This is a genomic window from Kineococcus rugosus (genome assembly GCF_050871975.1).
GTDB lineage: Bacteria > Actinomycetota > Actinomycetes > Actinomycetales > Kineococcaceae > Kineococcus.
The window spans coordinates 57,672-114,570 of record NZ_JBJLSJ010000005.1 but is presented as its reverse complement, the minus strand read 5'-3'; the positions used below and the strand labels follow the sequence as shown (position 1 = coordinate 114,570).

Annotated in this window: 51 protein-coding genes, 2 tRNA genes and 1 riboswitch (2 of these 54 only partly in view); of the genes, 31 read left to right on the top strand and 22 right to left on the bottom strand. The window is 74.6% G+C overall.

Going from position 1 to position 56,899, the window contains the following annotated elements:
• The 3 genes in view from nirB to ACRYM6_RS04145 are tightly spaced (at most 31 nt apart) and all read right to left on the bottom strand, a layout consistent with a single transcriptional unit that may run on beyond the window.
• On the bottom strand, positions 1-2,033 hold the 5' portion of the coding sequence (gene nirB / locus ACRYM6_RS04155) for a nitrite reductase large subunit NirB (RefSeq protein WP_432541434.1). 445 nt of this gene lie to the left of the window's left edge; 2,033 of the gene's 2,478 nt are visible here — the first part of the coding sequence; the start codon lies at positions 2,031-2,033; its stop codon lies beyond the left edge, outside the window.
• 31 nt (positions 2,034-2,064) lie between these two features.
• Positions 2,065-2,412 carry a molybdopterin oxidoreductase gene (locus ACRYM6_RS04150; RefSeq protein WP_432541373.1) on the bottom strand — a complete coding sequence of 116 codons (348 nt, stop codon included), beginning with the start codon at positions 2,410-2,412 and terminating at the stop codon, positions 2,065-2,067.
• Positions 2,413-2,425: 13 nt separating this feature from the next.
• Positions 2,426-3,802, bottom strand: a complete 1,377-nt coding sequence (locus ACRYM6_RS04145; protein ID WP_432541372.1) for an MFS transporter — start codon at positions 3,800-3,802, stop codon at positions 2,426-2,428.
• A gap of 160 nt (positions 3,803-3,962) precedes the next feature.
• Between ACRYM6_RS04145 and ACRYM6_RS04140 the strand changes: the two genes are divergently transcribed.
• A complete protein-coding gene (locus ACRYM6_RS04140; RefSeq protein ID WP_432541370.1) occupies positions 3,963-7,889 on the top strand; it encodes a molybdopterin-dependent oxidoreductase in 3,927 nt (1,308 codons plus the stop codon).
• 136 nt (positions 7,890-8,025) lie between these two features.
• The gene (locus tag ACRYM6_RS04135; RefSeq protein ID WP_432541369.1) at positions 8,026-8,202 is read left to right on the top strand and encodes a hypothetical protein; all 177 of its coding nucleotides are present in this window, start codon (positions 8,026-8,028) and stop codon (positions 8,200-8,202) included.
• 104 nt (positions 8,203-8,306) lie between these two features.
• Here ACRYM6_RS04135 and ACRYM6_RS04130 read toward each other — a convergent pair whose 3' ends face one another.
• Both ACRYM6_RS04130 and ACRYM6_RS04125 read right to left on the bottom strand, forming a co-directional pair.
• Positions 8,307-9,236: a LacI family DNA-binding transcriptional regulator gene (locus tag ACRYM6_RS04130; RefSeq protein ID WP_432541368.1), complete on the bottom strand. Its 930-nt coding sequence runs from the start codon at positions 9,234-9,236 to the stop codon at positions 8,307-8,309.
• Entirely contained in the window at positions 9,233-11,218 is a 1,986-nt protein-coding gene (locus ACRYM6_RS04125; RefSeq protein ID WP_432541367.1) for an aldo/keto reductase, read from the bottom strand. The genes ACRYM6_RS04130 and ACRYM6_RS04125 overlap by 4 nt, the downstream gene beginning before the upstream one ends.
• Before the next feature lie 107 nt (positions 11,219-11,325).
• Between ACRYM6_RS04125 and ilvD the strand changes: the two genes are divergently transcribed.
• From ilvD to ilvC, 4 genes are all read left to right on the top strand, one after another.
• The gene (gene ilvD / locus ACRYM6_RS04120; RefSeq protein ID WP_432541365.1) at positions 11,326-13,029 is read left to right on the top strand and encodes a dihydroxy-acid dehydratase; all 1,704 of its coding nucleotides are present in this window, start codon (positions 11,326-11,328) and stop codon (positions 13,027-13,029) included.
• Positions 13,030-13,292: 263 nt separating this feature from the next.
• The gene (locus tag ACRYM6_RS04115; protein ID WP_432541364.1) at positions 13,293-15,137 is read left to right on the top strand and encodes an acetolactate synthase large subunit; all 1,845 of its coding nucleotides are present in this window, start codon (positions 13,293-13,295) and stop codon (positions 15,135-15,137) included.
• Complete coding sequence (ilvN, locus tag ACRYM6_RS04110; RefSeq protein WP_432541362.1) at positions 15,137-15,649, top strand: acetolactate synthase small subunit; 513 nt, start codon at positions 15,137-15,139, stop codon at positions 15,647-15,649. Before ACRYM6_RS04115 ends, ilvN begins: the two co-directional genes overlap by 1 nt.
• 42 nt (positions 15,650-15,691) lie before the next feature.
• The gene (gene ilvC / locus ACRYM6_RS04105; RefSeq protein WP_432541360.1) at positions 15,692-16,720 is read left to right on the top strand and encodes a ketol-acid reductoisomerase; all 1,029 of its coding nucleotides are present in this window, start codon (positions 15,692-15,694) and stop codon (positions 16,718-16,720) included.
• A 64-nt stretch (positions 16,721-16,784) separates the two neighbouring features.
• On the opposite strand, the gene ACRYM6_RS04100 is transcribed toward ilvC, so the two are convergent.
• On the bottom strand, positions 16,785-17,390 hold the full coding sequence (locus ACRYM6_RS04100; RefSeq protein WP_432541359.1) for a flavodoxin family protein: 606 nt from the start codon (positions 17,388-17,390) through the stop codon (positions 16,785-16,787).
• 107 nt (positions 17,391-17,497) lie between these two features.
• On the opposite strand from ACRYM6_RS04100, the gene ACRYM6_RS04095 reads away from it, so the two are divergent.
• The 3 genes from ACRYM6_RS04095 (at position 17,498) to ACRYM6_RS04085 (ending at position 20,893) form a co-directional block, all read left to right on the top strand.
• The gene (locus tag ACRYM6_RS04095; RefSeq protein ID WP_432541358.1) at positions 17,498-17,899 is read left to right on the top strand and encodes a DUF3253 domain-containing protein; all 402 of its coding nucleotides are present in this window, start codon (positions 17,498-17,500) and stop codon (positions 17,897-17,899) included.
• 158 nt (positions 17,900-18,057) lie between these two features.
• Positions 18,058-18,163, top strand: a riboswitch (SAM riboswitch).
• Positions 18,164-18,272: 109 nt separating this feature from the next.
• Positions 18,273-19,583 carry an O-acetylhomoserine aminocarboxypropyltransferase/cysteine synthase family protein gene (locus ACRYM6_RS04090; protein ID WP_432541357.1) on the top strand — a complete coding sequence of 437 codons (1,311 nt, stop codon included), beginning with the start codon at positions 18,273-18,275 and terminating at the stop codon, positions 19,581-19,583.
• Positions 19,583-20,893, top strand: coding sequence for an LLM class flavin-dependent oxidoreductase (locus ACRYM6_RS04085; RefSeq protein WP_432541356.1), 1,311 nt, complete (start codon positions 19,583-19,585; stop codon positions 20,891-20,893). Before ACRYM6_RS04090 ends, ACRYM6_RS04085 begins: the two co-directional genes overlap by 1 nt.
• A gap of 5 nt (positions 20,894-20,898) precedes the next feature.
• Here the strand turns inward: ACRYM6_RS04085 and ACRYM6_RS04080 are convergent, their stop codons facing one another.
• The 7 genes from ACRYM6_RS04080 to ACRYM6_RS04050 form a co-directional block, all read right to left on the bottom strand.
• A complete protein-coding gene (locus ACRYM6_RS04080; RefSeq protein WP_432541355.1) occupies positions 20,899-21,429 on the bottom strand; it encodes an alpha/beta hydrolase in 531 nt (176 codons plus the stop codon).
• 10 nt (positions 21,430-21,439) lie between these two features.
• Positions 21,440-21,745, bottom strand: a complete 306-nt coding sequence (locus ACRYM6_RS04075; RefSeq protein WP_432541354.1) for an antibiotic biosynthesis monooxygenase family protein — start codon at positions 21,743-21,745, stop codon at positions 21,440-21,442.
• 18 nt (positions 21,746-21,763) lie between these two features.
• Positions 21,764-24,283, bottom strand: a complete 2,520-nt coding sequence (locus ACRYM6_RS04070; protein ID WP_432541353.1) for an ABC transporter permease — start codon at positions 24,281-24,283, stop codon at positions 21,764-21,766.
• 3 nt (positions 24,284-24,286) lie between these two features.
• Positions 24,287-25,060: an ABC transporter ATP-binding protein gene (locus tag ACRYM6_RS04065; RefSeq protein ID WP_432541352.1), complete on the bottom strand. Its 774-nt coding sequence runs from the start codon at positions 25,058-25,060 to the stop codon at positions 24,287-24,289.
• Between the two features lie 165 nt (positions 25,061-25,225).
• Positions 25,226-25,927: a hypothetical protein gene (locus ACRYM6_RS04060; RefSeq protein WP_432541351.1), complete on the bottom strand. Its 702-nt coding sequence runs from the start codon at positions 25,925-25,927 to the stop codon at positions 25,226-25,228.
• 128 nt (positions 25,928-26,055) lie between these two features.
• The gene (locus ACRYM6_RS04055) at positions 26,056-26,754 is read right to left on the bottom strand and encodes a response regulator transcription factor (protein ID WP_432541433.1); all 699 of its coding nucleotides are present in this window, start codon (positions 26,752-26,754) and stop codon (positions 26,056-26,058) included.
• Positions 26,755-26,821: 67 nt separating this feature from the next.
• Positions 26,822-28,006: a sensor histidine kinase gene (locus tag ACRYM6_RS04050; protein ID WP_432541350.1), complete on the bottom strand. Its 1,185-nt coding sequence runs from the start codon at positions 28,004-28,006 to the stop codon at positions 26,822-26,824.
• A 148-nt stretch (positions 28,007-28,154) separates the two neighbouring features.
• On the opposite strand from ACRYM6_RS04050, the gene ACRYM6_RS04045 reads away from it, so the two are divergent.
• From ACRYM6_RS04045 to ACRYM6_RS04035, 3 genes are all read left to right on the top strand, one after another.
• Entirely contained in the window at positions 28,155-29,204 is a 1,050-nt protein-coding gene (locus tag ACRYM6_RS04045) for a 3-isopropylmalate dehydrogenase (protein ID WP_432541349.1), read from the top strand.
• Between the two features lie 105 nt (positions 29,205-29,309).
• Complete coding sequence (locus ACRYM6_RS04040) at positions 29,310-30,413, top strand: branched-chain amino acid aminotransferase (protein WP_432541348.1); 1,104 nt, start codon at positions 29,310-29,312, stop codon at positions 30,411-30,413.
• Between the two features lie 43 nt (positions 30,414-30,456).
• Entirely contained in the window at positions 30,457-31,254 is a 798-nt protein-coding gene (locus ACRYM6_RS04035; RefSeq protein ID WP_432541346.1) for a fumarylacetoacetate hydrolase family protein, read from the top strand.
• Positions 31,255-31,266: 12 nt separating this feature from the next.
• Here the strand turns inward: ACRYM6_RS04035 and ACRYM6_RS04030 are convergent, their stop codons facing one another.
• On the bottom strand, positions 31,267-31,917 hold the full coding sequence (locus ACRYM6_RS04030) for a hypothetical protein (RefSeq protein WP_432541345.1): 651 nt from the start codon (positions 31,915-31,917) through the stop codon (positions 31,267-31,269).
• 169 nt (positions 31,918-32,086) lie between these two features.
• On the opposite strand from ACRYM6_RS04030, the gene gltX reads away from it, so the two are divergent.
• From gltX to ACRYM6_RS04015, 3 genes are all read left to right on the top strand, one after another.
• Positions 32,087-33,571 (top strand): glutamate--tRNA ligase, encoded by a 1,485-nt coding sequence (gltX, locus tag ACRYM6_RS04025; protein ID WP_432541344.1) that lies wholly within the window; start codon positions 32,087-32,089, stop codon positions 33,569-33,571.
• Positions 33,572-33,702: 131 nt separating this feature from the next.
• Positions 33,703-33,774, top strand: a tRNA-Gln gene (locus ACRYM6_RS04020).
• Between the two features lie 19 nt (positions 33,775-33,793).
• Positions 33,794-33,866, top strand: a tRNA-Glu gene (locus ACRYM6_RS04015).
• Positions 33,867-33,925: 59 nt separating this feature from the next.
• On the opposite strand, the gene ACRYM6_RS04010 is transcribed toward ACRYM6_RS04015, so the two are convergent.
• Complete coding sequence (locus tag ACRYM6_RS04010; RefSeq protein WP_432511756.1) at positions 33,926-34,642, bottom strand: IclR family transcriptional regulator; 717 nt, start codon at positions 34,640-34,642, stop codon at positions 33,926-33,928.
• A gap of 49 nt (positions 34,643-34,691) precedes the next feature.
• Between ACRYM6_RS04010 and leuC the strand changes: the two genes are divergently transcribed.
• From leuC to ACRYM6_RS03995, 3 genes are all read left to right on the top strand, one after another.
• On the top strand, positions 34,692-36,116 hold the full coding sequence (gene leuC, locus ACRYM6_RS04005) for a 3-isopropylmalate dehydratase large subunit (protein ID WP_432541342.1): 1,425 nt from the start codon (positions 34,692-34,694) through the stop codon (positions 36,114-36,116).
• Between the two features lie 25 nt (positions 36,117-36,141).
• On the top strand, positions 36,142-36,747 hold the full coding sequence (gene leuD / locus ACRYM6_RS04000) for a 3-isopropylmalate dehydratase small subunit (RefSeq protein ID WP_432541341.1): 606 nt from the start codon (positions 36,142-36,144) through the stop codon (positions 36,745-36,747).
• A gap of 337 nt (positions 36,748-37,084) precedes the next feature.
• Positions 37,085-37,630, top strand: coding sequence for an HU family DNA-binding protein (locus tag ACRYM6_RS03995; protein WP_432541339.1), 546 nt, complete (start codon positions 37,085-37,087; stop codon positions 37,628-37,630).
• Positions 37,631-37,697: 67 nt separating this feature from the next.
• Here the strand turns inward: ACRYM6_RS03995 and ACRYM6_RS03990 are convergent, their stop codons facing one another.
• Positions 37,698-39,248: a helix-turn-helix domain-containing protein gene (locus tag ACRYM6_RS03990; RefSeq protein ID WP_432541337.1), complete on the bottom strand. Its 1,551-nt coding sequence runs from the start codon at positions 39,246-39,248 to the stop codon at positions 37,698-37,700.
• A 96-nt stretch (positions 39,249-39,344) separates the two neighbouring features.
• Positions 39,345-40,508: a trans-sulfuration enzyme family protein gene (locus ACRYM6_RS03985; protein WP_432541336.1), complete on the bottom strand. Its 1,164-nt coding sequence runs from the start codon at positions 40,506-40,508 to the stop codon at positions 39,345-39,347.
• A 39-nt stretch (positions 40,509-40,547) separates the two neighbouring features.
• Here ACRYM6_RS03985 and ACRYM6_RS03980 point away from each other — a divergent pair, with 39 nt between their 5' ends.
• The gene (locus tag ACRYM6_RS03980; RefSeq protein WP_432541334.1) at positions 40,548-41,663 is read left to right on the top strand and encodes a D-alanine--D-alanine ligase family protein; all 1,116 of its coding nucleotides are present in this window, start codon (positions 40,548-40,550) and stop codon (positions 41,661-41,663) included.
• Between the two features lie 7 nt (positions 41,664-41,670).
• Here the strand turns inward: ACRYM6_RS03980 and ACRYM6_RS03975 are convergent, their stop codons facing one another.
• Entirely contained in the window at positions 41,671-42,207 is a 537-nt protein-coding gene (locus tag ACRYM6_RS03975; RefSeq protein WP_432541333.1) for a DUF3515 family protein, read from the bottom strand.
• A 45-nt stretch (positions 42,208-42,252) separates the two neighbouring features.
• Here ACRYM6_RS03975 and ACRYM6_RS03970 point away from each other — a divergent pair, with 45 nt between their 5' ends.
• On the top strand, positions 42,253-43,203 hold the full coding sequence (locus ACRYM6_RS03970; RefSeq protein WP_432541331.1) for a thiamine-phosphate kinase: 951 nt from the start codon (positions 42,253-42,255) through the stop codon (positions 43,201-43,203).
• 66 nt (positions 43,204-43,269) lie between these two features.
• On the opposite strand, the gene rpmB is transcribed toward ACRYM6_RS03970, so the two are convergent.
• Complete coding sequence (rpmB, locus tag ACRYM6_RS03965; RefSeq protein WP_432541330.1) at positions 43,270-43,455, bottom strand: 50S ribosomal protein L28; 186 nt, start codon at positions 43,453-43,455, stop codon at positions 43,270-43,272.
• A gap of 199 nt (positions 43,456-43,654) precedes the next feature.
• Between rpmB and ACRYM6_RS03960 the strand changes: the two genes are divergently transcribed.
• From ACRYM6_RS03960 to ACRYM6_RS03950, 3 genes are read left to right on the top strand one after another with little or no spacing between them, the layout of a single operon-like run.
• A complete protein-coding gene (locus ACRYM6_RS03960) occupies positions 43,655-45,979 on the top strand; it encodes an ATP-dependent DNA helicase RecG (RefSeq protein WP_432541329.1) in 2,325 nt (774 codons plus the stop codon).
• Positions 45,976-46,698 (top strand): ABC transporter ATP-binding protein, encoded by a 723-nt coding sequence (locus ACRYM6_RS03955; protein WP_432541327.1) that lies wholly within the window; start codon positions 45,976-45,978, stop codon positions 46,696-46,698. The genes ACRYM6_RS03960 and ACRYM6_RS03955 overlap by 4 nt, the downstream gene beginning before the upstream one ends.
• Positions 46,695-48,320: a DUF6297 family protein gene (locus ACRYM6_RS03950; protein ID WP_432541325.1), complete on the top strand. Its 1,626-nt coding sequence runs from the start codon at positions 46,695-46,697 to the stop codon at positions 48,318-48,320. The genes ACRYM6_RS03955 and ACRYM6_RS03950 overlap by 4 nt, the downstream gene beginning before the upstream one ends.
• Positions 48,321-48,353: 33 nt before the next feature.
• On the opposite strand, the gene ACRYM6_RS03945 is transcribed toward ACRYM6_RS03950, so the two are convergent.
• A complete protein-coding gene (locus tag ACRYM6_RS03945) occupies positions 48,354-48,980 on the bottom strand; it encodes a TetR/AcrR family transcriptional regulator (protein ID WP_432541324.1) in 627 nt (208 codons plus the stop codon).
• A 106-nt stretch (positions 48,981-49,086) separates the two neighbouring features.
• On the opposite strand from ACRYM6_RS03945, the gene ACRYM6_RS03940 reads away from it, so the two are divergent.
• The 8 genes from ACRYM6_RS03940 to mutM all read left to right on the top strand — a co-directional run bounded on the left by ACRYM6_RS03940 (position 49,087) and on the right by mutM (position 55,477).
• Positions 49,087-51,081, top strand: a complete 1,995-nt coding sequence (locus tag ACRYM6_RS03940) for a glycoside hydrolase family 3 protein (protein ID WP_432541322.1) — start codon at positions 49,087-49,089, stop codon at positions 51,079-51,081.
• Between the two features lie 86 nt (positions 51,082-51,167).
• Complete coding sequence (gene rsmD / locus ACRYM6_RS03935; protein WP_432541321.1) at positions 51,168-51,755, top strand: 16S rRNA (guanine(966)-N(2))-methyltransferase RsmD; 588 nt, start codon at positions 51,168-51,170, stop codon at positions 51,753-51,755.
• A gap of 10 nt (positions 51,756-51,765) precedes the next feature.
• A complete protein-coding gene (gene coaD, locus ACRYM6_RS03930) occupies positions 51,766-52,284 on the top strand; it encodes a pantetheine-phosphate adenylyltransferase (RefSeq protein WP_432541320.1) in 519 nt (172 codons plus the stop codon).
• A 23-nt stretch (positions 52,285-52,307) separates the two neighbouring features.
• On the top strand, positions 52,308-52,862 hold the full coding sequence (locus tag ACRYM6_RS03925; protein ID WP_432541318.1) for a hypothetical protein: 555 nt from the start codon (positions 52,308-52,310) through the stop codon (positions 52,860-52,862).
• 136 nt (positions 52,863-52,998) lie between these two features.
• Positions 52,999-53,592, top strand: coding sequence for a YceD family protein (locus ACRYM6_RS03920; RefSeq protein WP_432541317.1), 594 nt, complete (start codon positions 52,999-53,001; stop codon positions 53,590-53,592).
• A gap of 2 nt (positions 53,593-53,594) precedes the next feature.
• Positions 53,595-53,798, top strand: a complete 204-nt coding sequence (gene rpmF, locus ACRYM6_RS03915; protein ID WP_432511737.1) for a 50S ribosomal protein L32 — start codon at positions 53,595-53,597, stop codon at positions 53,796-53,798.
• Position 53,799: 1 nt separating this feature from the next.
• Positions 53,800-54,549 carry a ribonuclease III gene (rnc, locus tag ACRYM6_RS03910; RefSeq protein ID WP_432541431.1) on the top strand — a complete coding sequence of 250 codons (750 nt, stop codon included), beginning with the start codon at positions 53,800-53,802 and terminating at the stop codon, positions 54,547-54,549.
• A 1-nt stretch (position 54,550) separates the two neighbouring features.
• Entirely contained in the window at positions 54,551-55,477 is a 927-nt protein-coding gene (mutM, locus tag ACRYM6_RS03905; protein WP_432541316.1) for a bifunctional DNA-formamidopyrimidine glycosylase/DNA-(apurinic or apyrimidinic site) lyase, read from the top strand.
• Positions 55,478-55,510: 33 nt separating this feature from the next.
• On the opposite strand, the gene ACRYM6_RS03900 is transcribed toward mutM, so the two are convergent.
• Both ACRYM6_RS03900 and ACRYM6_RS03895 read right to left on the bottom strand, forming a co-directional pair.
• Entirely contained in the window at positions 55,511-56,407 is an 897-nt protein-coding gene (locus ACRYM6_RS03900; RefSeq protein WP_432541315.1) for a carbohydrate ABC transporter permease, read from the bottom strand.
• Between the two features lie 3 nt (positions 56,408-56,410).
• Positions 56,411-56,899: the 3' portion of a carbohydrate ABC transporter permease gene (locus ACRYM6_RS03895; protein ID WP_432541313.1), read on the bottom strand. Its footprint extends 432 nt past the window's final position; only the last 489 of its 921 coding nucleotides appear in the window; its start codon lies off the right edge, out of view; it ends in the stop codon at positions 56,411-56,413.

Genomic DNA, 56,899 nt, shown 5'->3' with positions numbered 1-56,899 from the left:
GGGGTCTCGATGCCCTGGTACCGGGTCTCCAGGTCGATGCCCAGCTGCGTGGAGTCGTCCAGGCCGAACCGGCAGAAGTCGGAGCCGACGCACGTCTTCACGGTGCGGAAGCTCTTGCCGTAGGCGTACCCGGACGGCATCCCGAGGTCCGCCCACACCTTCGGCAGGTCCTCCTTGGCCACCCCCAGCAGGTCGATGCGCTGCCCGCCGGTGACCTTCACCATGCCGACGTCGTACTTGTCGGCGACGTCGGCGATCTTGCGCAGCTGGTCGGGGGTCGTCACCCCGCCCTTCATCTGCGGGACGATGGAGAACGTCCCGTCGCGCTGGATGTTCGCGTGGACGCGGTCGTTGATGTACCGGCCGTCGCGCTCCTCCTCGATCCCCTCGGGCCACATCATCCGCAGCAGCGACGTCAGGCCCATCTTCGACTTGGCGTCCTCGACCCCGCCGGGGGCCAGTTCGCGGAACACCGCCGAGACGGACTTCAGCCCGCGCTCGCGGATCGCGGCCATCAGCTCGGGCTTGGCCAGCGGGACCCCGGGCACGTACCAGTTCACGCTCTCGTCGACCGTGAGGGAACCACCGGCGGCCCACTCGGTGATCTGCTCCACGAGGGTCTTGCAGGAGCCGCAGCCCTTGGCGGCCTTGGTCTTGCCCATGACCGAGGTGAGGGACGTGCAGCCGCCGGCGACCGCGTCGACGATCTTCCCCTTGGTGACGCCGTTGCAGTTGCAGACCTGGACGTCGTCGGACAGCTCGGCCACCGAGGTCGCCTCGTCGGGGGACCCGAGGTCGAACAGCAGGCTCATGCGTTCCTCGGGCAGCGGCAGGGCCTGGTCGAACGCCTGGGTGAGGAACGCCGTCTTGCGGACGTCGCCCAGCAGGGTCGCCCCGACCAGGCGCCCGTCGCGGATCACCACGTTGAGGTACACGCCGCGGTGGGGTTCGGAGAACACGACGAACTCGTCGTCGTCGCGCTCGGGGCCGGGCAGGCCCATGGCGACGACGTCGACCCCGGCGACCTTCAACTTCGTGGAGGTGCGGGTGCCGTGGTACTCCGCGTCGGGCCGCGCGCCGGTGAGGTGGTCGGCCAGGACGCCGGCCTGGTCCCACAGCGGGGCGACGAGGCCGTAGGTCTGGCCGCGGTGCTGCACGCACTCGCCGACGGCGTACACGTCGGGGTGGCTGGTGCGCATGCGGTCGTCGACGACGACACCGCGCTCGACCTCCAGGCCGGAGCGGACGGCGACGTCGACGTTGGGACGGATGCCCGCGGCGATGACGACGAAGTCGGCCTCCAGCACCGAGCCGTCGGGCAGTTCGACCCCGGTGACCCGGTCGGTGCCGAGCAGCCCCCTGGTGCGGACCCCGGTGTGGACGCGGATGCCGAGGTCCTCGATCGTGCGGCGCAGCACCCGGCCGGCCTCGGGGCCGAGCTGCTGGTTCATGAGGTGCTGCGGGGAGTGGACGAGGTCGACCTGCAGGCCGTGGGTGGCCAGGCCGTGCGCGGCCTCCAGGCCCAGCAGGCCGCCGCCGATGACGACGGCGCGGCGGTGGGTCTTCGCCGAGGCCAGCAGGGAGCGGGCGTCGTCGAGGGTGCGGAACGTGAACACGCCGTCGAGGTGCAGCCCGTCCATCGTCGGGAAGAACGGGGTGGAGCCGGTGGCCAGCAGCAGCGTGTCGTAGGGGGTCTGACCCCCGTCGGCGTCGTGGACGACCTTGGCGAACCGGTCGATCCGGTCGACCCGGACCCCGGCGCGCAGGTCGATGGAGTTCTCCGCGTACCAGGGCAGCGCGTTGAGGAAGATGCCCTCCTCGGTCTCCTCCCCGGACAGGACGTGCGACAGCATGATCCGGTTGTAGTTGCCGTAGGGCTCGTCCCCGAAGACGGTGATGTCGAACTGCTCGGCCCCGCCGCGCTCGAGGAGCTCCTCGACGGCGCGGATGCCGGCCATGCCGTTGCCGACGACCACGAGGCGGCGGCGGTGGGCGCGCTGCGCGGGGACCGCAGCGCGTCCCCGGGTCTCCAGGGTCTCCAGGGGTTCCAGGATCTCGGTCACCTCAGACCTCCACGATGCCGAGGTCGACGACGACGGAACCGGTCAGGCCCTCGGGGGCCATGACCTGCAGCTCGAGCGTCGAGGGCGCCTCGACGTCCTCGACGATGCTCAGCGGGACGTGCACGGCGTCCTTCGCGCCCACCGGGAACAGCCGCGTCACCACCCCGTCGCGCAGCAGCGCCACGACCAGCAGCTCCTCGGTGGGGTTGCCGCCCCGGAAGTAGACCGGCTGCGCGCGGTGGCCGTCCGGGACCCGGAAACCGCTCAGGCCCTCGAGGGGGACGGGCTTCTCCAGGCCGGCGCCGGTGAAGGTGCAGGTGCCCTGCAGGAAACGGGGGGTCGAGCTCACGGTGGGGTTCCTCTCAGATCTCGGCGCCGGCGAAGCGCTGGGCGCGACCGACCTTGTAGACGGCGAAGGTCACGACGGCGCACACCGCGTAGAAGGCGATGAACCCGACGAGGGCGGGCTGCAGCGAGCCGGTGTCCTTGATCGAGGCGGCGAACACGCGGGGGATGATGAACCCGCCGTACGCCCCGATCCCCGAGGCGATCCCGATGCAGGCCGCGGCCTTGCGCTTGGCCAGGACGAGGTCCTGCGGAGCCGTGGCCGGGTCGATGCCGGCGCGGAAGATGGCCGGGATCATCCGGTACACCGCCCCGTTGCCGACCCCGCTGGCGACGAACAGGACGAGGAAGCTCACGAAGAACCCCGCGAAGCTGCCCGTGCCCAGGCTCGCGATGGCGCCCAGCGCGCCCAGGGCCATGACGCCGTAGGCGGCCATGCTCATGTTCGCCCCGGAGAACCGGTCGGCCAGCTTCCCGCCGGTGGGGCGGGCCATCGACCCGACGAGCGCGCCGAGGAAGGCCAGGGTGAGCGGGACCTGCGGCAGGCCGAGGAACCCCCAGTCGAAGGTGACCTGCGGGAACTCCTGCTTGATGAGCGTGGGGAAGACACCCGCGTACCCGATGAACGACCCGAACGTCCCGATGTACAGGAACGAGATGATCCAGGTGTGCTTGTTCCGCACCGCGGCCGCGTACCCGGCGAAGTCGGCCTTGGCCGTCGACAGGTTGTCCATGTAGCGCCAGGCCAGCACCGCCGCGAGCACCGCCAGCGGGATGACGACCAGCCCGGCGCGCTCCAGGGCGAGCCCCCCGCCGATGACGACGACGATCGGGACGACGAGCTGCACGACGGCGACCCCGAGGTTCCCGCCGGCGGCGTTCAGCCCCAGCGCCGCCCCCTTCTCCCGCTCGGGGTAGAAGAACGAGATGTTCGCCATGCTGGAGGCGAAGTTCCCGCCCCCGACCCCGGCCGTCGCGGCCACCAGGACCATGACCCAGAACGGGGTGTCCGGGTTCTGCACCACGACCGCGAGCCCGACGCAGGGGACGACCAGCAGCAGCGCCGAGACGATCGTCCAGTTGCGGCCGCCGAACCGCGGCACCGCGAACGTGTACGGGAAGCGCAGCGTGGCCCCGACGAGGTTCGGCACCGCGATGAGCCAGAACATCTGGTCCGCGGTCAGCGAGAAGCCCGCACCGTTCAGGGACGGGGTGACGATCGTCCACAGCTGCCAGACCGAGAAGCCGAGGAACTCGGCGAAGATGGACAGCCAGAGGTTGCGCTGCGCGACCCGGCGGCCGGTGGCCTGCCACTGGGTGACGTCCTCGGGGTCGTGGTCGTCGACCCAGCGGCCGGACCGGGGGGCCGGGATGGTGCGGGTGTCGAGGGTCATGCCCCGACCGTAGGGACGGCGCGTTACGGCTGGTCACCCTCGCCGTTGCGGCGGCGTCACGTTGTCCTCACGGCCGTGGCGGGGGCCTGTGAGGAGAGCGCACCACGGGCGCAACACGAGGGAAACGGGGCGGCAACGGCGCCGGGGTTGACTGCGGCGCGTGCCGCCGCCCCAGACCACCTCCGTCCGCAGCGCCTGCTCCTACTGCGGGGTGGGGTGCGGCGTGGTCCTGGACGTGGCGACGGACCCGCTGACGGGCCGGCGGACCGTCGCGAAGGTCTCCGGCGACAAGGAGCACCCCACCAACCGGGGCCGGCTGTGCACCAAGGGTGCCACCAGCGCGGCCTTCATGACCGCACCCGGACGGCTGGAGACGGCGCAGGTGCGCGACGAGCGCGGCGGGCCGGTGCGGGCGGTGCCCCTCGACGACGCGGTCCGCCGGGTGGCCGACCGGTTCGCGGCGACCATCGCCGAGCACGGGCCGGACTCGGTGGCGGTCTACGTGTCCGGGCAGATGTCCATCGAGGCGCAGTACCTGTCCAACAAGCTCGCCAAGGGCTTCTGGCGCACCAGCCGGATCGAGTCCAACTCCCGGCTGTGCATGGCCAGCGCCGGGACCGGCTACAAGCAGTCCCTGGGGGCCGACGGCCCTCCCGGGTCCTACGACGACTTCGACCACGCCGACGCGTTCCTGGTCGTCGGCTCCAACACGGCCGACTGCCACCCCATCCTGTTCCTGCGGATGATGGACCGGGTCCGCGCGGCCGGGGCGAAGCTGATCGTCGTGGACCCCCGGCGCACCGCGACGGCCGAGGCCGCCGACCTCCACCTGCCCGTGCGGCCCGGGACGGACCTGGCGCTGCTCAACGGCCTGCTGCACCTGCTCGTGGAGGCCGGCGCGGTGGACGAGGCGTTCGTCGCCGCGAACACCGTGGGCTGGGAGGGCATGGCCGGAGTCGTCGCCGACCACCCGCCCGCCCGGGTCGCCGAGATCACCGGGGTGCCCGAGGCCGACCTGCGCCGGGCCGCGGAGATCCTCGCCGGGACCCGGGACTGGATGAGCTGCTGGACGATGGGCCTGAACCAGAGCGTCCACGGCACCTGGAACACCAACGCCCTGGTGAACCTGCACCTGGCCACGGGCGCCATCGGCCGCCCGGGCAGCGGGCCCTTCTCCCTCACGGGGCAGCCGAACGCGATGGGCGGCCGGGAGATGGGCTACATGGGGCCGGGGCTGCCGGGGCAGCGCTCGGTGCTCGTCGAGGCCGACCGCGCCTTCACCGAGGACGTGTGGGGCCTGGCACCGGGGACGCTGCGCGCCGAGGCCGGGACCGGGACGATCGACCTGTTCCAGCGCATGGCCGCCGGCGAGGTCAAGGCCTGCTGGATCATCTGCACCAACCCGGTCGCCTCGGTCGCCAACCGCGCGACCGTCGTGGAGGCGTTGCGGCGCTGCGACTTCGTCGTCGTCCAGGACGCGTTCGCCCTCAACGAGACGACCCCGTACGCCGACGTGCTGCTGCCGGCGACGCTGTGGGCGGAGTCCGACCAGGTCGCGGTGAACTCCGAGCGCACGATGACGCTGCTGCCGCAGGCGGCCGACCCCGTCGGCGACGCCACCCCGGACTGGGAGCTCATCGCCCGCGTCGCCCGGGCCGCGGGGTTCACCGAGCAGTTCGCCCACCGCAGCGCCGCCGAGGTCTTCGAGGAGATCCGCCGGTTCTCCAACCCGCACACCGGGTACGACCTGCGCGGGGTGGACCACGAGCGGCTGCGGGAGGGGCCCGTGCAGTGGCCCGCGGCGCCCGGCGGGCCCGCCCGCAACCCCCAGCGGTACGTCACCGGCGAGGGGACCATGACGTTCCCCACCCCGAGCGGGAAGGCCGTGTTCTGGCCGCGGCCCTTCGTCCCGGCCGCCGAGCTGCCCGACGACGAGCACCCCTTCGTGCTGAACACCGGCCGCGTGCAGCACCAGTGGCACACCCTCACCAAGACGGGGAAGGTCGACAAGCTCAACCGGCTGGACCCGGGCCCGTTCGTGGAGGTGAACCCGCAGGACGCGGCCCGCCTGGGCATCGCCGAGGGCGACCGGGTGGAGGTCGCGTCCCGGCGCGGGCGCGCGGTGCTGCCCGCCGTCGTCACCGACCGGGTGCTGCCCGGGTGCTGCTTCGCCCCCTTCCACTGGAACGACACCGTCGGGGAGGACCTCGCCGTGAACGCCGTGACGAACGACGCCGTCGACCCCGACAGCTTCCAGCCGGAGTTCAAGGTGTGCGCGGTGTCGCTGACCCGGGTGGCCGCCGCCGTCCCCGACGCACCGGCCGCCCCGGCCGTCCCGGGGGAGCGCGCGGCCCCGCCGGAGCTCGACGACCGGCAGCGGCGCTACCTCGACGGGTTCCTGCACGCCCTGGGCCCCGCCCCGGGGTTCACCCCGGTGCTGCCGCCGTCGGCGCCGTTCCCCGCGCCCGAGCGCGCCTGGGTCGACGGCTTCCTCGCCGGCACCTTCGCCGGGGCCACCGCCGACACCGCCGCCGCCGAGCCCGCCGGCGCGCAGGAGCCCGAGGTGCTCGTGCTGTACGCCTCCCAGACCGGGTCGGCGCAGGAGCACGCCCGCGGTGCCGCTCAGGTCCTGGAGTCGGCCGGGGTCCGCGTCGCGCTGCGCGGGATGGACGAGGCGGACCCGGCCCGGCTGGCCCCGACGACGCTGCTGGTCTCCAGCACCTTCGGCGACGGCGGCCCCCCGGACAACGGGGAGGCGTTCTGGGAACGGCTGGCCGCCCCCGACGCGCCGCGGCTGGAGGGGCGGTTCGCCGTCCTGGCCCTGGGCGACTCCAGCTACAGCGACTTCTGCGGCCACGGCCGCCGCCTCGACGAGCGGTTCGCCGAGCTCGGCGCGACCCGCCTGCTGGAGCGGGTGGACTGCGAGCCCGGCGAGGACGAGCTCGCCGCGCGGTGGAGCGAGCGCGTCGCGTCGCTGCTGGGGGACCGGCCCGCGCCCCCCGCCCCGTCCCTCTCCCCGTCCCTCGCCCCGGCCGCGATCCCCGCACAGCGCACGGCCCGCCCGACCCGCAAGGACCCGTGCACCTCCCGGCTGGTCCGCAACGTCCGGCTCACCGGCGACGGGTCGTCCAAGGAGGTGCGGCTGGTCGGCCTGTCCCGCGACGAGCGCCTGGACTACCAGGCCGGGGACTCCCTGGGCGTGTGGCCCGTGCACGACCCGCGCCTGGTGCAGGAGGTCGCGTCCCTGACCGGTCTGGAACCGGAGGAGCTCGCCGGGCTCGACCTGACCCGGCCCACCGCGGACCTGCTGGGCTTCGTCGGCCGGCACTCCCGCGCCGGGGCCCCGACCCCGCAGTGGTGCCGGGGGCGGCAGACCGTCGACGTCCTGCGGCACTTCCCGGTCGCCGCCGGGCCCGCGGAGTGGCGGAACCTGCTCAAACCGCTGCAGCCGCGGCAGTACTCGATCTCCTCGGCCCCGCAGGCCCACCCCGACGAGGTGCAGCTGACGGTCTCCGCCGTCCGGTTCGGCGACCCCGTGCGGCACGGGGTCTGCTCCACGTTCCTCGCCGACCGGGCCGAGGGCGTCGACCTGCGCGTCTTCGTGCAGCCCTCGCCCGCGTTCCGGCCCCCGGCCGACCCCGACGCGCCGATGGTGATGATCGGGCCCGGCACCGGGGTCGCCCCGTTCCGCGGGTTCCTCCAGCACCGCCGCGCCACCGGCGCCGCCGGCCGGAACTGGCTGTTCTTCGGCGAGCGCAGCTCGCGCACCGACTGGTACTACCGCGAGGAGTTCGAGGCCTGGCGCGAGGACGGCCTGCTCACCCGCCTCAGCCTGGCGTTCTCCCGCGACCAGCCGGAGAAGGTGTACGTCCAGGACCGGGTGCGCCGCCACGGCGAGGAGCTGTGGCGCTGGATCGAGGACGGCGCCCACGTGTACGTCTGCGGGGACGCCGCCCGGATGGCCAAGGACGTCGACGCGGCCCTGCGCGACGTCGTGGCCGAGCACGGCGGGATGGACCCCGACGCCGCGGCCGCGTACGTGCGGGAGCTGGCGGCGGGCAAGCGGTACGTGCGCGACGTCTACTGACCGGCGGTCCCCCGGCGCGGGGCGGACGGGGACGGCCCTTCCCAGGGCGCGGCGGCAGCGGGTATCATCGGGTCGTTTGGCCTGATCGCCCCGGCCCACCTCGTCGCCCTCGCGTCGCCCTCGAGAATCGGATCCGATGGACAAGCTCACCCTGCTCCAGGTCAGCCACCGCTACGACGTCGACGTCGCGACGCTGCACTCCCTCGTCGGCCGCGGGGCGCTGCCGGCGCCGACCTGGTCCGAGGGCCGGCTGGGCTGGGAGGCCGCCGACGTCCGGGCCTCGCTGCGGAAGCTGGGTCTGCCGCGGTCCTGACCCCGGCCGGGCCGACCGGCCCGTGACCGGCCCCTCCGGCTCGCGCCCACCGCGACCACGTCCGGGGGGCCGCGCCCGTCGGCGCCGTCCGCGCCGTCAGCGTCTCAGGTGGACTCCCGGGCCAGGAAGCGGTGGGCCACCACCCGCACCGGGTCCTCCACCCGCCGCTCGCTGAGCTCGGCGACGAGGTCGAGCGCGCTGCGGGCGACCTCGGCCAGGTCGATCGCGAGCGTCGACAGCCGCGGGGTGACGTACTCCCCGACGCCGAGGCCGTCGACGCCGACGACCCTGACCTCGCCGGGCACCGCGACCCCCGCCCGGGCGAGGTCGCGCAGCAACCGGAACCCGTCGAGGTCGTTGAAGGCCACGACGGCGTCCGGGGCGTGCCGCCGCAGGTCCTCCCAGCCGGACTCGCGGCCGGCGACGACGGGTTCGACGCCCTGCGCGCGGAACGCGGCGACGAACGCCCGCCCCCGCGAGGTCGAACCCTCCCGGTCCAGCACGACGGGCCGGCGCGCGCCCCGCTCCAGCAGGTGCCGCACGGCCTCGCCCGTGGCGCGGTCGCGCTCGAACTCCACGCGCCCGTGCCCGGGCCGGGTGCGGGGCGGGTCGATCTCGACCACCGGCAGGTTGGGGGCCGCCGGGCTGGGCGGGTCGAGCGGGAGGCCGGTGAAGGCGACGACCGCGTCCGCCCCGCCGGCCAGGCCGTCCGCGGAGCCGGGTTCGGCCATGACGACGTTCCAGCCGCGGTCGGCGGCCAGCCGCAGGACCGTCGAGGCGAGCTCGGCGTAGTAGGGGTTCGTGAGGTCGCCCACCAGCAGGCCCAGGGTGCGGGCCGCGGGTTTGACCAGCCCGCGCCCGAAGCGCGACGGGTGGTAGTTCAGGTCCCGCGCCGCGGCCAGGACGCGGGCGCGGGTCGCGGGGCTGATCCCGGCCATGTCGTGCACGGCGCGCGTCACGGTCTGCCGCGAGACCCCCGCGGCCCGGGCGACGTCGACGATCGTCGCCGCCCGGGCCGGAGTCGTCCCGCTCACCCCTCGCGCAGGTCCAGCCAGGCGACCTGCTCGGGGGTGAGTTCCACGCCCAGGCCCGTCATCGACGAGCGCGCCTCGGCGATCGTGCGGGGGCCGAACAGCGCGAACACCTGGAACGGCTGGGCGAGCACGAACGCCAGCGCGATCGCCGTGGCCGGGACCCCGAGCTCGCGGCCGAGCTTCTCGGCGCGCGCCTTGCGCTCGAAGTTGGCGTCGGAGTAGTAGCAGCGCACCAGTTCGGCGTCGCTGGTGTCGTCCGGGTTCGCGCGGGCGAAGAACCCGCGGGCCTGCGAGCTCCACGGCAGCAGGGCGATGTCCCGCTCGCTCAGCCACCGCTTCGACTCGGGATCGGTGACGTGGCGGCACCCGGCCCACGGCACGTCGTAGGCCTCGGCGAGACCGAAGTGGTTGGACAGCACCGTGAACGGGCGCTTGCCGTTCTTCGCCGCGTACTCGTTGGCCTCGTCGACGCGGGCGGTGGACCAGTTCGAGCCGCCGTAGACGGTGATGCGCCCGGCCGAGGCGTGCTCGTCGAGGACGTCGACGAACTCCCCGACGGGGATCTCCTCGTTGTCGCGGTGCATCATGTAGATGTCGGCGTGGTCGTGGCCCTGCCGCTCGAAGGACTCGAACAGCTGCCGGGTCAGCGACTCGGGGTCGTTGTGCGGCGTGTGGCAGCCCTTGACGATGACGTTGAGGTCCGCGCGGTTCCCGCGGTTGGCCATCCAGCGGCCGAGCAGTTCCTCGTACTTGCCCATGCCGTACAGCCACGCGGTGTCGAACGTGTTCCCGCCGGCCTCGACGAACGCGTCGAAGATCGCCGAGGCGTGCGCGAGGTCGGGCTGGTTGTCGCAGCCCATGACCAGGCGGGAGACCTCGCGGTCCAGGCCGGGGATGCGGCCGTACTTCATGGCCGTGGGTTCGGCGCGCCGCAGCGGCAGCCCCGAGACGGTGGGGATGTCGGCGGTGTCGGTCTCGAACGGGTAGCGCAGCCCGATCGCGTCGCGCCAGCGGTTCAGCAGGGCGTTGACGGCCAGGGTGTCGTCGAGGCCGAACGCGGGCTCGGCGTCCGACACCAGGGCCCGGGCCTCCAGGGCGTACGCCTTGTTCTCCGGCAGTTCCGGGTCGAAGGCGAACGTCTCGGGGTCGGCGCCGGGCCGGGTGAGCACGACGCGGGTGTCGCCGAGGATCGTCCACGGGTCGGGCAGGTGGATCGTCCCGGCGGAGCCGTACACCGTCACGGACTGCGGTTCGGACAGCGCGACCCCGGTGCGGGCCGAGGCCGTGACCCCGCCGGCGAAGGTGATCGAGGCGACGGCCCACTCGTCGACGCCGGTCTCGCCGACGGTGCCCCGCGCGGAGAAGGACTCGACCGCGGCCGGGTGGCCGAGGGCGGCGCCGGCGACGAGGTGCGCGGCCGAGACGGGGTAGCCGCCGACGTCGAGGATGCCGCCGCCGGCGAGGGCGGCGTCGTAGAGCCGTCCCTCCTTCTTCCCGGTGGCGAAGGAGAAGCTCGCGTCGACGTGCTGGACGGTGCCGACCGCGCCCTCGCGCACGAGCTGCAGGACCTTCTGGAACTGCGGGTGGTGGGCGTACATGTACGCCTCGAGGACGTGGACGCCGGAGCGGCGGGCCGCGTCCACCATCGCCATGACGGTGCCGTGGTTGGGGGCGAAGGGCTTCTCGACGAGCACGTGCTTGCCGGCGCGGACCGCGGCGAGGGCGAGCCGGGCGTGGGTGACGTGGACGGTGCTGACGTAGACCGCCTCGACGTCCTCGCGGGCCAGGACCGCGTCGTAGTCGCCGACGAAGGCGTCGGGGGCGAACTCGGCCGCGAAGGCCCGGGCGCGCTCGGCCCCCGCGGGGGTGGGGGAGGAGCCGACGGCGACGAGCTCGGCGTCGGCGAAGGGCAGCTGGGAGGCGAACCGGTGGGCGATGCCACCGGGGCCGAGCACGGCCCAGCGGGTGGGGGAGGTGGGCACGGGGGGCGCTCCTTCGGGCCGGGGTGGGGCCGTGAACGTTCACGGCGAGCGTCACGCTAGCCCGCGCGCCCCCGGCGGTCAACGGAGGGGGGACCTAGACTCCGGGTGTGAGCCCTGCTGATGGAATCGACGTCAAACCGCGCAGCCGCCAGGTCACCGACGGTCTGGAGGCCACCGCGTCGCGCGGGATGCTGCGGGCGGTCGGCATGGGCGACGACGACTGGGAGAAGCCCCAGATCGGCGTCGCGTCGAGCTGGAACGAGATCACCCCGTGCAACCTGTCCCTGGACCGCCTCGCCAAGGCCGTCAAGGACGGCGTGCACGCCGCCCGCGGGTACCCGCTGGAGTTCGGCACCATCTCGGTCTCGGACGGCATCTCCATGGGGCACCAGGGGATGCACTTCTCGCTGGTCTCCCGCGAGGTCATCGCCGACTCCGTCGAGACCGTCATGAGCGCCGAGCGCCTCGACGGCTCGGTGCTGCTCGCCGGCTGCGACAAGTCCCTGCCGGGCATGCTGATGGCCGCCGCGCGCCTGGACCTGGCCAGCGTGTTCCTGTACGCCGGCACGATCCTGCCCGGCCGGGCCAAGCTGTCCGACGGCAGCGAGCACGAGGTGACGCTCATCGACGCCTTCGAGGCCGTCGGGGCGTGCGCGCGCGGGCTGATGTCGCGCGAGGACGTCGACGTCATCGAGCGCGCCATCTGCCCCGGCGAGGGGGCCTGCGGCGGCATGTACACCGCGAACACCATGGCCGCCGCCGCCGAGGCGCTGGGGATGTCGCTGCCCGGCAGCGCCGCCCCGCCGGCCACCGACCGCCGCCGCGACGGGTTCGCCCGCAAGTCCGGCGAGGCCGTCGTGGGGCTGCTGCGGCGCGGGATCACCGCCCGGCAGATCCTCACCAAGGAGGCGTTCGAGAACGCCATCGCCGTCGTCATGGCCCTGGGCGGGTCCACCAACGCCGTCCTGCACCTGCTCGCGATCGCCTACGAGGCCGAGGTCGACCTGACGCTGGCCGACTTCGACCGCATCGCCGGGAAGGTGCCGCACCTGGGCGACCTCAAGCCGTTCGGCAAGCACGTCATGGTCGACGTCGACCGCATCGGCGGCATCCCCGTCGTGATGCGCGCCCTGCTCGACGCCGGGCTGCTGCACGGCGACGCGCTGACCGTCACCGGGAAGACGATGGCCGAGAACCTCGCCGACATCGCCCCGCCGGACGTCGACGGCGTCGTGCTGCGCGCGCTGGACAACCCGATCCACAAGACCGGCGGCATCACGGTCCTCACCGGCAACCTCGCCCCGGGCGGGGCCGTCGTGAAGAGCGCCGGCTTCGACTCCGAGGTCTTCGAGGGCACCGCGCGCGTCTTCGAGCGCGAGCGCGCCGCGCTCGACGCGCTGGAGGACGGCACCATCTCGGCCGGCGACGTCGTCGTCATCCGCTACGAGGGTCCCAAGGGCGGTCCGGGGATGCGCGAGATGCTCGCGATCACCGGGGCGATCAAGGGCGCCGGGCTGGGCAAGGACGTGCTCCTGCTGACCGACGGCCGCTTCTCCGGCGGGACGACGGGGCTGTGCGTGGGCCACATCGCCCCCGAGGCCGTCGACGGCGGCCCCGTCGCGTTCGTGCGCGACGGCGACCGGATCCGCCTCGACGTCGCCGGCAAGACGCTGGAGGTCCTCGTCGACGACGAGGAGCTGGCGGCGCGCCGCGAGGGCTGGGAGCCGCTGCCGCCGGTGTTCACGCGCGGGGTGCTGGCCAAGTACGCCAAGCAGGTGCAGTCCGCCTCCACCGGCGCCGTCTGCCGCTGAGCCGTCCAGGGGTTGGACCCCGCGTCTCACATGGTGAGACGCGGGGGTCCGCCGGCTGACACGGGGCCGAGAGGGGACTACCGTTCCCCCCATGCGGTTCCTCGTAGCCATCGGACAGCGCGCCGGCTGAGTCAGTTCGGCCGAGCGCGCGACCCCTCACACGCCTTCCCTGGCTGAGGGGTCTTTTTGCGTCCGGCGGACCGAACACGCCGGGCGTCCGGAGCACGACACCGTGGACGGCACCGCCCGAGGAGGACACCCAGATGCCAGAGCAACTGCCCCTGGACCCCAAGCTCCCCGTCGCCGAGCTCACCGGCGCCCAGAGCCTCGTCCGCTCCCTCGAGGCGGTAGGGGTCGAGGTCGTCTTCGGCATCCCGGGCGGCGCGATCCTGCCGGCCTACGACCCCCTCATGGACTCCCCGCACATCCGGCACATCCTCGTCCGGCACGAGCAGGGCGCCGGCCACGCGGCCGAGGGGTACGCCGTGGCCACCGGCAAGGTCGGGGTCTGCATGGCCACCTCCGGCCCCGGGGCGACGAACCTCGTCACCCCCATCGCCGACGCCAACATGGACTCGGTCCCGATGGTCGCCATCACCGGTCAGGTGGGCGCCAAGGCCATCGGCACCGACGCCTTCCAGGAAGCCGACATCGCGGGCATCACCACGCCGATCACCAAGCACAACTACCTGGTGACCGACCCGGCCGACATCCCGCGCACCGTCGCCGAGGCCTTCCACCTCGCCGCCACCGGCCGGCCCGGCCCCGTCCTGGTCGACGTCGCGAAGTCCGCGCTGCAGGCCACGACGTCCTTCACCTGGCCCGAGACCGTCGACCTGCCCGGCTACCGCCCCGTCGTGCGCCCGCACGGCAAGCAGATCCGCGAGGCGGCCCGGCTCATCGCCGCGGCCGAGCGCCCCGTGCTGTACGTCGGCGGCGGCGTCATCAAGGCCGACGCCTCGGCCGAGCTGCGCGCCCTGGCCGACCTCACCGGCATCCCCGCCGTCACCACGCTCATGGCCCGCGGCGCGCTGCCCGACTCGCACCCGCAGAACCTGGGCATGCCCGGCATGCACGGCACCGTCGCGGCCGTCACGGCCCTGCAGAAGTCCGACCTGCTCATCACCCTCGGGGCCCGGTTCGACGACCGCGTCACCGGCGAGCTGTCCAGCTTCGCCCCCGAGGCCAAGGTCATCCACGCCGACATCGACCCGGCCGAGATCGGCAAGAACCGCGAGGTCGACGTCCCGATCGTCGGCGACGCCAAGCTCGTCATCGCCGAGCTCACGGCCGCCGTCGCGGCCGAGTTCGAGGCCGGCCGCGCCGACCTCACGGCGTGGACGGAGCAGACCCGGTCCTGGAAGGAGACGTACCCGCTGGGGTACGCCGACTCCGCCGACGGCACCCTGGCCCCCCAGTTCGTCCTGGAGCGCATCAGCGCCCTCACCGGCCCCGAGGCCGTGTACGTCGCCGGCGTCGGCCAGCACCAGATGTGGTCCGCGCAGTTCATCCGGTACGAGAACCCGCGCACCTGGATCAACTCCGGCGGCCTGGGCACCATGGGCTTCTCCGTGCCGGCCGCGATGGGCGCCAAGGTCGGGCGGCCGGACACCGTCGTGTGGGCCATCGACGGCGACGGCTGCTTCCAGATGACCAACCAGGAGCTGGCGACCTGCACCCTCAACGGCATCCCGCTGAAGGTCGCCATCATCAACAACTCCTCCCTGGGCATGGTCCGGCAGTGGCAGACGCTCTTCTACTCCGAGCGGTACTCCAACACCGACCTGCACTCCGGTGACCACCACGGCGAGCACGCCGCGCCCATCCCCGACTTCGTCAAGCTCGCCGACGCCTACGGCTGCGTCGGGCTGCGCTGCGACCGGCCCGAGGACGTCGACGCCACGATCGAGAAGGCCCTGGCGATCAACGACGTTCCCGTCGTCATCGACTTCCGCGTCCACCGCGACGCCATGGTCTGGCCGATGGTCGAGGCCGGCGTGAGCAACGACGCCATCCAGTACGCCCGCGGCCTGTCGCCGAAGTGGGACCGCGAGGTCGACTCCGACATCGTGTCCTCCGAGGACGGCGAAGAGATGGTGATCTCCTGATGTCCCGCCACACCCTGTCCGTCCTGGTCGAGAACCGACCCGGTGTCCTGATGCGCGTCACCTCGCTGTTCGCGCGCAGGAACTTCAACATCCACTCCCTCACGGTCGGACCGACCGAGCGCGCCGAGATCTCCCGGATGACCATCGTCGTCGACGTGGAGCGGCAGCCGTTGGAGCAGGTGACGAAGCAGCTCAACAAGCTGGTCAACGTCTTGAAGATCGTCGAGCTGGAGGACGGCGCCTCGGTCCAGCGCGAGCTGCTGCTCGTGAAGGTCCGGGCCGACGCCTCGGCGCGCGGGGAGGTGCTCGACACCGTGCAGCTGTTCCGCGCGCACGTCGTCGACGTGTCTCCCGACGCGGTGACGGTGGAGGCGACCGGCAGCCCGGACAAGCTGGCCGCGCTGCTGCGCGTGCTGGAGCCGTTCGGCATCCGCGAACTGGTGCAGTCCGGTTCGGTGGCGCTCGCCCGCGGTGGGCGCGCGATCTCCGACCGCGCGCTGCGTTCCGCCTGACCCGCACGACCCCCGAGAAGAAACCCGAGGAGAGAACCCCACGTGGCCGAGATGTTCTACGACGACGACGCCGACCTGTCCAAGATCACCGGTAAGAAGGTGGCCGTCATCGGCTTCGGCAGCCAGGGCCACGCCCACGCGCTGTCGCTGCGCGACTCCGGCGTCGACGTGGTCGTCGGCCTCAAGGAGGGCTCGAAGTCCACGGCCAAGGCGACCGAGCAGGGCCTGACCGTCCTCACCCCGTTCGAGGCCGCCAAGGCCGCCGACGTGATCATGGTCCTGGTGCCGGACCACCTGCAGCGCGGTCTGTACGCCGAGGCCATCGAGCCGAACCTGACCGCCGGCAAGGCGCTGTTCTTCAGCCACGGCTTCAACATCCGCTTCGGCTACATCAAGCCCCCGGTCGACGTCGACGTCGTCATGGTCGCCCCCAAGGGCCCGGGTCACCTGGTGCGCCGCGAGTACGTCGACGGCCGCGGCGTCCCGGTGATCGTCGCCGTCGAGCAGGACGCGACCGGTCACGCCTGGGAGCTGGCCCTGGCCTACGCCAAGGCCATCGGCGGCCTGCGCGCCGGCGGCATCAAGACCACCTTCACCGAAGAGACCGAGACCGACCTGTTCGGTGAGCAGGCCGTCCTGTGCGGTGGCGCCTCCGCCCTCGTGCAGACCGGTTTCGAGGTCCTCATCGAGGCCGGCTACCAGCCGGAGGTCGCCTACTTCGAGTGCCTGCACGAGCTGAAGCTGATCGTCGACCTCATGTACGAGGGTGGCATCGCCAAGCAGCGCTGGAGCGTCTCGGACACCGCCGAGTGGGGCGACTACATCTCCGGCCCGCGCGTCATCGACGCCTCGGTCAAGGAGCGCATGAAGGACGTCCTCAAGGACATCCAGGACGGCACCTTCGCCCGCAACTTCATCGAGGACCAGGACGCCGGGGCCCCGAAGTTCAAGGAGCTGCGCGCCAAGGGTGAGCAGCACCCGATCGAGGCCACCGGCCGCGAGCTGCGCAAGCTCATGGCGTGGGTGAAGTCGGACAACTCCGACTACGTCGAGGGCTCCGCCGCCCGCTGACCCGCGAGCACCGGGACCCCCGCACCCCTCCCGGGGTGCGGGGGTCCCGTCGTGATGGGGGTGCTCAGCCCTTGAGCTTGCGGGTGAGGCCCACGACGCGCTGCACGAGGTGGTCCAGCGCGGTGTTCGTGACGTCGCCGACGGGGATGTCGTTGGCGCCGCCGGTGACGTGGCTGACGCCGTAGGGGTTGCCGTCGACGAACTTCGAACCGTCGGTGTAGCCGGGCGGGACGATGATCCCCCCGAAGTGGTAGATCGTGTTGTACAGCGCGATGAGGGTGGTCTCCTGGCCGCCGTGGGCGGTCTGGGAGGCGGTGAAGCCGGCGTAGACCTTGTCGGCCAGCTGGCCCTGGGCCCACTGCGGGCCGAGGGAGTCGATGAAGGTCTTCAGCTGCCCGGCGATGTTGCCGTAGCGGGTGGGGGAGCCGAACAGCACCGCGTCGGCCCACACGACGTCCTCGGCGGTGACGCCCGGAGCGCCCCTGCCCGCTTCGGCCTCGGCGGCCTGCTCGTCGGTGGCGGCCTTCTCCCCGCCGGTGGGCTGGCGCTGGACCTGGCGCAGCCGGACCTCCGCGCCGGCCTGCTCGCCGGTGGCGGCGAGCCTCTCGGCCATCGTCCGGACCGTGCCGGTGGCGGAGTAGTAGACGATCGCGAGCTTCACGTCGCTCACTGGGGCCTCCCGAGTCGTTGAACGTGCAAGTGTCAGGGGCCAACCTAGCCCGCTCCCGTCGCGGACGCACCCGAGGTGTGTCACGTTGGGCGCCGGAGGAGGTGGCCGTGCCCACACGCAGGACGACCCGGGCGGCGACCCCGGCCGCCAAGGACTGCGCCGTCTGCGGCCGGACCATCACCTGGCGCAAGAAGTGGGAGCGCGACTGGGACGCGGTGAAGTACTGCTCCGACGCCTGCCGCCGCCGGGCCCGGTCGTCGAAGGACCTCGACGCCGACCTCGAGGCGACGCTGCGCCGGCTGCTCGACGAGCGGGGTCCCTCCAAGACCGTCTGCCCCAGCGAGGTGGCCCGCGCCGTCGGCGGTGACGACGACTGGCGCGGGCTGGTGGAACCGGCGCGGTCCGCCGCGCGCCGGCTCGTGGCCGCCGGCGAGGCCGAGATCACCCAGGGCGGTCGCGTCGTCGACCCCTCGACCGCGAAGGGCCCGATCCGGGTGCGACGGCGCTGAGGGGCGGGCGCGGCTCGTCGCCGTGCTCGACGTCCTCTCCGGCGGGCGAGCCCGGTGAGGGGTGACGACGCCGGCGGGTTCGTCGAGGGCACCGGGTTCCGCCGCCCCCGATCGTGTGAAGCGCTTGACAGGTCGGCGTCGCGTGCCCTCCACTGGGGGAGCCATCCAGAGCGGCCGAGAGACCTGGCTCGTCGACGCCGCAGCAACCGCCCTCCCGGGTAGGTGCTCCCGCCAGGACCGATGGGAGAGGAACCCCGATGGAGCACGCACCGCTGACGCGACGTCTCGTGATCGACCTGCTGCGCGGTGCCGGGACGACCTGTCGGGCCTGACCGCCCCGACGTCCTCGAAACCGCTCCCGGAAGGTCCCGCGATGCCGCACGTCCCGCACACCCCCCTGTCCTTCGCCACCCAGCAGGTCCACGCCGGGGCTGAACCCGACCCCGTGACCGGCGCCCGCGTCACCCCCGTCCACCTCACCGCGGGGTTCGTCTTCGACGACTTCGAGCAGGCCCGGGCCCGCTTCGCCGGGGAGGACGACGGGTACGTCTACACGCGGATGGCGAACCCGACGACGGCCGCGGTGGAACGCCGGCTCGCCGTCCTGGAGGGCGGCACCGACGCCGTCCTGCTCGGCACCGGGCAGGCCGCCCTCACCGTCGCGCTCCTGGGGATCCTCGGTGCCGGGGACCACCTCGTGGCCGCCGCCGACCTGTACGAGGGGTCCCGCGGGTTGTTCCTGGAGAACTTCGCCCGGCTGGGCATCGCGGTCGACTTCGCCGCCGGGCCGCAGGACTGGGAGCGGCTCGTGCGCCCCACCACCCGCGCCTTCTTCGCCGAGTCGGTCGCCAACCCCAAGAACACCGTCCTGGACCTGCCCGCCGTCGCCGCCGTCGCGCACCGGCACGGCGTCCCCCTCGTCGTCGACAACACCTTCGCCACGCCCTACCTCCTGCGCCCCCTGGAGCACGGGGCCGACGTCGTCGTGCACTCGGCCAGCAAGTTCCTCGCCGGGCACGGCGCCGCCCTCGGCGGGGCCGTGGTGACGGGGGAGGGTTTCGACTGGAGCGGGTTCGGCCACCTGACCGCACCGGCCGGCGTCCTCGGCGGCGTGAGCTGGGTGGACCGCCACGGCCCGCACCGCGCCTACGTCGAGCACACCCGCGGTGTCGTGGCCTCCCGGATGGGACCGGCGATCTCCCCGTTCAACGCGTTCCTCGTGCAGCAGGGCCTGGAGACGCTGTCGCTGCGGGTGGCCCGGCAGAGCAGCACGGCCGAGCACCTCGCGCGCTGGCTGCGGGAGCGGCCCGAGGTGGTGGCCGTCGACCACGCCGCCCTGCCCGAGCACCCCTCGCACGCGGTGGCCCGGCGCCTGCTGCCCCGCGGGTCCGGCGCGGTGTTCTCCGTGACGCTCGCCGGTGGACGTCCTGCCGCGCAACGGTTCGTCGACGCCGTGCAGCTGTTCACCCGGATGACGCACGTCGGTGACGTGCGCTCCCTGGTCATCCACCCGGCCAGCACGACGCACGCCCACCGCACCGAGACCGAACGGCTCCAGACCGGCATCTGGCCCGGGTTGCTGCGGTTGTCCATCGGCCTGGAGGAACCGGCCGACCTGGTCGCCGACCTCGAACGCGCCCTGGCCGCCACGCATGCGCCGGCGCTGGCGGAGGTGGGTTCCTGATGGGCCGGTTGCAGCACTTCGGCTACTTCTTCTCCCGGGGTTTCGGCCCGCAGGGCTGGGGCCGGGACTACCAGGCGTGGAACGACGACTGGACCCGCCCGGACCTGTACGCGCACGCCGTCCGGGACCTCGAACGCGCCGGGTTCGACCTCGTCGTCGTCGAGGACGCCGTCTCGCTGGGCAACCCCGCGACCCTGGACCTGCGGGTGCGCGCGGCGTACGGCGGTCCCAAGCACGACCCGCTGCTCCTGGCGCCCTACCTGTTCGCGGCCACGACCCACCTCGGCGTCGTGCCGACGGTCAACGCCGGCATCACCCCGCCGTACCTGGCGGCCCGCCAGGCCGCGACGCTGCAGCACCTGTCGGGCGACCGGTTCGGGCTGAACCTCGTCACCGACGTCGGCAGCGCCCGGCACGTGGGCCGCGAACCCGTCGCGCACGACGTCGCCTACGACCGGGCGCAGGAGTGGATCGACGTCGTCCGCCGGTTGTGGCACAGCTGGGACGACGGCGCGCTCGTCGCCGACCCGGTCACCGGCCGGTTCGCCGACGGGGCGCGCCTCGACGCCTTCGAGCACCGCGGCGAGCACTTCCGCCTCGACGGCCCGCTCAACGCGCTGCCCTTCGCCGGCGGCGAACCCGTCCTCGTCTCCCCCGGGGGATCACCGCGCGGGCTGGCGTTCGCGGGGTCCCGCTCCGACGTCCAGCTCGCCCTCGCCCCCCTGGACGTCGCGCAGGTCCGCGCCTACCGGGCCCGCGTCCTGGCCGCCGCCGCGGCGGCCGGGCGCAAGGCCGACGACCTGCGCGTGCTGTTCGTCGTCAAACCCGAGCTCGTGACCAGCCGCGAGGAGGCCGACCGGCTCGTCGCGGCGTCCCGGGACCCCGGCGACGACGTCCTGCGCGAGGTGGCGCTGCACTGGTCCAGCGACCTGGAGACCGACCTCACGGCGCTGCCGCTGGACCGCCCGCTGGACCCCGCGGTGTTCGGGGACCACGTGTCCCGGGGCACGATCGCCGCGCTGCGCGGCGGGACGCCCGACGCGCCGCTGCGGGAACTGCTGGCCCGCAAGGCCCGCAAGGGGCGGATCGCGGACCGGACCGGGCTCGTCGGGACGGCCGAGGAGTTCGCCGACCTCGTCGAGGAGTTCGGGGAGGACGCCGGCAACGACGGTTTCCTGCTGTCCGGGGACCTGCACCCCGTGACGCTGCACCGGTTCCTCGACGACCTCGTCCCGGTCCTGCGGCGGCGGGGCGTCCTGCGCAGCGGGTACGGCGGGGCGGGGTTGCGGGGCAACCTCTTCGAGTTCTGAGCGGGTCAGTCCGCCAGGAACCCCCGGACCGCCGTCCGCACCCGGGCGAGGTCCTCGGCCGTCCGCACCGGGTCGCCGGGGTGCTCCAGCGCGTGGTCGGCCCCGTCGAGCTCGAGGACCTCGCGGTCGCTCTCGTGCGCGAGCACGCGGTCCCACAGCGGGTCCGCCGTCCCACCCACCAGCAGGGTCCGCGGGTGGGACCGGGCCGCGGCCAGACCCACGTCCGGCCGGTCCAGCAGCGGGGTCAGCCAGATCCCCGGCAGCCCCCGGTCGGCCGCCACCGGCAACCCCAGCGTCGTCAGGGACTTCGCCACGACCAGGCAGGGCCGCAGGTCGTCCAGGAGGAACCGCACGAGCGCGGGCACGTCCTGCGGCCGGGGCGGTCCCTGTGCCCAGGACAGCGCCAGGACGCGCCGCCCGGCGACGACGAGCTCGTCGCGGACCGCCCGCAGGACGGGCTGGTCCACGTCGTAGCCGCGCCCCGGCAGCACCAGCGCGGGTGCTCCCCGGGCGCGGCCCTCCTCGACGATCCGCACCGGCTGGCCCTCAGCTGGGGTCGGCGCCGAGCACGACCTCGAACTCCAGCAGCGAGGCGCCGGTCCCCACCGGGCGCTGGCGCTCGCCGGCGTGGGCCTCGCGGGCCCCGCCGTCGGCCCAGGCCCGGAACGCCTCCTCGGTCTCCCACTTCGTGTAGACGAAGTAGCGGGTCTCCCCGGCGACCGGGCGCAGCAGCTCGAACCCCAGGAACCCGGGGCTGCCCTCCACCGCCCCCAGCCGCGCGGCGAACCGCCGTTCCAGCTCCGGGCCGGACCCGTCCGGCACCTCGATCGCGTTGATCTTCACCACAGCCATGTCGGCAGCGTCGCAGGTTCAGTCCGCGATCGCGGCGACCGGGGGTGTCCGGGCCGCCCGCCGCGCCGGCAGCACCGAGGCCAGCACCCCCGCGACGGCGGCCACCACCACGATCCCGGCCACCTGCAGCCACGGGACGTCCAGCCGCACGGGCGTCTCGCGGATCAGCACCGAGGACGTCCCGGCCAGCCCGTACCCGGTGCCGAGCACGACCCCGAGGACGGCGGCCACCCCGGCCACCAGCAGCGCCTCCCAGGCCAGCAGCGCGCGCAGCTGGCCCCGCGTCAGCCCCAGCGCCCGCAGCAGACCGGACTCCTGGCGGCGTTCCACGACCGACAGGGCCAGGGTGTTGCCGACCCCGATGAGGGCGATGACCACGGCGATCGCGAGCAGTCCCGTCACCACCAGCAGCATCGTGGTGAGCACCTGGTCCAGGGAGTTGCGCACCGACACGATGCCGCTGACCTCGCTGGTGGGCAGGACCTGGGCCACGGCCTCGGAGATCGCGTCGGTGGTCTCCACCTGGGCCTCGTCGGTGCCGTCGGCGAGCCGGACCCAGGCGCTGGTGGGCCGCGCCCCCGGGACCAGCCGCGCCCCGTCGGCCCGGGTCACGGCCGTCGGTGCCGAGGAGTCCGGCGCGACGCGCACGGTGAACGCGGCGGTCGGCCCGCCCCCGGCCGCCCCGGTGGCGGGGTCCTCGGCCGACAGCGTGACCCGCTGGCCCTCGCGCAGGCCGGCGGCCTCCGCCGTCGTGCCGGGGACGACGACCTCCCCGTCGCGCGGCAGCGGCGTCCGCTCCTGGGAGCGCACGACGCCGGCGGCCTCGGCCGGGTCCACCGCGATGACGCCCAGGCTCAGGGCGCCGTCGGTGCTGACGAGCGTCAGGTCGCTCACCAGCGTCGTGGCCGCCACCCCGCCGGTGCCCTCGATCGCCGCCACCGCCGTCGCGTCCAGCGGCTCGGGGGCCGAGACCACGACGTCGGTGGGGTAGGAGGCGTCGATGCCGGCGGCGGCCGAGCTGCGGGTCGAGGCGGTGCCCACGACCATCGCGGTCGTCAGGGTCACCCCGATGACCAGGGCCGTGGCCGTCGCCGCCGTCCGCCGCGGGTTGCGGACGCTGTTGCCCGCCGCGAGCCGGGCGGGCACCCCGCCGAGGCGGTGGAAGGGCCGGCCGGCCAGCGACACGGCCGCCGGGACCAGGCGCTGGGCCAGCAGCAGGAACCCCAGGAAGCTGACGGCACCGGCGGCCACCGCGGGCAGCAGGTCGCCGGTGACGGCGAAGAACACCAGGGCCGCCGTCCCGGCCGTCGCGGTGAGCACCCCCAGGACCAGCCGCACCCGGCCCGCGGGGGAACCGGACGGGGCGACGTCCACCGGGCGCAGCGCCGCCAGCGGGGCGACCCGGGTGGCGTGGCGGACGGGGACGGCCGCGGCCAGGACCGTGACGGCGGTGCCGAGCACCAGGCCGGCCAGCACCGCCGAGCCGGGCAGGACCACGTCGGTCAGCGGGATGGGGGAGTCGACGCGGCCGGCGACGGCCGCGACGGCGCGCGCCAGGCCGGCCCCGGCCAGCACACCCGCGGCGGAGGCCAGCAGCCCGACGGCGAACGCCTCCCCGAGCACGCTGCGGCGGACCTGGCGGCGCTCGGCGCCCACGCAGCGCAGCAGCGCGAGCTCGCGGGTCCGCTGGGCGAGCAGGACGGCGAAGGTGTTGGCGATGACCAGCCCGGCGACGAGCACGGCGATCGCGGCGAAGGCCAGCAGGACCGTCGTGAGCCCGGCCGCCTGGCCGGTGTAGGAGTCCGCGACCCGTTGCGCCGCCTCGTCCCCGGTCGAGACGGTGACGGGCAGGCCGGTGGTGGCGGCGGTGACGGCCGTCAGCGCGTCCTGGCCGCCGGCGGCGGCGATCCGCAGCCGGTGCACGCTCGTGGCCCCCCAGGACGTCACGGCCTCGTCGGTGCCGAACACCCGCGGGGTCAGCCCGGCGCGCGGGTCGCCGGTCAGGTCGACGGTGCCGACGACGGTGACCGTCTCGGTGACCGGTGCCGACGGCTCGGCGGTCTCGCCGACCGGGTCGTGGGTCAGCGTGATCGGCGTGCCCAGCGGGACGTCGACGCGGTCGGAGACCGCGACCTCGCCCGCGGTGGCGGGCAGGCGCCCGGCGCTCAGCCGCTGCCACTGCAGGGACGGCGCGGTCCCGGTGCCGTCGGCCTGGGCGTAGGTGGACCCGCTGCGGCCCGGCAGCCGCAGCGCGACGAACGTCGTGCGGTCGGCGGTGAGGGCGCCGACCTCGGGCAGGTCGGCCAGCGTGGTCCGCAGCGCGTCGAGGGACCGGTCCTCGCCGAACTCGTCCTCGGGTTCGACGACGACGTCGCTGCCGGTGAACTGCGCGCCGACGCCCTGCCGGACGGCCGCGCCGGCGGTGGCGTTCAGGGACAGGGTCGCCACCACGAAACCCACCGCGATGACCACGGCGAGGCAGGAGGCGACGACGCGCGCGCCGTGCGCGCGCAGGTGGGCCAGGGTCAGGCGGAGCACGGTTCAGGCCCCCAAGGTGCGCAGGGCGTCGATGACGTCGTCGGGGGTGGGCCGGGTCAGCCCGCCCGCGAGCGCGCCGTCGGCGATGAGGACGACGCGGTCGGCGTAGCTGGCCGCGACCGGGTCGTGGGTGACCATGACGACGGTCTGCCCGAACTCGCGGACGCTGCCGCGCAGCAGGCTCAGGACCTCCGCGCCGGCGCGGGAGTCGAGGTTCCCGGTGGGTTCGTCGGCGAACACCACGTCGGGGCGGGGCAGCAGGGCACGGGCGACGGCGACGCGCTGCTGCTGGCCGCCGGACAGCTCGTGGGGCCGGTGGCCGAGCCGTTCGGTGAGGCCGAGCCGTTCCACGACGTCGTCGTGCCAGGCGCGGTCGGGGGCGCGGCCGGCCAGCCGCAGCGGCAGCACGATGTTCTCGGCGGCGGTCAGGACGGGCAGCAGGTTGAAGCTCTGGAAGACGAACCCGATGCGGTCGCGCCGCAGCCGGGTCAGATCGGCGTCCTTGAGGGCGGTGAGTTCGGTCTCGCCCAGGAACACCTGCCCGCCGGAGGCGTCGTCGAGCCCGGCCAGGCAGTGCATGAGGGTCGACTTGCCCGAACCGGAGGGGCCCATGATGGCGGTGAACTCACCGCGGGTGAACTCCACGTCCACCCCGGCGAGGGCGTGGACGGCGGCGTCGCCGCGTCCGTAGGTCTTGCGCAGCCCGACGGCGCGCACCGCCGGGCGGGTGGCTTCCAGGACGGCCGGGGCGCTGCTGCGCTGGCTGGTTTCGGACACGGATCTCCCCGTTCGCAGACGTTCTCGACGTCGTCGACGCTACGGAGGACCGGGCCCGGGGTCGTCGGTTCGGGAACTGATCCGGGGCGTGGGACCGCTGGTGGACGCGGCCGGCGGGCGTCATCCCGCGGGAGGACGCCGCCGGCCGCTCGTGCCCGTCCGGGGTCAGCGCAGCCGGAAGCGGTGGAGGCCGGGGACCCGGTGGGTGCCGGCGGGGACGGAGGTCCCGGTGCCCGCCCAGCCGACGGTGACGTTGCGAGCGGAGGCCGCGACGACCTCGGTGGCCCCGCCCCCGCACACGGCGACCTGGCTGGGGGTGGGGAAGTAGAACAGGACGGCGACGCGGGCGCTGTCGCTGTCGATCCGGTTGAACGCGCTGACGTCGGCGGGGCCGACGAGGTGCGTGGGTTCGGTCACGACGGGGACGGAGGCGACGCGCGGGAGCAGTTTCCCGGCGCAGCGGACGACGAGGTCGACGCGGGTGCCGCGGGTCTCGACGAGTTCGGCGACGGGTTCCTCGCAGGTCTCGGAGTAGCCGGCGTCCTCGGGGTCGCAGGAGGGGACGCCGCCGTGGGCGTCGAAACCGGTGAGCGTGAAGGCGACCTCCCCGTAGCCGCAGAGGGCCCCGCTCCAGCCGGTCCAGCAGTCGTCGGTGAGGGGTTTGGCCTGGGCGGGGGAGTGCAGGGTGACGACGGCGTCGCGCACGGACAGGGCGCCGGTGGCCGGGCGCGGGGTGGCGGCGGCCGGGCCGGCGGTGGCGAGCGCGGCGGCGGTGGCGGCCAGCAGGGCCGGGGCGGTGAGCGCCGCGGTGCGCAGGCGGTACCGGGTGTCGCGGTGGACACGGCGGTGCACACGGTGGTGGAACATGGCTGAGACCCCCCTCAGTGGCTCGCGGCCATCGCGAACCGTCACTCATGGTGCACTAGGAGTGAGCACTCAGGGGCGCGTTCGGCTCATCTCGTCACCGACGGTGATCAACTCCCGTCCGAGAGACCTCAGCGGGCGTCGCGCAGCACCTCACCGGGCTGCACCAGCCCCGCCGAGAACGCCAGCACCACGGCCTGCACCCGGTCGCGCGAGTGCGTCTTGGCCAGCACCCGGCCCACGTGCGTCTTCACCGTCGCCTCCGACACCACGAACCGCGCCGCGATCTCGGAGTTCGTCAGCCCGTGCGCCATGCACTCCAGGACCTCCATCTCCCGCGGCGTCAGGTCCTTCGGCAGCCCCTGCGGCGCCGACGCGGGCGCGGCGGCCCCGGCCCGCAGCAGCGGGCCGACGTGCTGGAGCAGGCGGCGCGTGGAACTCGCCGCGATCACCGCGTCGCCGGCGAACACCGTCCGGACCGCCGCCAGCAGCTCCTCCGGCGGGGCGTCCTTGAGCAGGAACCCGCTGGCGCCCGCGCCGATCGCGGCCACGACGTACTCGTCGAGGTCGAACGTCGTGAGCACCACCACCCGCGGGCCGGCGCCGTCCTGGCCGAGCTGCCGGGTGATCTGCCGGGTGGCCTCGATGCCGTCCAGCCCCGGCATGCGCACGTCCATCAGCACCACGTCGGCCGGGGTGGAGGTCACCACCCGCACCGCGTCGGCGCCGTCGGAGGCCTCCGCGACGACCGTCAGGTCCGGCTGGGAGTCGATGACCATCCGGAAGCCGGCCCGGACCAGCTGCTGGTCGTCGACGAGGATCACGCGGATCGCCCGGCCGCCCGGCTCGTCGGCCGCCTGGCCGTCCGACCGGTCCGTCGTAGGGGGGGTCGTCACCTCAGGAACTGTAGGGAAGGGTGGCGCTGACCGAGAAACCCCCACCCGCCCGGGGGCCGCTGGTCACCGTCCCGCCGTGCAGCTTGGCCCGCTCGGCCATCCCCACCAGGCCCTGCCCGCCCGGGCTCGGCCGCACCATCGAGGCGGCCCCCCGGCCGTCGTCGTCCACCCGCAGCCGCAGGGCGTCGTGGTCCCACCGGACCCGCACCTGCGTGCGCGCGGCCGGGCCGGCGTGCTTGAGGACGTTCGTCAGGGACTCCTGGACGATCCGGTACGCCGCCAGGCCCATCGCCGGGGGCAGGTCCCGGGCCGCGCCGCTGACCTCGGCGGTGACCTCCAGGCCGCTGGAGCGGACCTGCTCGACCAGGTCGCCGATCATCGTCGCGTCCGGCTGCGGGGCGCGCTCGTCGCCGGGCCCGGACCGCAGCACGCCCAGCAGGTTGCGCATGTCCGTCAGCGCTTGCCGGCCGGTGCCGGAAATCGTCTCCAGCACGCGCACCGCCGCCTGCGGGTCCGCGGCCGCGGCGTAGCGGCCGCCGTCGGCCTGGGCGATGATCACCGACAGCGAGTGGGCCACGACGTCGTGCATCTCCCGCGCGATGCGCTGCCGCTCGGCGGTGGCCGCCATCCGCGACTCGTTCTCCCGCTCGTTCTCCAGCAGCCGCGCCCGCTCCACCAGCGCCAGCTCGTTCTGCCGCTGCGCCCGGCGCAGGCTGCCCAGCGCCCAGGAGACGACGACCGTGAGCGCGATGAACGCCGCCCCGACCACGACCGAGGCCAGCCCGGCGGTGGTGAAGAAGCGCAGCGCGCACACCGGCGCGCCGAACAGCCCCAGGCCCAGCCCGCCCAGGGCGGCCCAGCGGCGGGCGTAGGCGGCCAGGGAGTACACCGCGATGAGCACCGCGACGTTCCCGAACGACGGCGACGGCGCCAGCACCTGGAGCAGGCCGGCGGCCGCCACCAGCCCGCCGGAGACCTCGGGGAAGCGGCGCCGCACCGCCAGCGGCAGGCACATCGCCACGGCCAGCAGCCCGGCGAACAGGCCGCCGCCGGTGCTGTCGCCCGCGCTGAACAACCCCGCCAGCCCGGCCAGCAGCACCGCGCCGAGGCCGTCGAGCAGCAGGCTGTTGGCGCGCGTCCAGCCCACGACGCGGTCGAAGACGTTCTGCCCCGGTTCGCTCGGCACCGCCTCAGGGTAGGCACCGCCGACGGGGGCGGTCGTCGCCCCTCGGGCCGACCCCGCCCGTCCCCCCACGGGTGGAGCTGTCCACTTGGCGAGACGCGGTGACCACATGCTGGACGGACGGGGACCGGCCTCGGCTACCCTCGCGCGCATGGCGGACACCTTGCGACTGGCAGTCATCCCCGGCGACGGCATCGGCCAGGAGGTGACGGCCGAGGCGCTCAAGGTCCTCACCGCCGTGCTCGACGGATCGGGCCGCAGCGTGAGCACCACCGAGTACGACCTCGGCGCGCGGCTGTACCACCGCACCGGGGAGACGCTGCCCGACAGCGTCCTGGAGGAGGTCCGCGGCCACGACGCGATCCTGCTCGGCGCCGTCGGCGACCCCAGCGTCCCCAGCGGCGTCCTCGAGCGCGGGCTGCTGCTGAAGCTGCGGTTCGCCCTCGACCACTACGTCAACCTGCGCCCCTCCAAGCTGTACCCCGGCGTCCCGACCCCCCTCGGCGACCCCGGGACGATCGACTTCGTCGTCGTGCGCGAGGGCACCGAGGGGCCCTACGTCGGCAACGGCGGCGCGCTGCGGGTCGGCACCCCGCACGAGATCGCCACCGAGGTCAGCGTCAACACCGCCTTCGGCGTCGAGCGCGTCGTGCGCGACGCCTTCGCCCGGGCCGCGGCGCGCCCGCGCCGGACGCTGACCCTCGTGCACAAGCACAACGTGCTCGTGCACGCCGGCCACCTGTGGCGCCGGACCGTCGAGGCCGTCGGCGCGGAGTTCCCCGACGTGACCGTCGACTACCTGCACGTCGACGCGGCGACCATCTTCCTGGTGACCGACCCGGCCCGGTTCGACGTGATCGTCACCGACAACCTCTTCGGCGACATCCTCACCGACCTCGCCGCGGCCGTCACCGGCGGCATCGGCCTGGCCGCCTCGGGCAACGTCAACCCCGACCGCACCGCGCCGAGCATGTTCGAGCCCGTCCACGGCTCGGCCCCCGACATCGCCGGCCGGCAGCTGGCCGACCCGACCGCCGCCGTGCTGTCGGTGTCCCTGATGCTGGAGCACCTCGGCGAGACCGACGCCGCCGCGCGCGTCGACGCCGCCGTGACCGCCGACCTCGCCCGCCGCGCCACCGGGGAGGTCGGGCCCCGCCCGACCGCCGCCGTCGGCGACGCGCTCGCCGCCGCGGTGTCCTGACCCCGGGGCCCCCCGGGGCCCCCCGGGGCACCCCGGGGCACCACCCCGGTCCCCGGGCACCGGGTACCGTCGACCAGGCCGTCCACCACCACCGAGGAGAACCCCATGACCGCCGCGCCGACCGCTGGGTTGACGTTCCCCGTGACCCCGTCGGCCGTGCCGGTGTCCGACCAGCGCCGGGCCGAGATCCTCGCCGCCCCGGGGTTCGGCCGGCACTTCACCGACCACATGGCGGTGGCGACCTGGACCCGCGACGCCGGCTGGCACGACGCCGCCGTCGTCCCCTACGGCCCGCTCCAGCTGGACCCGGCCGCGGCCGTCCTGCACTACGGGCAGGAGGTGTTCGAGGGGCTCAAGGCCTACCGGCACGCCGACGGCAGCGTCTGGACGTTCCGCCCCGAGGCCAACGCGGCCCGGCTGGCGCGCTCGGCCCGGCGGCTGGCGCTGCCGGAGGTCGACGAGGCCACCTTCCTGGAGGCCATCACCCAGCTCGTGCGCGCCGACGAGGCGTGGGTCCCGACCGGCGGGGAGTCCTCCCTCTACCTGCGCCCGTTCATGGTCGCCACCGAGGCGTTCCTCGGCGTCCGCCCCGCGCACGAGGTGAAGTTCCTCGTCATCGCCTCCCCGGCGGGCGCGTACTTCCCCGGGGGCGTGAAACCCGTCTCGATCTGGCTGTCGCAGAACTACACGCGGGCCGCGGTCGGCGGCACCGGCGCGGCCAAGTGCGGCGGGAACTACGCCGCCAGCCTGGCCGCGCAGGACGAGGCCAGCGCCCACGGCTGCGACCAGGTCTGCTTCCTCGACGCCACCGAGCGCCGGTTCGTGGAGGAGCTCGGCGGGATGAACCTCTACTTCGTCCACGACGACGGCTCCATCGTGACCCCGGAGCTGACCGGCACGATCCTGGAGGGCATCACCCGCGACTCGATCGTCGCGCTGGCCGGGGACCTCGGCCACGAGGTCACCGAGCGCCGCGTCACGATCGACGAGTGGCGCGAGGGGGTCGCCTCCGGGCGCATCACCGAGGTGTTCGCCTGCGGCACGGCCGCCGCGGTCACTCCGGTGGGCCGGCTGGTCTGGGACGACGGCGAGCTGACCCACGGCGGCGGCGTCGCCGGCGAGGTCACCATGTCGATCCGCGGCGCCCTGCTGGACCTGCAGTACGGGCGGGCGCAGGACACCCGCGGCTGGCTGCACCGCCTCGTCTGAGCCGCCCGTCGGGGCCCGCCGGGCGCGTCACTAGGGTGGGCGCATGCGCATCGCCAGGTTCTCGTCCGGTGGCTCCGACCCGCGGTTCGGCGTCGTGGAGGGCGCCCCGGGCGAGGAGGAGATCCTCGTCGTCTCCGGGGACCCGCTGTTCACCCCCCTGAACCCGACGGGCGAGCGGGTGCCGCTGGTCGACGCCCGCCTGCTGGCGCCGGTCATCCCCCGGTCGAAGGTCCTGGGCATCGGCCGCAACTACGCCGCGCACGCGGCCGAGCTGGGCAACGAGGTCCCCACCGAACCCCTGGTGTTCACGGTGCCGAACACCTCGGTCGCCGGTCCCGGCGACCCGCTGGTCATCCCCGCGTGGGCGGGGGAGGAGCTGCACTACGAGGGCGAGCTCGCCGTCGTCATCAAGCGCATCTGCAAGGACGTCCCGAAGGACCGGGTCGCCGAGGTGGTGCACGGGTACACGATCGCCAACGACATCACCGCCCGCTCGCTGCAGGAGAGCGACAAGCAGTGGTGGCGGGCCAAGGGCGCCGACGGCTTCACCCCGCTGGGGCCCTGGATCGAGACCGACCTGGACCCCTCGGACCTGCGCATCGAGACCCGCCGCGGCACCGGCGAGGACCTCGAGGTCGTCCAGGACGGCCGCACCTCGCTCATGGTCCACGACGTCGCGACGATCGTCGCGCACGTCTCGCAGGCCATGACCCTGCTGCCGGGCGACGTGATCATGACCGGCACCCCCGCGGGCGTCGGCCCGGTCCGCGCCGGGCAGCGCGTCGAGGTCGAGGTCGAGGGCATCGGCGTCCTGACGACGACGTTCACCGCCCCCGGGTGAGCCCGGCCGGGGTCAGGAACCGCTGGGCTGGGCGATCGCGACCGTGAGGGTGTCCGTCGCGGTCGCCTTGGAGTAGTCGGCGGCGCCCGGGGCGCTCTGCTCGAGCACGTCGTAGCTGATGAGCAGCTCGACGCTGCGGGTGCCGGCCGGCACCGCGGGCAGGACGAACGAGGTCGAGTAGGCGTAGGGCGCCATCGCCAGGTAGCCCGGCGTCTGCCGCGAGGTGTCCTGGACGGTCGGGCCGGTGCTCTGCGTGCCGTCGGCGGCGATCAGCGAGCTGGTCACCGTCATGGTGCTGACGTACGCCTTCTGCTGCTTCTTGCCGGTGCCCAGGTGGGGGCCGGTGATGGTGGCGGCCAGCTGGACCGGTTTGGCGGCCTCGGCCGTCCAGGCACCCATGTCCAGCGTGGACCAGTAGTCCACCGCCAGGGTCGTGCCGCCGGCCGGCAGCTCGTGGTGGGCCGAGCCCAGCGCCAGGTCGTTGTGCACGGGCTCGACGGCGACCGCGGTGGCCGTGGGGGCGGCGCTCGCGGTGGGCGTGGCGGCCTCGGCGGTCGCGGGGGCCAGGCCGGCGGCGGCCTGGACCGAGCCGCAGGCGGTGAGGCCGGCCAGCGGCAGCAGGAGGGCGACGGCGACGAACGTCGTGGTGGGGCGCGCGGTCATCACGGGGTGCTCCAGGGCGGCGAGTGCGGGGATCTGTCCCGATGACGCTGACACGCGTGACGCGCAGTGAGCGGTGCCGCCACACGAACGGCGCACCGGTGACGCACCGCAACCACCCCGTCGGGCGCAGCCGACACCGGTGGGCTCACCCGAATAGGCTGGGCGGGCCATGACTGACACCCCCGCGCCCGTCCGCGTCCGCTTCTGCCCCTCGCCCACCGGCACCCCGCACGTCGGGCTCATCCGCACGGCCCTGTTCAACTGGGCCTACGCCCGCCACACCGGCGGGAAGCTGGTGTTCCGCATCGAGGACACCGACGCCGCCCGGGACTCCGAGGAGAGCTACGCGCAGATCCTCGACGCCCTGGCCTGGCTGGGCCTGGACTGGGACGAGGGCATCGACGTCGGCGGCCCGCACGGCCCGTACCGGCAGTCCCAGCGCCGGCCGGTGTACGACGACGTCGTGCAGCGCCTGCGGGACGCCGGGCACCTGTACGAGTCGTTCTCCACGGCCGAGGAGATCGAGGCCCGGCACGAGGCCGCGGGCCGGCCGAAGGTCCTGGGCTACGACGGCTTCGACCGCGACCTGACGCCCGAGCAGGTCGCCGCGTTCCGGGCCGAGGGCCGCGAGCCCACCCTGCGGCTGCGGCTGCCGGAGGGGCGCGACTACTCCTTCGACGACCTCGTGCGCGGGCGCATCGAGTTCAAGGCGGGCTCGTTCCCCGACCCGGTGCTGGTGCGGGCGAACGGCGACCCGCTGTACACGCTGGTCAACCCCGTCGACGACGCCCTCATGGGCATCACGCACGTGCTGCGCGGGGAGGACCTGCTGTCCTCCACGCCGCGCCAGATCGCGCTGCACGAGGCGCTGGTGGACATCGGCGTCTCGTCGTCGGTCCCGCGCTTCGGGCACCTGCCGTACGTCACGGGGGAGGGCAACAAGAAGCTCTCGAAGCGCGACCCGGAGTCGAACCTCTTCCACCACCGCGACCGCGGGTTCATCCGCGAGGGGCTGCTGAACTACCTCGCGCTGCTGGGCTGGGGGATCGCCGAGGACCGCGACCTGTTCAGCGTGGACGAGCTCGTCGCGGCCTTCGACGTGGCCGACGTCAACGCCTCCCCGGCGCGGTTCGACGTGACCAAGGCCGAGGCGATCAACGCGGCCCACCTGCGCCTGCTGGCGCCGGAGGACTTCCGCGCGCGCCTGGTGCCCTACCTGCAGGCGCCGGGCGTGCTGCCCGCCGAGCCGTCCGCGGCGCAGCTGGAGCGGCTCGCGGCGGCGGCGCCGCTGGTGCAGGAGCGCATGACGCTGCTCGGCCAGGCGCCGGGGATGCTCGGCTTCCTGTTCGTCGCCGACGCCGACGTCGTGGTGGAGGAGGACGCGCTGGGGGCGCTGCGCCCGGAGGCCGCCGACGTGCTGGACGCGGCGCTGGCCGCCCTGGAGGGGCTCGCGGAGTGGACGACCCCGGCGCTGGAGGCGGCGCTGCGGGCGGCCGTCGTGGAGGGCCTGGGGGTCAAGCCGAAGTTCGCCTTCGCGCCGCTGCGCACGGCGGTCACGGGGCGCCGGGTGTCCCCGCCGCTGTTCGAGTCGATGGAGATCCTGGGCCGGGAGTCCTCGCTGACCCGGTTGCGGGCACTGCGCGCCCGGCTCTGAGACCCCCGCAGCGTCCCGGTGACGTCCCCGGCGGCCTCAGGTGGGCCGCCGGGGAGCCGATTTGGGAAGCAGGGTGGCGACCCGTTAGAGTTCATCTCGTTCGGGCGGTCCGCCGGCCGGGCGGAACACCATGGGGTATGGTGTAATTGGCAGCACGACTGATTCTGGTTCAGTTAGTCTAGGTTCGAGTCCTGGTACCCCAGCGCTTGTACTGCAAGCTAGGGCCCCGTTGTGTAGCGGCCTAGCACGCCGCCCTCTCACGGCGGTAGCGCGGGTTCGAATCCCGTCGGGGCTACGTCAGAAGGCCCCCGGTCACCGACCGGGGGCCTTCTCCCTTTTCCGCCCCCTCCCCGGTCAGTTCTGCAGCGCCAGGGCCGTCGTGAAGGCCGCCGCGGTGGCCAGGACGGCGTCGGCGTGCCGGCGGCCGGGGTGGCGGCCGAAGCGCTCGGCCGGCCCGGAGACCGACACCGCCGCCAGGACCCGCCCCGAGGGCCCGCGCACGGGCGCGCTGACCGAGGCCACGCCCGCCTCGCGCTCGCCGCTGGAGTGGGCCCAGCCGCGCCGCCGCACCCCCGACAGGGCGCCGGCGTCGAACCGGGCGCCGAGCAGCTCCACGGACAGCCGCTCGGGGTCGTCCCAGGCGAGCAGCACCTGCGCGGCGGACCCGGCGTGCATGGTCATCGACGTGCCCACCGGGACGGTGTCGCGCAGGCCGTGCAGCCGCTCGGCCGCGGCGATGCAGATGCGGTGCTCACCGTGCCGGCGGTACAGCTGGGCGCTCTCGCCGGTGCTGTCGCGCAGCGCCGTCAGCAGCGGGCCGGCGACGGCCACCAGCCGGTCCTCCCCGGCCGCGGCGGCCAGCTCGCCGTGGCGGGCGCCGAGGACGAAGCGGCCCTGCACGTCGCGGCTGACGAGGCGGTGGTGCTCCAGGGCGACGGCGAGGCGGTGGGCGGTGGGACGGGCCAGCCCGGTCGCCGTGACGAGCTGGGCGAGGCTCGCGGGCCCGGCCTCGAGGGCGTCCAGCACCAGCACGGCCTTGTCCAGGACGCCGACTCCGCTACTCTTGTCCACGAAGCGATACTGGCGTCTCAACCAGTGAGACGCAAGAGGGGAGCCGGTCATGGGGCGCACGCTGGCGCAGAAGGTCTGGGACGACCACGTCGTCCGCAAGGGCGAGGCCGGGGAACCGGACCTGCTGTACATCGACCTCCACCTCGTCCACGAGGTGACCAGCCCGCAGGCCTTCGACGGCCTCCGCCTCGCCGGCCGGGGCCTGCGGCGCCTCGACCTGACCATCGCCACCGAGGACCACAACACCCCCACGGCCGACATCCAGCGCCCGCTGTCGCTGCTGGAGGACCAGACCTCGGCCAAGCAGCTGCAGACGCTGCGGGAGAACTGCGCCGAGTTCGGCGTGCGGCTGCACCCCCTCGGCGACGCCGAGCAGGGCATCGTGCACGTCGTCGGCCCCCAGCTGGGCCTGACCCAGCCCGGCATGACCGTCGTCTGCGGGGACTCCCACACCTCCACGCACGGCGCCTTCGGGTCCCTCGGCATGGGCATCGGCACCAGCGAGGTCGAGCACGTCATGGCGACCCAGACCCTGCCGCTCAAGCCTTTCAGGACCATGGCGGTCACCGTGAACGGGCAGCTGCGGCCCGGCACCACGGCCAAGGACATCATCCTGGCCGTCATCGCCGAGATCGGCACCGGCGGCGGCCAGGGCTACGTCCTGGAGTACCGCGGCGAAGCCATCCGCAGCCTGTCGATGGAGGGCCGGATGACGATCTGCAACATGTCGATCGAGGCCGGTGCCCGGGCCGGCATGGTCGCCCCCGACGACGTCACCTTCGCGTACCTCCAGGGCCGCCCGCACGCCCCGCAGGGCGAGGACTGGGACGCGGCCGTCGCCTACTGGCGGACCCTGCGGACCGACGAGGACGCCGAGTTCGACGCCGAGGTCGTCCTGGACGCCGCCGACCTCGAGCCGTTCGTCACCTGGGGCACCAACCCCGGACAGGGCGTCCCGCTGTCGGGCTCGGTGCCGGTGCCCGAGGAGATCGGCGACGACGGGGTCCGGGTCGGCGTCGAGCGCGCCCTGGAGTACATGGGCCTGGAGGGCGGGACGCCGATGCGCGACATCGCCGTCGACACCGTGTTCCTCGGCTCGTGCACCAACAGCCGCATCGAGGACCTGCGCGCGGCCGCCGACGTCGTCCGCGGCCGCAAGAAGGCCGACTCGGTCCGCATGATGGTCGTGCCCGGGTCGGCGAAGGTGCGGCTGCAGGCCGAGGCCGAGGGGCTCGACGCGGTGTTCAAGGAGTTCGGCGCCGACTGGCGGTTCGCCGGGTGCTCCATGTGCCTGGGCATGAACCCCGACCAGCTCGCCCCCGGCGAGCGCTGCGCCTCCACCTCCAACCGCAACTTCGAGGGCCGGCAGGGCAAGGGCGGCCGCACGCACCTGGTCTCCCCGCTGGTGGCCGCCGCGACCGCGGTGCGGGGCACGCTCAGCTCCCCGGCCGACCTCGACCCCGTGAACGCCTGACCCCGTAGCCGAGAGGAGCACGACCGTGGAGAAGTTCACCGTCCACCGCGGGGTCGGGGTGCCGCTGCGCCGCACCGACGTCGACACCGACCAGATCATCCCCGCCGTCTACCTCAAGCGGGTCACCAAGACCGGTTTCGAGGACGCCCTGTTCGCCGGCTGGCGCACCGACCCCCGCTTCGTGCTGAACCAGGAGCCCTACCGGCCCGGGTCGGTCCTCGTGGCCGGCAAGGACTTCGGCACCGGCTCCAGCCGGGAGCACGCCGTCTGGGCGCTGCGCGACTACGGCTTCCGGGCCGTCCTCGCGCCGCGGTTCGCCGACATCTTCCGCGGCAACGCCGGCAAGCAGGGGCTGCTCGCGGCCGTCGTCGAGCAGAGCGACATCGACCTCATCTGGAAGGCGCTGGAGGCGCACCCGGGCACCGAGGTGACCGTCGACCTCGTCGAGCGCGTCGTCCGGGTCGACGACTTCACCGCCCGCTTCGAGGTGGACGACTACGTGCGCTGGCGCCTGATGGAGGGGCTGGACGACATCAGCCTCACCCTGCGCCACGCCGACGCGATCGCCGACTTCGAGGCCCGCCGCCCCTCCTTCAAGCCGACCACGACACCGCGGCCGGCCACCGCCTGAGACCGGCCCCGACGGCCCCGGACACCCGCTGCGACGCAGCGGGACCGGGGCCGTCCCGCGTCCGGAACCGTTGCGGGGCAACAGGTCTCGGCGGCCCGGCGCGGCGGTCCGGTCACCGGCGGACCGCCGCGCCGAAGGCCCTGCGGCACAGGGCCTCGACGGCGCCGCGGCGCCAGGTGCGCTGTGCCGCAACGACTCGCCGCCACGCCGGTGGTGGACTCAGGTGATCCGCGGTCGTACCGTTTCCCCGTCGGGCTCCTGCTCGGCCCTGCGCGATCCGTTGCGCGAGGAGATGTTCGGTTCGGACAACGCCCGGTCCCCCCAGGAGGAGCCCCCCGTGAACAAGGCAGAACTGGTCGACGCGCTCGAGGCGCGTCTGGGCGGTCGCAAGCAGGCCGTCACCGCCGTCGAGGCCATCGTCGAGCTCATCACCCTCACCGTCGCCAAGGGCGACAAGGTCGCCATCAGCGGCTTCGGCACCTTCGAGAAGCAGGCCCGCAACGCCCGCACCGGCCGCAACCCGCGCACCGGCGAGGCCGTGAAGATCAAGAAGACGTCCGTGCCGCGCTTCCGCCCGGGGACCCAGTTCAAGGACGTCGTCTCCGACAGCAAGCAGCTGCGCGCCTACCAGGCCGGCCTCAAGGAGAAGGCCGCCGGGTCGGCGGCCCCGGCCGCGGCGGCCCCGGCCGCGAAGAAGGCGGCTCCGGCCACCCGCGCGGCGACCACCGCCACCACCGCGCGCAAGGCGGCCCCGGCCGCGCGCACGGCCACCACCGCCGCGAAGAAGGCGGCCCCGGCCGCGCGCACGGCCACCACCGCCGCGAAGAAGGCGGCCCCGGCCAAGGCCGCCCCGGCGACCCGCCGCGTGGCCAAGAAGGCCTGACCCGCACCGCACGCGACGAGGCCCCGGACCCCCGTGAGGGGGCCGGGGCCTCGTCGCGCGGGGGGTGTCAGTCCCGGAACGTCTCGATCTGCGCACCCAGCGGGGTGAGCCGCTCGGCGAGCTGCTCGTACCCGCGGGCGATGATGTCGACGTTGCGCAGCACCGAGGTGCCCTTGGCCGCCAGCATGGCCAGCAGCACGACCACGGCCGGGCGCAGCGCCGGCGGGCAGAGGACCTCCGCGCCGGACCAGCGCGTCGGCCCCTCCACCAGCACGCGGTGCGGGTCGAGGAGCTTGACGCGCGCCCCGAGCCGGTTCAGCTCGGTCAGGTAGATCGCCCGGTTGTCGTAGACCCAGTCGTGCACGGTCGTCGACCCCTCCGCGGTCGCGGCGATGACCGCGAAGAACGGCAGGTTGTCGATGTTCAGGCCCGGGAACGGCATCGGGTGGATCTTGTCGATCGGCGCCTTCAGCTCCGAGGGGTGCACCGTGATGTCGACCAGCCGGGTGCGGCCGTTGGCCGCGGTGTACTCCGGGCTCAGGTCGTACTTCAGGCCCATCTCGGCGAGGATCGCGAGCTCGATCTCCAGGAACTCGATCGGCGCGCGGGTCACCGTCAGCTCGGAGTGGGTGATGATCGCCGCGGTCAGCAGGCTCATCGCCTCGACCGGGTCCTCCGAGGGCGCGTAGTCGACGTCGACGGAGATGTCGGGCACGCCGTGCACGACGAGGGTCGTGGTGCCGATGCCGTCGATGCGGACCCCGAGCAGTTCCAGGAAGAAGCACAGGTCCTGGACCATGTAGTTCGGGCTGGCGTTGCGGATCGTCGTCACGCCGTCGATGCGCGCGGCCGCCATGAGGGCGTTCTCGGTGACGGTGTCGCCGCGCTCGGTCAGGACGATGGGGCGCTGCGGGGCGACGGAGCGGTCCACGGTCGCGTGGTAGAAGCCCGTCGTCGCGGTCACCTGCAACCCGAAGGGGCGCAGCGCGACCATGTGCGGTTCGACGGTGCGGGTGCCGAGGTCGCAGCCGCCGGCGTAGGGGAGGGCGAACTCCTCGTACCGGTGCAGCAGCGGGCCCAGCATCATGATGATGCTGCGGGTGCGGCGGGCGGTCTCGCCGTCCATGGCGTCCAGGTCGAGGTCGTTCGGGACGTCCAGGACGAGGTCGGCCTCGTTGATCCACTCGTACCGCACGCCGATGCTGGCCAGGACGTCGAGGATGCGGTGGATCTCCAGGATCCGCGCCACCCCGCGCAGCGTCGTGCGGCCCTTGTTCAGCAGCGCCGCGCACAGCAGGGCCACGCCGGCGTTCTTGCTGGACTTCACCGCGATGCTGCCGGACAGCTTGACGCCGCCGTGCACGCGCAGGTGCGTGGGGCCGGGGCGGCCGATGGAGACGATGTCGTCCTGCAGGGCGTGCCCGACGCGCTGCAGCATGTCGATGGAGACGTTCTGCTGCCCCTGCTCCATGCGGTGCACCGCGCTCTGGGACGTGCCCAGGCGCTCGGCGAGCTGGACCTGGGTCAGGCCCCGGTGCTTGCGGGCGTCACGGATGAGGGCGCCGATCTGCGAGAGGTGGTCGCCGGTCGGCGTCAGCTGCTCGGTGGAGACTGCCATGAGGGGCACGCTATCTCACAGATGAGATAAAGCCCGTCAAGAGGCCGGGCCGGGCGTGTCGTCCACTGTGGCACACGCCCGGCCGGGGCCCTCCGCTCAGCCCCGCGTGTCGAGCGCCCGGTCCAGCGCCGCCGACAGGTCCCGCCACAGGTCCTCGACGTCCTCGACCCCCACGGACAGCCGCAGCAGGTCCTCGGGCACCACGCGCGGCTCGCCCGCGTGCCGGCGGCGGCGCTCCACCAGCGACTCCACCCCGCCCAGGCTCGTGGCCGGCACCCACAGCCGCACCGCGTCCACGACGGCGTCCGCGCCCGCCGCGCCGCCGACGACCTCGATCGAGACCAGCGCGCCGTACCCGGACATCTGCCGCGTCGCCAGCGCGTGCCCGGGGTCCTGCGGCAGCGAGGGGTGCCGGACCCGCGTCACCGCCGGGTGCCCCAGCAGCCGGCGGGCCAGGTCCGCGGCGTTCTGCTGCGCGCGCTCCAGCCGCAGCGGCAGCGTCCGCAGGCCCCGCAGCGCCAGGAACGTCTCCAGCGGGCCGGGGATGGCCCCGTGCAGCGTCCGGTGCGCCTGCAGGGCCGCCAGCGTCGGTTCCGCGCGCGCCACCACCGCCCCCAGCACGACGTCGGAGTGGCCCGAGAGGAACTTCGTCACCGAGTGCACGACGACGTCGGCCCCCAGGTCCAGCGGGCGCTGCAGCAGCGGCGTCGCGAACGTGTTGTCCACCACCACCAGCGCGTCGTGCTCGTGTCCGGCCGCGGCCAGCGCGGCGATGTCGGCGACCTCCAGCAGCGGGTTCGTCGGCGACTCCAGCCACAGCACCACCGGGCCCGCCACGCCCGCCAGCGCCGCGCGCACGGCCCCGACGTCGGTGATGTCCACCGGCTGCACCCGCAGCCGGTCCTGGGCCACCAGCAGCGCCGACAGGGAGTGCGTGCCGTTGTAGGCGCCGTGCGGGACCAGCACCGTCCCGGCGGCCGGCACCAGGTGCAGCGCGGCGGCCACGGCGGCCATGCCGGAGGCGAAGGCCAGCGCGCGTCCGCCCTCCAGCTCCCCGACCGCGGTCTCCAGGGCGGTCCACGTCGGGTTGCCGAACCGGCCGTACCCGAGGTCGGCCGCCCCCAGCGAACCGCCCCCGACGTAGGTGGCGGACAGGGACACGGGGGTGTTGAGCTCGCTGTCCAGCGCCCGCGCCGGGCGTCCGGCGACGACGGCGACGGTGCGGGGGGACAGGCTGGCGGGGGACACGTCATCTGGCACGGGGGGAACCCAACCACACCGCGGGTAGGGTCGGCGCCGATGAGCAGCCAGCCCAAGCCCCGCGTCGCCGTCGTCTTCGGCGGCAGGTCCTCCGAGCACGCCATCAGCTGCGTGACCGCCGCGGGCGTCCTCGCCGCCCTCGACCGCGACGTCTACGACGTCGTCCCGATCGGCATCACCACCAGCGGCCGGTGGGTCCTCGTCGACGACGACCCGGCCCGCTTCGAGCTGACCGACGGCAAGCTGCCCGAGGTCCCCGCCGCCGGGGTCCCGGTCGCGCTGTCGCAGGACGTGGACTCCAAGGCCCTGCGGGGCCCGGCCGGGCAGGTGCTCGGCGGTGCCGTCGACGTCGTGCTCCCGCTGCTGCACGGGCCGTTCGGGGAGGACGGGACCCTGCAGGGGCTGCTGGAGCTGTCCGACACCCGCTACGTCGGCTCGGGGGTGCTGGCCTCGGCCGCGGGCATGGACAAGCAGGTCATGAAGCTCCTGCTGGCCGGCCAGGGCCTGCGCGTGGGCCCCTGGACCTCCTTCCGCGCCCGCCGCTGGGAGACCGACCGCGACGCCGTCGTCGCCGAGGTCGAGGCCCTGGGCTACCCCGTCTTCGTCAAGCCCGCTCGCGCCGGGTCCAGCATCGGCATCAGCCGGGTCACCGGCCGCGACGGGCTCGAGGCGGCCGTGGCCGAGGCGGTCTCGCACGACCCGAAGGTCGTCGTCGAGGCCGCCCTGACCGGCCGCGAGATCGAGTGCGGGGTCCTGGAGGACCTCGACGGCGGCGAGCCCCTCACCAGCCTGCCCGGGGAGGTCGAGGTCGTCGGCGGCCACGACTTCTACGACTTCGAGGCCAAGTACCTCGACTCCGGCAACGTGCGGCTGTCCTGCCCGGCCGACCTGCCCGACGACGTGACCGCGGAGGTCCGCCGCACCGCCGCCCGGGTGTTCGAGGCCATGGGCGCCGAGGGGCTGGCCCGGGTGGACCTCTTCGTGGACCCCTCCCGAGGGGCGGAGGGCATCGTCGTCAACGAGATCAACACCATGCCGGGCTTCACCCCGTTCTCGATGTACCCGCGCATGTGGGCCGCCACGGGCGTCGACTACCCGCAGCTGGTCCACCACCTCCTGCAGCTCGCGCTGCGCCGGCCCACCGGGCTGCGCTGACCCGCGCCTACACGCAGGTGCGGCTCTGCGGGATCGGCTCCACGGCCGCGGCCAGGTCGACGAGCTGCGAGGTCGCCTGGTCGCTGGTGAGGCCGTCGCCGAACCGCACGGTCACCTCCACGGCCGGGGTGCGGCCGTAGGTGAGGAACCGGACGGCGCGCTCGTTCGCGGCGTCCTGCACCCAGTCGACGCTGCGGCCCGCGGAGTCCGCCACCGGGATGCACGCCTTCTCCGTGGGCCCCAGGACCTGCGCGCCGCAGCGCAGGACGACCTGGTCCTCGCCCCACACCGCGACCCCCGCCGCGCCCTGCGGTTCGCGCGGCAGGTCGCCCAGGGCCGTCGGCAGGGCCGCCAGCAGCGGCGCGCAGGCGGGGTCGCCGGCGTCGGGGGCCGGGTCCACCCCGCGCGAGCCGGCCACGTACGCCCACACCGCCACGGCGGTCACGGCGGCCACCACGACGGCGAGCACCAGCGGCCCGGGCCGGCGCGCGGCGCCGGGGGCCGTCTCGGGAGCGGGGTCGGGGGTGGGGTCGGGATGGGACATCGCCCCGTAGTGTGCCGCCCAGCGCTGCGACGAGGGGACGAGGGCTTGCGGGACGACGGTGCGCGGGACGACCTGCGGGTCCAGGACCTGGACGAGGGCGAGCTGCTGGCCCGCGTGGTGCCGCTCATGCCCACCCGGGCCCTGCTGGGCCCCGGGGACGACGCCGCGCTCGTCGCCGCCCCCGACGGGCGGGTCGTGGCGACCACGGACGTCCTGGTCGAGCACCGCGACTTCCGCCGCGACTGGTCCAGCGCCGCGGACGTCGGGTGGAAGGCCGTCGCGCAGAACGTCGCCGACGTCGCCGCCATGGGCGCCACCTGCACGGGGCTGCTCATCGGCCTGGGGCTGCCCGGCGACGTCGAGGTCGCCTGGGTGGAGGACTTCGCCGCCGGGGTCGCGCAGGCCTGCGCCCGGTTCGGGGCCGTGGTCGTCGGTGGGGACCTGTCCGCGGCGGGCGAGGTCGTCGTCGCCGTGACCGCCCTGGGCGACCTCGGGGGCCGGGCACCGGTCCTGCGCTCGGGCGCGCGGGCCGGTGACGTCGTGGCCGTCGCCGGCGTCCTGGGGCGCTCCGCGGCCGGCTGGGAGCTGCTGCGCACCGGGGCGCCCGACGCCCGCCCGGACCTGCTGGCCGCGCACCGGCGCCCCGAGCCGCCCGTCGCGGCCGGCCCGGCCGCCGCGCTCGCCGGCGCGAGCGCCCTCATGGACGTCAGCGACGGGCTGCTGCGCGACGCGGGCCGGATCGCCGCGGCCAGCGGGGTCACCGTCGAGCTGTCGACGGCCTCGGCGCTGGGGGAGTGGGCCGCCGACCTGGGCGACCTCGCCCCGGTCCTGACCGGGGGCGAGGACCACGCCCTGCTGGGGTGCTTCCCGGCCGGGTCGGCGCCGCCGGAGCCGTTCGTCCCGGTGGGGCGGGTCGCCGCCGCCGGTGAGCACCCCGTCCTCGTCGACGGGCGGCCGTGGACCGGTTCGCTCGGCTGGGACCACTTCCGCCGCTGAGCGGCGAGGACGCAGAACGGGCCCGGATCCAGAGGATCCGGGCCCGTCCAGCGGTCTGGGTGGGGGTCAGCGCGTGACCTTGCCCGCCTTCAGGCAGGAGGTGCACACGTTGACGCGCTTGGGGGAACCGTTCACGGTGGCCTTGACCCGCTGGATGTTCGGGAGCCACATGCGGTTGGTCCGCCGGTGCGAGTGCGAGACGCTCTTGCCGAAGCCAGGGCCCTTGGCGCAGACGTCACAGGTGGCAGCCACGGGGAACTCCTGAAGTCGAACGAACAGGTGCGCCGCCCCGGACGGGGCGCGCAGGTGCCCGGCCATCCCGAACACCGTCGAACACCATAGCCGAGGTCCAGCCGTCGGGTGAAACCGACGCGTCCGGCGAGGCCCCGCCGCGCGCGGCGCGCCGACGGCCCGGGCCCCCGCGGCCGGGGACCGCCGGTAACCTGCCCGCGTGGTTGACCTGGACGCCCCGCTGTCCAGCCTGCTGCCCGGGCGGGGTCGCGGGAAGAAGGGGGACCCGGCCCGCTGGCTGTCGCAGCTGGGCCTGGAGACCGGCCGGGACCTGCTGTGGCACCTGCCGCGCAAGTACGCCGACCGCGGCGCGCTGACCCCCCTGCGCGACCTGGAGGTCGGGGAGAACGTCACGATCCTCGCCGAGGTCGTCGACGCCGGGAAGCCCGCCGTCCTCAAGAGCCGGCCCGGCGCGCGGCTGGTCGTGACGCTGTCCGACGGCCGCGACAAGGTCACCATGACGTTCTTCATGAAGAGCGTCCACCAGTTCGGGCACGTCCAGCAGGACCTCCAGCCCGGGCGGCTGGTGCTGGCCTCGGGCAAGGCCGGGCAGTTCAACGGCACGTGGCAGCTGGGCCAGCCCGACTACGAGCTGCTCGAGGACACCGACGAGGACACCGGCGAGGGCACCGGCACCGACCCCGGCGGGGCCCTGCGGGACGGCGTGCGGACCGCCACCCGCGCCGACCGGCCCATCCCGCTGTACCCCGCGACCCGGGACTGCCCGAACTGGCTGATCCGCGACTGCGTCGCCACGCTGCTGGACCGCCTGGGCGCCGCCGACGGGTTCGAGGAGTTCCTGCCGCCCGACGTCGTCGCCGCCGAGGACCTGCTCAGCCCGCTGGAGGCCCTGCGCGCGGTCCACGCGCCCGTGGACCGCGCGCAGCTGGCCGCGGGCCAGGACCGGCTGCGCTTCGAGGAGGCGTTCGTCCTGCAGACCGCGCTGGCGATGCGGCGCGCCTCGACCGCCGCGCAGCGGGCCCTGCCGCGCGTGGCCTCGGCCGACGGCCTGGCCGCCGCGTTCGACGAGCGGCTCCCGTTCCCCCTCACCGGCTCCCAGCGCGAGGTCGGCGACGAGATCGCCGCCGACCTGGCCCGGCCGCACCCCATGCAGCGCCTCCTGCAGGGCGACGTCGGCTCCGGCAAGACGCTCGTCGCGCTGCGCGCCATGCTCACCGTCGCCGACGGCGGGGGGCAGGCCGCGCTGCTGGCCCCCACCGAGGTCCTCGCCGCCCAGCACCTGCGCTCCATCACCGCGATGCTCGGCGACCTCGCCGCCGGCGGCCTGCTGGGCGGGGACCCGCGCGGCACGCGGGTCGTGCTCCTGACCGGGTCGATGGGGGCCGCCGCGCGGCGCGAGGCGCTGCTGGCCGCCGCGAGCGGTGAGGCGGGCATCGTCATCGGCACCCACGCCCTGCTGCAGGAGGGCGTCCAGTTCGCCGACCTCGGCCTCGTCGTCGTCGACGAGCAGCACCGCTTCGGCGTCGAGCAGCGGGACGTGCTGCGGCGCAAGGGCAACGGCATCCCGCACCTGCTGGTCATGACCGCCACGCCGATCCCCCGGACGGTGGCGATGACGCTGTTCGGGGACCTGGAGACGTCGGTCCTGTCCGAGCTGCCGCCCGGGCGCGCCGAGGTGCAGACCGTCGTCGTCCCGCAGGACCGGCCCGCGTGGGTCGACCGGACGTGGCAGAAGGTCGCCGAGGAGGCGGCCCTGGGCCGGCAGACGTACGTCGTGTGCGCGCGCATCGACGCCGACGACGACGCCGTGGCCGACGGCGCGCAGGAGGCGCTGCTCGAGGAGGGCCCGGCCCCGGCCGCGCCGCGCGGCGGACCGGGGCGCGGGCCGGGGCGCGGGCCCGGGCCGCGCCCGGCGGCCGCGGTGTCCCAGGTCGTCGAGGTCGTGCGGCACCACCCCGCCACCTCGGGGCTGCGGATCGACGTCCTGCACGGCCGGCTCGCCCCGGCCGACAAGGACGACGTCATGGCCCGCTTCGCCGGCGGCGAGCTCGACGTCGTCGTGGCCACCACCGTCGTCGAGGTCGGCGTCGACGTGCCCAACGCCAGCGTCATGGTCGTCGTCGACGCCGACCGGTTCGGCATCTCCCAGCTGCACCAGCTGCGCGGGCGCATCGGCCGCGGCGGGCTGCCCGGCACCTGCCTGCTGCTGTCCGGCACGACCGAGGGCTCGCGCGCCGGGCGCCGGCTCGCCGCGCTGGCCCGCACCCGCGACGGGTTCGAGCTGGCCCGCCTGGACCTGGAGGAACGCCGCGAGGGCGACGTCCTGGGTGCCGCGCAGTCCGGTCAGCGCACCTCCCTGCAGCTGCTGGGCGTCCTGCAGCACAGCGAGGTCATCGAGCGGGCGCGCGGCTACGCCCGCTCGATCGTCGGGACCGACCCCGACCTGGCGGGGTCCGCCGGGCTGGCCGCCGCCGTGGCGGCCCGCGTCAGCGGCGACACCGAAGCGTTCCTGGGACGGACATGAGCACCAGCACGTCGAAGGACCGGTCCCCGGGGCGGCGGGAGGTCGTCCTGGCCCTGCGCGACCTGCACGTGGGGTACGGCGACCCCGTCTGCGCGCCCGTCACCGTCGACGTCGCCCGCGGCGAGGCGCTGTGCCTCGTCGGCGCCAACGGCGCCGGCAAGTCGACGGTGCTGCGCGCGGTCGCCGGGCTGCTCGAACCCCTGGGCGGCACCGTCGAGCTGCACGGCGAACCCGTCGACGAGCGTTCCGTGCGCTTCCGCCGCGAGGTCGCCTGCGTCTTCGACGAGGACGCCTGGTTCGCGGAGCTGTCCGTCGCCGAGCACCTGGAGCTGGTGGCCCGCGGCCACGGCGTGCGCGACGTCGTCGACGTGGTCGACGCCGAGCTGGCGGCGCAGCGGCTCACCGACGCCGTCGACCAGCTGCCCACCTCGCTGTCCAGCGGGCAGAAGCGCCGGCTGCTGCTGGCCGCGGCGCTCGTGCGCCCCCGCTCGGTGCTGCTGCTGGACGAGCCCGAGCAGCGCCTGGACCCCACCGGCCGGGAGGCGCTGGCCGAGCGGCTCGTCGCCGAGCGCGACGCGGGGACGGCCCTGGTCCTGGCGACCCACGACGTCGTCCTGCTGCGCCGGCTCGCGACCCGCGCCGTCGTGATCGACGACGAGGCCTGCCCCGTCGTGGACGCCGAGGAAGCGGCCCGCATCGTCAGCGACCCCGTCCGGTGACCGACCTCGTCGGCCCCCTCGCCGACCAGCCGTACCCCACCCGCCGCGAGCTGCGCGACGAGGCCGCGCCCTCGCGGGCCGCGCGCGGCCTGCGCGCCACCGTCGTGGACACCTACACGACGGTCCTGCAGGTCGCCATCGCCTTCCTGCTGCTGCTCGGCGGCAGCGGGTCCCTGCGGAACGCGTTGCGCGCGGGGCTGTCGGCCACCGGCGGCGGGCCGGGCTGGACGGTGCAGACGTCCGCCGTGCTGACCGCGGTGGGGATCTCGGCCGCCGCCACCGCCTTCGGCCTGGCCGTCTGGTGCCGGCTGGGGCCCGTCTCCCTGGGCACCGCCCCCACGACCTGGTGGACGCCGCTGCCGGTCGACCGCGGCGGCCTGCTGCGGCCGGTGGTGCGCAACCGCGCGCTGGGGACCGCGCTGGCCGGCGGGGCGTTCACGGCGTGGGCGACGTCGGTGGCCTTCGGGGTCGCCGGGACCCTGACCGCCGGGCTGGTGGCCGCCGGGCTGCTCGGCGGCTTCGCCGTGGGGGCCGGGCTCGCCGGGGCGGGGTACCTGCTCGTGGTGCGCCCGGCCGTGCGCTCGGGGGTGCCGGCGCTGCTGCGCGCCGGACGGCTGCTGGACGCCGCCGGGGTGCTGGTGGTGGTGCTGCTGGCCGCCGGCGCCGCCGTGGGGATCCCGCTGGACGCCGTCCACCCGCGCTCGGTGCTGCTGCCGGCCGCGGTGGTGAGCGCGGGGGCGCTCGTCGTCCTGGTCGTCGCGGGGCGGTGGGCGCTGGCGCGGGCCGCGGAGGTGAGCTCGCCGTCGCTGCGCCGCGGGGCGTCGCGGCTGGAGCGGCTGACGTCGTCGGTGCTGCAGTTCGACGTGCGCGAGATGGGGCGGGCCCTGTCGGCGGACTCCGAGGGCCGGGTCCGGCGCCGCCGGCGGTTCGGCCGCGTCCGGGGGCCGGTCGCGGCGGTCGTGGCGGCCGACGTCCTGCTGCTGCGCCGGCAGCCGCGGCGGCTGGTGACGGCGGGGGTGCTGGTGCTCGTGCCGTTCGTGCTGGCCGCCGGCACCTCGGCGCACCGCGCGGTGGTGGCCCTGCTGCTGTGGCTGGCCGGGTACGCGGCGGCCACGACGCTGTCGGAGCCGGCGCGCGGGCTGGCGCTGGTCCCGGCCGCGGCCCGGACGCTGCCGATCGCGGCCTCGACCGTCGTCATCGTGCGGTGGATCCCGGTGGCGGTGCTGTCGACGGCGTGGGGCGCGCTGGCCTACCCGCTGGCGGTGACGACCTCGGGCCTGCTGCACGGGGAGTCGATCGGCGCGTCGTGGTGGTCGTGGGCGGCGCTGGGGGCGCTGGCCGGGCCGGGGTTCGCCGCCGCCGCCCTGCGGGGGGCCGTGCGGCCGGACCCGGACCTGGCCAAGCCGGTCATCGCCACGGCGATGGGGGCGCTGCCGCCGGGTGCGGCGGCCGCCACGACGACGGGGCCCGACCTCGCGGTCCTGGTGAGCGTCCCGGTGCTGCTGGCGACGCTGTCGCGCGGTGCCTTCGACTGGCTGCTGCTGGGGCAGGCGCTGGCCTCGACGGCGGCGGTCGGGATCGGCTGGGCCTACGCCGCCCACCGGGCCCGCCGGATCTCCTAGGCCGGTCGGCGGCCCGGTCCCCGGGCGGCGGGGTCAGGACAGGTCGAGGGTCGTCACCGACGCCAGGTGGGCGCGGACGTCGGCGGCCATGTCGAGCTGCTTGCCCAACAGCAGCCACTGCACCTGCAGGCCGTCCATGAGCGCGAGCAGGGCCCGGGCGCAGCGGGCGGGGTCGGCCCCCTCGCGCAGCCGGCCCTGGGCGCGCAGCTCCTCGAAGACCCGCCGGGTGCGCCCGGCGAGGTTCGCGTAGCGCTCCTGGAAGTACGCGTGCGCGGGGTGGTCGGCCGAGGTGGCCTCGGCCGACAGCGTGCAGTGCAGCTCGACGAGACCGGGGGTCGCCTGGTTGCGCTCCAGCAGTTCCAGCACCGCCCGCAGGTGCGACTCCGGCTGCGCCGCCGCGTCCGGCTCGAACAGCGCGCGGTCGCGCTCGCCGCGGGCGCGCAGCACCGCGGCGAGCAGCGCGTCCTTGGTGGGGAAGTGGTACGTCAGGCCCTGCTGGGAGATGCCGATGCGGTCGGCGATCTCGCGCAGCGAGGCGTTGCGGTACCCGGAGGCGGCGAACACGGTCAGGGCGGCGTCGAGGATCTCGCGCCGCCGCTGCGCCGACTTGGCGTACTCGCCGCGCGCCCCGCGCGGGCGGCTGGTGTCGGGGGTCGGCACGCGACCACCCTCCCACGGCCCAATTTCTGAACAGCCTGAGAATTCCGTGTACGGTGCCGGTGCCCGGCGGCGTCGCCGGGCGGTACCCCCGGTTCGAAGGAGAATCATGGACGGACACCTCACGACCCCCCGCCGCCGCGTCTCGCGCGCGGTCGCCGCGCTCGCCGGGCTCGTCGCCGTCACGGTCGCCGGCACGACGACCTCCAGCGCGGCACCGGCCGCCCCCGCCGCCGCGAGCGGGCAGCCGCTCCTGTCCACCCGCGGCGCCGAGGTCCTGCAGGTCGGTGGCCTGCGCTTCCGCGACCTCGACCGGGACGGGCAGCTCACCCCCTACGAGGACTGGCGGCTGACCCCCGACCAGCGCGCCGACGACCTCCTCGGGCGCATGGACCCGGCCCAGCGCGCCGGGCTGCTCGTCCACGGCAACCTCACCTCCTCCGGCACCACCTACGACGTCGCCGCGACCGCCCGCGACGTGGCCGACCGGCACGTCACCACGTTCATCACCCGGCTGTCGGCCGAACCCGAGCAGATCGCCGAGGCGAACAACCTGGTGCAGCTCATCGCCGAGCAGCAGCCGCTCGGCATCCCCGTCCTCGTCTCCAGCGACCCCCGCAACGGCTTCTCCGTCACCGAGGGCCAGACCGTCGCGCGCGCCGGCACCACCGCCGTGCCCGACCCGACCGGCCTGGCCGCCGCCGGCGACCCCGACCTCACGCGCCGGGTGGCCGACGTCGTGCGCCAGGAGTTCCGCGCCGTGGGCATCGCCGAACTGCTCGGGCCGCAGGCGGACCTGGCCACCGAACCGCGCTGGACGCGCATCAACGGCACCTTCGGCTCGGACGCCGGGACGGCCCGCGAGCAGGTGCGGGCCTACGTCGACGGCACCCAGGGCGGCGCCGGCGGCCTGGGCCGCGACAGCGTCGCCACCGTCACCAAGCACTGGGCCGGGTACGGCGCCCAGGTGAACGGCTACGACTCGCACTACCACTACGGCCGCTACGCCGCGTTCCCCGGCGGGGACTTCGAGGAGCACCTCGTCCCCTACGACGGCGCCTTCGCCGCCGGGACCGCCGGCATCATGCCGACCTACTCGATCCTGCAGGACCTCGTGCGCGACGGGCGGCAGGTCGAGCAGGTCGGCGCCGGGTTCAGCACCTACCTGCTGCAGGACGTCCTGCGCGGGGAGAAGGGTTTCGACGGCGTCGTCCTGTCGGACTGGGGCATCACCGGCGACTGCCCGCAGGAGTGCCTCGACAACCGCCCGCCGGCCAGCTTCATCGGCTCCTGGGGCGTCGGGATGCCCTGGGGCCTGGAGGGCGCCACCCGCACCGAGCGCTTCGCGAAGGCCCTGAACGCCGGCGTGGACCAGATCGGCGGGGACTCCGACTCCACGCAGGTCGTGGCGGCCGTCGAGCAGGGGCTGCTCAGCCCCGAGCGCGTCGCGCAGGCCGCCCACCGCGTGCTCGTCCAGAAGTTCCAGCTCGGGCTGTTCGAGAACCCCTTCGTCGACCCCGCGGCCGCCGGCCGGATCGCCGGGAACGCCCGCTTCCAGCGGATCGGCGACGAGGCGCAGGAACGGTCGCTGACCCTGCTGCAGAACACCGACGACCTGCTGCCCGTCTCCCGCGCCTCCGTCCGCACCGTCCACCTCGTCGGCGTCGACCCCGCCGTCGCGACGGCCCGCGGCCTGCGCGTCACCGACGACCCGGCGCAGGCCGACCTCGCCGTCGTCCGCGTCGCCGACCCGCGCTCGGGGGACGACCTCACCGGCCTGGAACCGACCGAGGCGCAGGAGGACGTCCGCGCGCTGCGGGCCGCGGCCGCGGCCGGGACCCCGACCGTCGCGGTGCCGAAGCTCGACCGCCCGCTCGTCCTGACGGGCGTGGCCGCCGTCGCCGACGCCGTGCTCGCCAACTACGGCGTGTCCGACGAGGTGCTGCTCGACACCGTCCTCGGCCTGCGCGCCCCGGGGGGCCGGCTGCCGTTCGAGCTGCCGTCGTCCGCGGCCGCCGTCGAGGCGCAGCTGCCCGACGTGGCCGACGACTCGGCCGACCCGCTGTTCGCCCGGGGGGCGGGTCTGTCGTACGACCGGCGCTGACGCCGGCCGGGACGGCCTTCCTACCCTGGGGCCCGGGGACCCGGCTCTCGCCGTGAGGGCGGCCCCGACGGGACGAGGGGTTGGACGTGACGAGGATCGTGGCCGGCGCGGCCGGTGGCCGGCGGCTGAAGGTGCCGCCGGGGGAGACCACCCGACCCACCAGCGACCGGGTGCGCGAGGCGCTGTTCTCCGCGCTGGAGGCCGCCGGCGCGGTCGCGGGCGCCCGCGTCCTGGACCTGTACGCCGGGTCGGGGGCGCTGGGGCTGGAGGCGGCCAGCCGCGGCGCCGCGCAGGTGGTCCTCGTCGAGGCGGCGCGGGCGGCGGCCGCGACCGCGCGGGCCAACGCGGGCGCGGTCGGGCTGCCGGGGGTGCGGGTCGTGGCCGACCGCGTCGAGCGGTTCCTCGCCTCGCCCGCCGCCGCGGTGGACGGCGGCTGGGACCTCGTGCTCGTCGACCCGCCGTACGCGGTGGCCTCCGAGGAGGTCACCGCGGTCCTGGCCGCGCTCGCCCCGCTGCTGGCGCCGGGCGCCGTCGTCGTCGTCGAGCGGTCCTCGCGCACCGCGCCGCCGGCCTGGCCCGAGCCGGTGACGGACGTGCGGGAGCGGCGCTACGGGGAGACGACGGTGTGGGTGGCGACCTGCGCCCCGCCCGGGCCGGGGACCACCGCCGTCTAGGGTCACCGGCGTGACGGAGACGGCGTGCGTGTGCCCGGGCAGCTTCGACCCCCTGACGCTGGGTCACCTCGACGTCCTGTTGCGGGCGGCGGGGGTGTTCGACGTCGTGCACGCCGCCGTGGCGGTCAACCCCGCCAAGCGGGGCCTGTTCACCGGCGCCGAGCGCGTGGAGCTGGTCCAGGAGGCGCTCGCGGCCTCCGGCGACCGGCGCGCCGAGCGGGTCGTCGTGCACGAGTTCGGCGACGGCCTCCTGGTGGACCAGTGCCGGCGGCTGGGGGCGCGGGTCGTGGTCAAGGGCCTGCGCGGCGGGACGGACTACGCCTACGAGCTGCCGATGGCGCTGATGAACCGGCACCTGGGCGAGGTGGAGACGGTGTTCCTGGTCGGCGACCCGCGGTTCGGGCACGTGTCCTCCTCGCTGGTCAAGGAGGTCGCCCGCCACGGCGGGGACGTCTCGGGGCTGGTGCCCGCGGCGGTGCGTGCGGCCCTGGCCGCGCGGCTGGGGGAGAATGCGTCCGGCTCGGACTGACGGATCGACGAGAGGCTGTTGCTGTGGAGGTGCACGAGAAGCTCGGCGAGCTCGCCGCGCTCGTGTCGGGGGCGCGGGGCGTGCCCCTGTCGTCGTCGGTGGTGGTCGACCGCGAGCAGCTGCTCGCGCTCGTCGGGGACGTCCGGCGGCTGCTGCCCGCCGAGGTCCAGCAGGCCGGTGACGTCCTCGCCCAGCGCGACGAGGTCCTCGAGGCCGCCCGCGCCGACGCCGACGAGGTGGTGGCCAGGGCGCGCGAGAGGGCCGAGGAGCTCATCGACGCCCAGGCCGTCACCCGCGCCTCCCGCGAGCGGGCCGACCACATCGTGCAGACGGCGCGGGAGGAGGCCAAGCGGCTGCGGCTGGACGCCGACGCCTGGGTGGACCGCAAGCTGTCGGACTTCGAGGACGAGCTGGACCGCCTCAAGCAGCAGGCCGCGCGCGGCCGGGACCGGCTGAAGGTGCGCGACGCCGACGCCGACGCCGAGCCCGAGGAGGCGCCGCAGCCCCGGGCCCAGGTCGCCGAGCAGGCCCCGGCCGGGGCGACGGCCGCCTCCGCGGTGCCCGCCGACGGGTCCTGACGCTCCGCCCGGCCCGCCGATTGGGTCGCGGGCCGCACCCTCGGTTACCCTTGGGGGCGGCCTCGGCGCGCGTGGGACTCCCACCAGCGGCGGGGCCGTGTGGTGTGCCGGAACGGTCGAAGGACGAGGTGTGGACGTGAGCAAGAGGCAGCTGCCGGAGGGTCACCTGGACCCGAACGCGCCGCTCGTGCTGTCCACGCACGACCTGGGCCGCCGGCCGGGGACGATGCGCACCCTGCAGCGCACCGTGCCCGCCCCCGCCGACCTCGGGATCGCCGTCATCGGCGTCCCGGAGGGCAGCGACCTCCAGCTCGACCTGCGGATGGAAGCGGTCATGGAGGGCGTGCTGGTCTCCGGCACGGTCTCCGGGACGGCCGTGGGCGAGTGCGTCCGGTGCCTCACCGAGGTCACCGCGCCGGTCGAGGTCACCCTGCAGGAGCTGTTCGCCTACCCCGGCAAGACGCCGGTCGAGGTGGCCGACGACGAGGACGAGATCCGTGAGGTCGCCCCCGGCGAGCTCGTCGACCTCGAACCCGCCGTGCGGGACGCGATCGTGCTGGACCTGCCGTTCCAGCCCGAGTGCGACGGCCCCTGCCAGCAGGACTACGAGATCGGGGTGTCCGAACCGGCCCCCGTCTCCGCAGAACCGGCGGACCCCCGGTGGGCCGCCTTGCAGTCCCTGCTCCCCAGCAGTGACGACTCCCCGTCCGGAACCAGAGAGAAGAGCTGATCGTGGCCGTCCCGAAGCGGAAGATGTCCCGCAGCAACACCCGCGCCCGCCGTTCGCAGTGGAAGGCGTCCGAGGAGACGCTGGTGCGCGACACCGTCCGTGGCCAGGTCGCGTACTCGCGCCCCCACACCGCCCGCGTCGTCACCGACTCCGCCGGCACCCCGCTGTACCTCGAGTACAAGGGCCGCAAGGTCAAGGACCTCTGAGCTGACCGCTCAGCAGGCCCCCGCCGTCACGCCGGGCGACGTCCGAGACGTCGCCCGGCTGACTGCTGCTCTGGGGGTGGAGATCGAGGCGGAGCTGCTGCTGCTCGCCCTGACCCACCGGTCCTACGCCTACGAGCACGGCGGGCTGCCGACCAACGAACGGCTCGAGTTCCTGGGGGACTCGGTGCTCGGCCTGGTCGTGACGCACGAGCTGTACGCGCGGTTCGCGGACGTTTCCGAGGGCCGGCTCGCCAAGCTGCGGGCCGCTGTCGTGAACTCCCGCGCGCTGGCGGACATCGCCCGCGGCCTCGACCTGGGCGCGCACGTGCGCCTGGGCAAGGGCGAGCTGGGCACCGGCGGCCGGGACAAGAACTCGATCCTGGCCGACACGATGGAGGCCGTCATCGGGGCGGCGTACCTGTCCGTCGGCGTCGAGGGCGCCCGGGAGTTCGTGCTGCGCCTGACGGCGCCGCTGATGGACTCCTCCGAGCGCCTGGGCGCCGGGACCGACTGGAAGACCGCGCTGCAGGAGCTGACGGCCGCGGAGAACCTCGGCGTCCCCTCGTACGCGATCACCGAGTCCGGGCCGGACCACGCCAAGAGCTTCACCGCCGACGCCGTCGTGGGGGGCACCGCGATCGGCCACGGCGAGGGCCGCAGCAAGAAGGAAGCCGAGCAGAAGGCCGCGGCGGCCGCCGTCGAGGCGCTGCGGGCGGCCACGGCGGCCGCCGCCGTGCGCGCGTCGTCCTGACGTGCCCGAGCTCCCCGAGGTCGAGGTCGTCCGCCGCGGCGTCGCCCGCTGGGTGGTGGGGCGGACCGTCGCGTCCGCCGAGTTCCTGCACCCGCGGGTGACCCGCCGGCACGTCGAGGGCCCGGCCGACGCGGTCGCGCGCACGCGCGGGCTGGTCGTCGCCGACGCCGTGCGGCGCGGGAAGTACCTGTGGATGCCGCTGGCCGCCTCCGGCGGGGACGCCGCGGACGCGATGGTCGTCCACCTCGGGATGAGCGGGCAACTGCTCGTGGAGGCCGCCGACGCGCCGCCGGAGAAGCACCTGCGGGCGGTGTGGACGTTCGACGACGACCGCGAGGACCTGCGGTTCGTGGACCAGCGCACCTTCGGCGGGATCGCCGTCGTGCCGCTGGTCGGGACCGGTGACGGCGGGCTCGGGGGTGCGGGGGAGTCCCCCGACGCGCCCTGGTCCCGGATGCTCCCGGCGCCGGTCGCGCACATCGCCCGGGACCCGCTCGACCCCGCCTTCGACGACGCCCTCTTCGCGAAGCGCCTGCGGGAGCGGACGACGGGCCTGAAGCGGGCGCTGCTGGACCAGACGCTCGTGTCCGGGGTCGGCAACATCTACGCCGACGAGGCGCTGTGGCGGGCGCGGCTGCACTACGCCCGCCCCACCCGCAGCACGACGCGGGCCCAGGCCGCTGACCTGCTCACCGGTCTGCGCGAGGTCATGACGGCCGCGCTGGCCGCGGGCGGGACGAGCTTCGACGCGCTGTACGTCAACGTGAACGGGGCGTCGGGGTACTTCGACCGGTCGCTGGCCGTCTACGGGCAGGTCGGTCGTCCCTGCCCGCGGTGCGGCGCGCTGGTGCGCCGGGACGCCTTCATGAACCGCTCCTCGTTCTCCTGCCCGACGTGCCAGCCGGTGCCGCGCTCGGCGCACTGGTGACCAGTGCCCCGGCCGGGGCGCCGGCCGGCCGGCTCAGCCCTTGAGCGCGCCGCCGAAGTTGAAGGCACCGCCCAGGCGGCGCGACAGCAGCACGTACAGCACGACGACCGGCAGCGTGTAGAGGATCGAGTAGGCCGCCAGCTGGCCCCACTGCACCGACCCGTACTGGCCGAAGAAGGTGAAGATGCTCACCGAGGCGGGCAGCCGGTCGGGGGACAGCAGCAGGACGAACGGGATGAAGAAGTTCCCCCACATCCCGATGAAGGTGAAGATCGTCACCACCGACATCCCGGGCCACATGAGGGGCAGGACGATGTGGCGCAGCGTCTGCATGGAGCTGGCCCCGTCGGTCCAGGCCGCCTCCTCCAGGGTGAGGGGGACGCCGTCCATGAAGTTCTTCATGAGGAAGATCGACATGGGCAGGGCGGTGGTGGCCATGAACGCGATGGTGCCGCCGAGGGTGTCGACGAGGTTGAGCTGCACGAACAGCCCGTACACCGGGACCATGATGGCGGTGATGGGCAGGCCGGTGGAGAAGAGGATCGTCAGCAGGAACGGCCGCTTGTACCGCGTTTCGAAGCGGGACAGCGGGTAGGCGGCCAGGGTCGCGACGGCGATCGCCAGGGCGGTGGAGCCGACGCACAGTACGAGCCCGTTCCACATGGGCCGGTAGGTCGTCTCCGGGGTCAGGACGGCCCGGAAGTTGTCGAGGCTGAGGTTCGACCCGGGCAGTTCCAGCTTCAGGCCCGCCTCGGCGTTGAAGGCCGCGAAGAGCACCCACAGCAGCGGGATCAGGAACAGGACCCCGAGGGCGGCGGTGACGACGTTGACGACGACGCCGCTGACCCGGGTGCGGGGGCCGACCGGCTTCTGCGCGCCGGCCGACGGCCCGGACGTGGTGAGCGCGGGGACGGGGGTCTGGGTGCTCATGGGTCAGTCCTCCCGCAGCAGTCGCATGTAGACGATGGAGAACACGCCGCCGACCGCGAGCAGGACGAGGGCGATGGCGGTGCCGTAGCCGATCTGGCTGAAGGAGAACGCCTGCTCGTACATGTAGAGCGGCAGGGTCTGGCTCTTGGTGCCCGGACCGCCGCGGGTCATGGTGTAGATGAGGCCGAACACCGACAGCGTCTGCAGGGTGATGAGCATGAGGTTCGTCGTCACGGTGCGCTTGATCATCGGGACGGTGACGAACCGCAGCCGCTTCCAGCCGGTGGCGCCGTCCATCTCGGCGGCCTCCTCGATCTCGGCGGGGATCTCGGACAGGGCCGCGTTGTAGACGAGCATCGAGAAGGCCGTGCCGCGCCACACGTTGGCCAGGGACACCGCGATGATGGGCAGGGTGTACAGCCAGTTCTGGCCCAGGCCCAGGACGCCGATGATCTCGTTGAGCGTGCCGTCCTGGGCCAGGAACGCGTACCA

What these genes read in the sequence shown, in the direction of transcription:
- ACRYM6_RS04145 (WP_432541372.1), bottom strand. Translation starts at nt 3,802, where the DNA reads ATGACCCTCGACACCCGCACCATCCCGGCCCCCCGGTCCGGCCGCTGG.
- ACRYM6_RS04135 (WP_432541369.1), top strand. Translation starts at nt 8,026, where the DNA reads ATGGACAAGCTCACCCTGCTCCAGGTCAGCCACCGCTACGACGTCGAC.
- ACRYM6_RS04115 (WP_432541364.1), top strand. Translation starts at nt 13,293, where the DNA reads ATGCCAGAGCAACTGCCCCTGGACCCCAAGCTCCCCGTCGCCGAGCTC.
- ilvN (WP_432541362.1), top strand. Translation starts at nt 15,137, where the DNA reads ATGTCCCGCCACACCCTGTCCGTCCTGGTCGAGAACCGACCCGGTGTC.
- ACRYM6_RS04090 (WP_432541357.1), top strand. Translation starts at nt 18,273, where the DNA reads ATGCCGCACGTCCCGCACACCCCCCTGTCCTTCGCCACCCAGCAGGTC.
- ACRYM6_RS04085 (WP_432541356.1), top strand. Translation starts at nt 19,583, where the DNA reads ATGGGCCGGTTGCAGCACTTCGGCTACTTCTTCTCCCGGGGTTTCGGC.
- ACRYM6_RS04075 (WP_432541354.1), bottom strand. Translation starts at nt 21,745, where the DNA reads ATGGCTGTGGTGAAGATCAACGCGATCGAGGTGCCGGACGGGTCCGGC.
- ACRYM6_RS04060 (WP_432541351.1), bottom strand. Translation starts at nt 25,927, where the DNA reads ATGTTCCACCACCGTGTGCACCGCCGTGTCCACCGCGACACCCGGTAC.
- ACRYM6_RS04045 (WP_432541349.1), top strand. Translation starts at nt 28,155, where the DNA reads ATGGCGGACACCTTGCGACTGGCAGTCATCCCCGGCGACGGCATCGGC.
- ACRYM6_RS04040 (WP_432541348.1), top strand. Translation starts at nt 29,310, where the DNA reads ATGACCGCCGCGCCGACCGCTGGGTTGACGTTCCCCGTGACCCCGTCG.
- ACRYM6_RS04035 (WP_432541346.1), top strand. Translation starts at nt 30,457, where the DNA reads ATGCGCATCGCCAGGTTCTCGTCCGGTGGCTCCGACCCGCGGTTCGGC.
- ACRYM6_RS04030 (WP_432541345.1), bottom strand. Translation starts at nt 31,917, where the DNA reads ATGACCGCGCGCCCCACCACGACGTTCGTCGCCGTCGCCCTCCTGCTG.
- gltX (WP_432541344.1), top strand. Translation starts at nt 32,087, where the DNA reads ATGACTGACACCCCCGCGCCCGTCCGCGTCCGCTTCTGCCCCTCGCCC.
- leuC (WP_432541342.1), top strand. Translation starts at nt 34,692, where the DNA reads ATGGGGCGCACGCTGGCGCAGAAGGTCTGGGACGACCACGTCGTCCGC.
- ACRYM6_RS03990 (WP_432541337.1), bottom strand. Translation starts at nt 39,248, where the DNA reads ATGGCAGTCTCCACCGAGCAGCTGACGCCGACCGGCGACCACCTCTCG.
- ACRYM6_RS03980 (WP_432541334.1), top strand. Translation starts at nt 40,548, where the DNA reads ATGAGCAGCCAGCCCAAGCCCCGCGTCGCCGTCGTCTTCGGCGGCAGG.
- ACRYM6_RS03975 (WP_432541333.1), bottom strand. Translation starts at nt 42,207, where the DNA reads ATGTCCCATCCCGACCCCACCCCCGACCCCGCTCCCGAGACGGCCCCC.
- ACRYM6_RS03955 (WP_432541327.1), top strand. Translation starts at nt 45,976, where the DNA reads ATGAGCACCAGCACGTCGAAGGACCGGTCCCCGGGGCGGCGGGAGGTC.
- ACRYM6_RS03940 (WP_432541322.1), top strand. Translation starts at nt 49,087, where the DNA reads ATGGACGGACACCTCACGACCCCCCGCCGCCGCGTCTCGCGCGCGGTC.
- ACRYM6_RS03900 (WP_432541315.1), bottom strand. Translation starts at nt 56,407, where the DNA reads ATGAGCACCCAGACCCCCGTCCCCGCGCTCACCACGTCCGGGCCGTCG.